Here is a 42,657-nt window from a genome sequence, read left to right as displayed (position 1 = left end):
CATTTGATTTCAATACATCAATAAATGCATCACTGGTAAACTGACTGCCTTGGTCTGTATTAAATATTTCAGGTCGACCATATTTTTCAATAGCTTCATTTAATGTTTCTATGCAAAATGTAACCTCCATACTAATCGATACTCTATGCGCAAGTACCTTGCGGCTATGCCAATCAATCACAGCACATAAATAAACAAAGCCTTTTGCCATAGGGATATACGTTATATCCGTAGACCACACTTGATTACTGCGCTGAATAGCCAATCCTTTGAGCAGATATGGATATTTGCGGTGAGCTTGATTAGCCTGGCTTAAATTTGGTTTGCAATATAACGCATTAATGCCCATTTTCTTCATTAAAGTACGTGTATGACGTCGTCCTATATGATGTCCTTGACGATTCAACAAATCACGCATCATACGGCTACCTGCAAAAGGGTATTGCATATGTAACTCATCCATACACCGCATCAGCTTCAGATCTGATGCACTCACAGGTTTTGGGCGATAGTAATAACAACCACGGGAGACTTTCAGCAGCTGAGCTTGCTTAGATACTGAAATCTGAAGTGAGTCATCGATTAACTTTTGTGGTTGAAGCGGCCCAGTTTCTTCAACACACCTTCTAAAAAATCAATTTCTAATGCCTGCTCACCGATTTTTGCATGTAGTTTTTTTAGATCGATGGGTGGTTCTGTTGGAGCTTTTGATTGATCGAAAGCTTGCGAGGAAGCTGAAATCAGTTGATTTTTCCAGTCGATAATTTGGTTTTGATGAACATCAAATTCAGCACTCAATTCAGCAAGTGTTTTTTCTGCTTTAATCGCAGCAAGTGCTACCTTAGCTTTAAAATCATTTGAATGATTTCTTCTTGGTCTACGTGCCATAAAATACTCCATATATTGATGTTTATAACATCATTTGGGGAGCAAAATATCACTTATAAGTGTTGTTCAAATTTCCTGATCCACCTCTCTAAAGTGCTAAAAACGAAAGCATTAACTTTGAATACGGTGAAAATTATGAATAAACACTTATTACTAAACATTGCTTTTTTAGGTTCGGTTCAGCTTTTTACAATGTCTAATGCATTGGCTGATGTTCCCTTAACTCCAGCGCAATTTGCAAAAGCAAAAACTGAAAATTTTGAAAAAAAGGTTCTTTTATCAAATTTAAATAAACCTCATGCTTTAGTCTGGGGACCGGATAACCAGATTTGGTTGACTGAACTTGTGACAGGCAAAATCTTACGAGTAAATCCGGAAACAGGTGCAGTTAAAACAGTATTTCAAGTACCTGGTATTATTAATGATCCGCATGCACAAAACGGCTTATTAGGTTTTGCATTTCATCCTGATTTTAAAAATAACCCATATATTTATATCTCTGGAACTTTTAAAAATCCTCAAGCAACAGACAAGAACTCTCCAAATCAGACAATTATTAGAAGATACACCTATAATAAATCAACAGATACCTTGCAAAACCCAGTTGATTTATTAGCAGGGTTACCTTCTTCTAAAGACCATCAAGCTGGTCGTTTAGTGATTGGACCGGACCATAAGATTTATTACACTTTGGGTGACCAAGGCCATAACCAGTTAACGTATTTGTTTGAGCCTAACTATGCCCAAAGTCTTCCAACCCAACAAGAATTAAAGAATAAAGACTTCCATGCATATTCTGGTAAAGTCCTGCGTTTAAATTTGGATGGTAGTATCCCTCGTGATAACCCAAGTTTTAATGGTGTTACAAGTCATGTTTACACATTAGGTCATCGTAACCCACAAGGTTTGGCATTTGCACCAAATGGTAAGCTCTTACAAGCTGAGCAAGGCCCAAATTCTGACGATGAAATTAATTTGGTTGTTAAGGGTGGGAACTACGGTTGGCCTAATGTGGCAGGCTATAAAGATGACAGTGGTTATGCCTATGCAAACTATTCAGCCGCAACCAATAAATCTCAAATTAAAGATTTAGGACAAAACGGCATAAAAGTAGCGGCGGGTGTTCCAGTAACAAAAGAGTCTGAATGGACTGGTAAAAACTTTATTGCACCTTTGAAGACCTTATTTACCGTTCAGGATACTTATAACTATAACGACCCGATGTGTGGCGATATGACTTATATTTGCTGGCCAACGGTAGCTCCATCTTCGGCTTATGTTTATACGGGCGGTAAAAAAGCAATTCCAGGTTGGGAAAATACTTTGCTTGTTCCATCTTTAAAACGTGGGGTTATTTTCCGTATTAAGATGGATCAGACATATAGCACGACCTATGATGATGCTATTCCGATGTTCAAAAGTAACAATCGCTATCGTGATGTTATTGCAAACCCTGAAGGGAATACTTTATATGTCTTAACTGACCCGGAAGGTAATGTTCAAAAAGATGATGGTTCCGTTACAAACCAGTTGGAAAACCCAGGGGCTTTAATTAAGTTTACCTATAAAGCTAAGTAAAATAATGACAAGAATCTAAAGGTATTCCTTTAGATTCTTTTGTATATCTATATAAGGTTATTGGGCTTTTTAACTAGTTGTAGAGGGTGCCTAATAACATTTAAAAAGTACTTTTTATAAGTTAGCAACAATCAAAAGGGTGCTTTTTTATATAGGAAATTATGTTTAATTTACAGCAAGGAGAGGGTGAGAATTTAAATAAATACAAAAAGATAAATCAAAAGATGAGTAGTATATGAGTTCAGAAGCACATTCAATTAGCTTGATTGCCCCTGTAGTTTTATTGGCGGCCGCGGTAATTGCAGTCCCTATTTTTAAACGTATTGGTTTAGGTTCGGTATTAGGTTATCTCATTGCGGGTCTGATTATTGGCCCTTTCGGTTTTGCATTTTTCCAAGATTCCACCGCAATCTTACATATTGCCGAGTTGGGCATTGTGATGTACCTATTTGTGATTGGTCTCGAAATGCAGCCATCACATTTATGGAGTCTACGACGGGAAATTTTTGGGCTAGGAACACTACAAATCATAAGCTGTGCTGTGGCATTAACAGGCGTAGGTTTGCTATTTGGTTTTACGTGGCAAGTTGCTTTTATCGGCGCAGCAGGGTTTGTATTAACATCGACTGCTATTGTGATGCAACTACTGGGCGATCGTGGTGACTTAACTCAGCCTCGCGGGCAAAAAATTGTAGCCATCTTATTATTTGAAGATTTATTGATAGTGCCATTGTTGGCTATTGTTGCTTTTATGGCACCGAATCATGTGGTCGAAAGCACATCGGTACGTTTAGAAAATATAGGAATTGGTTTATTGGCCATTGCGGGTCTTATTGCAGCAGGGCATTGGTTACTTAATCCATTATTTAGAATCTTGGCTGCCGCTAAAGCAAGAGAAGTGATGACCGCTGCCGCCTTGCTGGTGGTATTGGGTGCGGCATTGCTCATGCAAGTGAGCGGTTTGACTATGGCAATGGGCGCTTTCTTGGCTGGTGTGTTGCTATCTGAATCTACCTTTAGGCATCAAATTGAAGCTGATATTGAACCTTTCCGTGGAATCCTGTTGGGTCTCTTTTTCCTTGGGGTTGGCATGTCACTGGATTTATCAGTGGTTGCTCAAAACTGGCAGCTTATTGTAAGTAGCGTAATTGCTCTCATGTTTGCTAAAGCCATCATGATTTATATGGTCGCGCGAGTAACTAAGAGTTCTCATACTGAGGCCTTAGATCGTGCCTTATTGATGGCTCAAGGTGGCGAGTTTGCCTTTGTACTTTTTTCTGCCGCATTAAGTGCACAAGTCATTGATAGTACTATTAAATCAAACCTAACTGCTATTGTTGTACTTTCAATGGTGTTAACCCCAATTGTAGGTATTATTTTTAAGCGTTTTACTCAATCTAAGGCAAGTGTTTCATTAGAAAACATCAATATTGCCGAGGGTTTAACTGGTAATGTTTTAATGATCGGTTTCGGGCGATTTGGGCAGGTAACCAGTCAATTATTGTTGGCAAGAGGAGTAGACGTCACCATTATTGATAATAATACCGACATGATTCGAAATGCTGAAAGATTTGGTTTTAAAATTTATTATGGCGATGGTTGCCGTTTAGATATTCTACATGCGTCTGGAGCCGCAACTGCACAAGCAATTGTAGTATGTGTAGATAGTAAAGAAACTACCAATAGAATTGTAGAACTCGTGACTCATGAATTTCCGTTGGCAAAATTATTAGTTCGTTCATATGATCGTGAGCATTCACTACATTTAGTCAAACAAAAAGTAGACTACATGATTCGTGAAACTTTTGAGTCTGCCATCAAATTTGGGGGTGTTATTTTACAAGAGCTAGGTGTAGATGAAGACGAGGTAGAGCGAATTACCGAAGAAATTCGAGATTTGGACAATGAGCGTTTTGAAACTGAAATTGCCGCCGATGATGTATATGCCGGAGCGGGTATGCAATATACGCATGCGCATCATCCGAGACCAACAGCACCATTAATTCGGCCAAAACAGGAAGGGCGTATTTTAAATAAAGATGATGCTTCGGATAATGAAAATATGGATGGGTAAATGCTCTATTTTTAGGTGAAAATCTGGAGGTTAAAGAGTTGTTAACGACACTCAGGGCTATAAGGAATCCGATCGATTCTTTTTTGTAAAATTGACGGATTCACTACGCTTTCATACATTTGTCGGTACGTTAAACGATGATCTTCATTATTATGATAGTTAATTAGTTCGAGTAGCTTAAGCTTATATTCTTTATGACCAGCGTGGTACATTGCCGCATAATTTCCCCATAATGCATATTGGTACCATAACTGTGCTTTAGGAATTAGATTTATTTCGTTTAAATAGCTGGACGCAGTTTTTTCATAACATTGCTTTATAAGTGATATATTTTTTTTCATCCGTTTTAAGAAAATACATTGCGTTTCCTGAAGCTTGGAATTATTAGCTTTCATTAACATTTTTTCAGTAATGGCATAAGCTTGTTCAAGGCAACCCAGACGAATAAGAATTTTCCTTTTAGTTTTTAAAATGGCTAAATTATCTTCATTAGATGGCATGGTATTTAATAATTTTTTTAATTTTAAATTGATCGATTTTTGGTCACTATTGTTAGGTAAGTTATAAATAATATTGTTGTATTCATAAATATATTTATTAGCTGTTAGTTGGTGTTTCGGCATATATTCCTGATTATTTATAGTTAATGCAGAATCCTCACTAGTTTTATTGCAAGCAACCAGACCTATACTAATAAAAGAAAGTGCTAAAAATTTATACATTACGATTTTACCTATTTTATTAGTTAAGAGATTAATTAATAACATTAAAGAATAGGTATCAATATTGTATAATTTTTTACTATATATCCATATAGAATATAGCTGTTTTGATAAAATCAATTTAATATTGTTTTTCTTGTAATTTATTGTTTTTATAATTTTAATTATGATTTATAAATAGAAATCTAATATTTTTATATTAATCGCTCACACCCATATAAAATGAGTGAAGCGATTAACTAATAAAAATTATTTCTTATCATTTCTCCAAGCTTTTTGTACCTGACTAGCAATAGCAGGATAATCCATAACAAAACGTATATGAGACTCAACACCTGTTTTTAAGGTTGCATCATCTACAATAAATTCTGGACTATGGTTAGGAGCTGCTTTACTCATATCTTGATTTTTAGGAGTCGCACCGAGTGAAATATAAAGCGAGGGCATAAGCTTGCCATAGTGTGCAAAGTCATCACTTGCACTTGCATTAGTCTCCATACGATGCAAATTATTTTTACCAACCGTATTTTCTAATGTAGGCAAAATTAATTGAGTTAACATTTTATTGTTATAAGTTACAGGTGCATAAGGCGAGAGTTCAATATCAGCTTTTACATTGTTTGCAAGCGCAGTATGAGTGACCATTTCAGGCAATTGTTGAAGAATATTTTGACGGATATCTTCGTTATTGGTACGAATAGTACCTTCCATATCAACTTCTTTCGGAATAATGTTGGCCGCAGTTCCGCCGGAAATATGTCCTACCGTTATCACGGCCATACCTTTAGTAAGATCAGAACGGCGACTGATCATCGTTTGAATATTATTAATAATGGCAGCAGATGCCACAATTGGATCTCGACCAGCCCAAGGCATAGAAGCATGCACTTGCTGTCCAGTCAGTTTAATGCGGAATTCATCAGCACTATTAAGCATAGCTTCATCTTTATAGAAAATGCTGCCACTTGGAATACCTGAAACGACATGGATACCAAACATGACTTCAGGTTCTGGCTTTTTAAGTGCGCCGTCTGTAATCATCTTTCTTGAGCCGATTTGGTCACCTTGGCTAAAACCAGCCAAATCAGCAGCTCCTTCTTCAGAAGGTTGGAAAACAAAAACAACAGTGCCCGCGAGTCTATTCTTGTTTTCTGCAAGTATTTTTGCTGCACCTAATAGCATAGCCGTATGTGCGTCATGACCGCATGCATGCATAACAGGTTGTAACTCACCCTGATATTGTGCTTTTACTTTGCTTGCATAACTCAAATTTGTTTTTTCTTCGATGGGTAAGGCATCCATATCTGCTCTTAATGCCATAACGGGACCAGGCAGATCGCCTTTTAAGATCCCAATAACACCAGTTTTTGCAAAACCTTTTCGAACTTCGATCCCATAAGACTTCAACTCATTTTGCACTAATTTTGAAGTGTTGAACTCCATGTTCCCAAGTTCTGGATGCTCATGAATATAATGGCGAATTTGAATAGTTTTTGATTCATTTTTAGAAACAGAATCTTTAATCCAATCGGCAAAACTTGTTTGGGCGGTAATGAGGAGGGGTACCCCCAACACCAGTTTTTGAAATCCTTTCATCGTCTTTTCGAAAGATTTATTAAATAAACAATCCATGTTTTGCCTCAATAGTCAGTTCTTATTTAGAAGAGAACAAACGGACAAAATGCCCGGTTCTCAATATTAAATTTTGTGATAAAGCGTATTTGGCGTTAGGGCTATGCATGGTTCATATGTATAGTCACAACCTAACATGTATATACAACTTTATGCATATAAAAATAGCTTATCTAATAAAAAAAATGCAATATTTATCTAATACTTCTTAATCATTTTTATTAAGTTAAGCTTATAGGCGTATAAGGGGACTTGGCGTATACAACATTTGAAAAAAATAGAGGCGGGAGCTTGTATTTCTAAAACAGTGTTCAATATTACTTTATATAATGTTTAGACAAAGTACCTAATACAATGAAAAACAATAATTAATTAAATAATTTCTAGCCAATTTCACATTGACAGCTCAAATATTGAAGATTACCATTTGCGGGCTGGCCTACATTGCCAGTCGGTTTTGACGGACCGATGATTCGACCACATCAGGATTATTTCTTCTGAGGAGTAGTCTTGTGTGCACACCCGTTCCCTCCCGTAGCGGTAGGACGGGAGTGGGACACCTTCGGGTGTGCTGGATGTCGAACCCAGTCCGTCAACCTGCTTCCGTTCTGCCACCATAATTTATAATGCTTTGGCAGAACTCCCAAAAGAAGGAGTTGGCTATGCACATTCATAAATTATCGGCAGTCACTGTCAAAATCTATCTCGACACAACTTAAAATTTTAAAGCAGTTTGATGAGCCATAGGCTTTTCAGGCTTTAAATCATTACGTCTAAAACTTAGCAACAATAAAACTTGAGATGTGCCAAGCACAGTCTTTACGGCTTTGCTGTGCCTTTTTTTCTCCCAGAAAAGGCACAGGCTTTTTAATCTCTTTTAGAAACAACAAGAATTTATAACGGTAAAACTATGCAAAATTTAAAAACTTCTTCCAAAAAATTACAGGTTATTCATACTGCCATACGCCTATTTGTTACTTACGGTTTTCACACGACGGGCGTAGACCTAATTATTAAAGAAGCCAAAATAACCAAGGCGACTTTTTATAATTACTTTCACTCAAAAGAACGGTTAATTGAAATGTGCATCGCTTTTCAAAAAAGCCTGCTGAAAGAAGAAGTACTTGCCATTATTTACTCAAGTCGTTACCGCACTTCAAAGGACAAACTCAAAGAAATTATAAACTTACATGTTAACTTTAATAGCCTGTATTACCTTTTGCTTAAAGCCTTTTTTGAAATTAAACATATGTATGTGAGCGCTTACCGTATGGCGGTTGAGTATAGAAAATGGCTACTTCATGAGATTTTTGATCTCATTTTTAGTTTAGAAACCCATGCATTAAAGCCCGATGCCAATTTGGTTTTAAACCTAATTGATGGCTTGATGTTCCAGATTTTAAGCTCAAATTGTTTGGAAGAGAGGGATATGGTGGTGGAGAGGTTTTTTTGTAGGAGGATAAATTAAGGTATTATAGATTTAAGATAAAAATAAATTTATAGTACCGATTATTAGATACAAAACCAAGAATATTATGAGTTATATTGAGCTTAATAGAAAATTCTCACAACTATCATCTAATAGTAATTCTCAAGTTACAAATAGTGATTACTCATTAAGTATGGATTCTGCTGGATTATTAACGTGGGAAGATTTATTAGAAAAATATAATAGATGTGTAGTTTTGGCAGAAGCTGGAGCAGGAAAAACAGAAGAATTTAAGCAGCAGGCGAAAAAACTTGAACACGATGATAAATTTTCTTTTTTTATTAGAATAGAAGATATTGATAGCGATTTTATAGAATCATTTGAAGTTGGAGATAAAGAGCGTTTTGAAGAATGGTTAACATCTCCTGAAAAAAAAGCTTGGTTTTTCCTAGATTCTGTAGATGAAGCTCGTTTAGAAGATCCAAGAGCATTTCAAAAATGCTATAAATAAATTTGCAAGAAAAATTCAACCTGCTTCACATAGATGTCATATCTATATTTCTAGTCGACCATATAGCTGGCGATATGAAGAAGATGAAGATTTTCTGGATTTAATAATATCTAATTCTTTTAAAGGTGATAATAAATTTACGGTAAATGATAATAGAGAAAACTCAATTAAAGTAGTTATTTTGTTTCCATTAGGTTATGAAGAAATTGAAAGGTTTTGTAATATAAGACAAGTTAAAAATATTCATAAATTAATAGAAGAAATTAAAAAATTTGATTTATTAGTTTTGGCTGAAAGACCATTTGATTTAGAAAATATTATAAAAAAATGGAATGATATTGGAAAATTAGGATCTCGTTTAGATATTATAAAATATAATATTAACCAACGCTTAAATGATTCTCATACTGATGATAGAAAATCAGTACGTATAACTTTTGAAAAACTTTTAGCTGGTGCAGAGCGCCTCGCAGCTACAGTTATATTAACTGGTAAGGCTAATATTAGTGTTTCACCATTTTCACATAATAATGATAATTTAAATGGTCAACAAATCCTTCCAGATTGGAACAGTGAAGAAATAAGTAGGTTATTAGAGTCTGGTATTTTTAATGATATTATTTATGGCGCTGTAAGGTTTAGACATAGAGATATACGTGAATTTTTAGCAGCTCAATGGTTTTCGAAACAGCTAAATGGAGATAACAGACTTGCGGTAGAAGCCTTATTCTTTAAAGAACAATTCGGAGAAAAAATAATAACACCTTCTCTCCGACCTATCTTGCCATGGTTGATTATACTGGATGAAAAAATCTGTCAAAAAGTAATAAAGTTTCAACCAGAACTAGCTTTTGAAAGTGGTGATCCCTCTCAATTATCTCTCAGTGTACGTAAACAGTTTTTTTCTGAATATATAAATAGAATTTCTTATAATTTAGATGATCGTTCTATGAGAAATAACGGTTTAATTTCAAAAATTGTCAGTTCTGATTTTGAAGAAGAAGTTTTATTTCTTATAGAAAAATATTTTAACAATAAAGATGTTATCTTCTTCCTAGCAGAAATAGTTTGGCATGGAAAATTCAGTAAGTGTATTCCATTATTGAAACCTATAGCTCTAGATCAGTCTCGTGATATGTATTCCAGACGAATATCTATTAGGGCTATTATGTCATGTGCAAATACAATAGAAAAAATTGAGTTATGGACAGAGTTAAATAAAAATGAAGAAATTTTAAATAGACAATTAATTGCAGAGTTAGTAGAAGGAATTGAACCAGATAAAGAAATGGTTGACTTACTTATCCTCTCATTAAAAATGTCATCAGATTATAAAAAATATGATTTTACTGGTTTAAATGAGAAACTAGAAAACTTCGTAAAAAAATGTGATGAACAATTAAATTCTAAATTGCTAGCTGGTATTATTGAGCTAATAAATACGGAACCTTTTTATGAAAGAAAAGAGTGCCAAATTTCAAAAAAATATTTTTGGCTGCTAAAAACAGCATATCGAATAATTGAAAATTTAGTTGAAAGTCGAAGTCAATTAGCCTTAGAAAATAGTACACTCGAATTATTAATAAATTCAGCAGCATTAGAATATCATAGTGAATATTCTTATAGAGATGAGCAAAATAAATTGAAATCACTAGTTCCTGATTGGAGTGAATTAAATGATAAATTATATTGGCATTCTATAGCATTAGTACGGCAGTATGAACAAAAAAAAATTATTGATGATTGGAGAGTTGCTTGCTTTGATCATTTTTGGAAATTTAATATAAATGATTTTGAACGATTGTTAGGTTTTATAGATATTAAGGAATTAATGGATGATAAGTTGATAGCTCTTAATAGGGCGTTTATGATATACCATCAAAATGATAAGCCTGAGTGGATGCTAGAGAAATTTAAAATTATATGTTCTATTTATCCAGCATTATCGATACATTTAGAAAATCTTATCAATCCTATTATAAGTGATAATCAAAAAAAACATGAAGAAAAAATGAAGAAAACAAGGTTAAAACAGGAAAAAGAAAAATTAAAAAATACAAAGGCTAGATTAAATTGGATTAAATCATTAAAAAATAATCCTGAACGACTTAGTAATTCATCTTATTTTTTAAAAGGTGAATTAACTAATGATTGCTATTGGTTAATGAATGAATGTATCTACGGTAAGGATTCAGTAAATCGTGAAGATTATTCAAATTGGGAAATTTTAATAAATGAATTCGGGTTTCAAGTTGCTTCCGCATATCGTGATGCAGCTATAAAATTTTGGCGCATCTTTAAACCTAAATTACATTCAGAGGAACGTTTGCCAATAAACAGTACTCCTTATACTGTGATTTTTGGTTTAGCTGGTTTACAAATAGAATCAAATGAAAATGAAAGTTTTCCTTTAAATTTAAATCTTTATGAAATTAAACATGCGCTTAGATATCTTTCTTGGCAATTAAATGATTTCCCATCATGGTTGGAAAAGTTTTATAAGCTTTTTCCTGATCTCGTCAGTGAGTCTGTAATGAAAGAGGTAGTTTGGGAGCTTGAAACATCTGACCCAGCTCTTGAACATAATCATAGTCATATTCTTCAGAAGATATTCCACCATGCACCTTGGTTATATGTAGATATAGCTCCAAAAATATTTAATTGGTTAATTAGTAAGGATAAATTACTACATAAACAAACTAATAGTTATCTATTAAAAATAATATTAAAATCAGATATTTTAAAAGAAGACCTTAGTAGATTATCTAAACAGAGAATAGAGCTATCTGATTCAGTAGGCGATAAAGCTTGGTGGTTTGCATTATTTGTAGATAGTGAGCCAGAAAATGGAATAATTAATTTGGAAAAATGGCTAAAACAATTGCCATTTAAAGATGCAACTTACGCTGCGCAGGAGTTTATCTGCAATTTAACTGGTAGAAAAGGTTCAGTTAAAGGTAAAACTAAAATTGATCAATTAGAAGAAGTACACTATTTAAAACGTCTCTACTCGTTGATGCATGAATATATAAAACCTGATGAGGATATTTTAAGACCTAGCTTAATTGTCTATTCACCTGGCTTAAGAGATGATGCTCAAGATGCAAGAGATCTATTATTTTCATGTTTAAAAGATATTCCATGTTCAGAAACCTATTATGCTATTAAAGATTTATCTAAAGAAACTACGGATCATAATCGTCGAAATTGGTTATTAAAAACCGCTTCTAACATTGCACTATCATGTGGTGATTTAGAACCATGGGAAAGTGAGCAACTGCTGCAATTTGAAAGTTCTGGAAATATAAAACCTAAAACACATAAAGAGTTATTTAATTTAGCTTTGCTTAGAGTTTTTGAGCTGAAGGATTGGCTGGAAAATGGTGATGATAGCCCATGGCGTACTTGGCAAAGAGTGGAAGAGGAAACAGAAATGAGAAATCTTATTGCCAGTGAATTAAGAAAAATAGCTCAAAATAAATATTCTACATCTCAAGAAAATGAACTTGCTAATAGCCAGCGCACTGATATCAGATTAGAAAATCCGAGAATAAATAGTCCAGTACCGATTGAGTTAAAGATTTTGGATAGAAATTGGACTGGACCAGATTTGTGTGAAAGGCTAAGAAATCAATTAGTAGGAGATTATTTACGTGAAGCTACTTCTGGTTGTGGAATATTTTTATTAGTTGCTCAGAACACTAGTAAAAAATGGTTTATAAATGGAAGTAGAGTTGGGCTAAATGAGTTAGAAGAAACTCTTCAAAACTATTGGTATGGTATAGCCTCGCAATGGCCAATTATTGACTCTATAAAAGTAGTTGTAATTGATTTAAATAAACGGGGCCTAGTTTCTAATACTTAAAAAGAAAAGAGACCAAATAAGACGGTCTCTTTTTACTACCTATGGTAGTAGTAATGTATTGATAAATAGATAAAATCGAAATTTTAAAATTAATTTTAATCTATTATTTATAAACAAGGATGATCAAAAATTTCCTTGTCCTCTTTTTTCAAAGCTTCTTGCCACTTTGGTTGTTGTTCCTTGAGCCATTTATTTAAATCAGGCTCTTGCTCAATACTATGCTTTACAGCTTTTATATAAGTTGGGTTATTAACAAACTTACTCATTAAACATAAAGTATTTAAAGCAACAGGTCTCACAGACTTTTCAAGTTTGGACTCTGCACTTGCTTGGTCATCATATCTTTTTAATAAACCAAGCTTAAATAATGCATCATCATACAATTGTTTAGTTAAAGCTGTAGGAGCTTCTTTTGGAGCTAAAGCATAAGTACCAGCATCAAGATTGAAGACAGTAGGCAAAAAGGTAGCTTGAATATCTAGTTCTTCTTGTGGGGCTGGTTTAGCACTACAAGCAGTAGCAAAAATAGGTAAAAGGCAAATTAATAAATATTTCTTCATTCTAGAAGATTCCTTCGATTTCATCAGGATACAATCCTTGAGCAGCTAAGGTTTTTAACATAGTTGGATTGTAGTCTTGGTTAAAGTTTTGTCGATACATCTTTCTATTAATTTGTGTAGCACCATTTCTTCGTGAAATCATATGTGCCCCAGTCATGATATCGTCTATCCTCAAATCATCGATAGCACCTTTTAGGCCTACTAAATCTTCAATCGCAAAAGTTGTACCAAATCTTGTGGTAAAAGCATTACTTTGAAAAACACCCATTAATACAACAGCATCTTTTTGATAGTGTTTCCTTAAATAGTTTTGAAACTTAACATACATGCCCGTATGGAAACCTGTAGAGATCAAAACATCCTCATTTAATTTAGCAATATCGTATTCCATGCCAAATCTAACAGCTAATAAAAATTCTAACTTATTTCTTTTTTCTACATATTCCCACTGTTGTGCAGACATCATAAAGGTGTAAGGCATTGCAAGTGGGCGATCAAGTTGTAAATAGCAAAATGGTTTCGGTACATTACAGCTTTCAACTTTAGAGGGATAACCATCCCAAGCTTTGCTATTAGGGGGAATATTTTTAGTAATTGGTTTGTTACCCATAATTCTTACTCCAAAGGTGGCATTGGTTCTGAAAGATCTAAGGTTTCGATTTTGACTTGTTCAGGTTTAGCGCCAGTAACTGCCAGTTCAGTCTTTCCAGCATTATTTGTTTTACCTTGAATTTTTTCACCAGATGGAAGCGTTAATTCGTATGGAAAATCTATTAGGGGTTTACCAGTATTTGGGTCTTTGAATTGAAAAATTACACTGTTTTCTTTTTCTGTATTTTGAACAAAACTATCGTTTGTTTTAGAGTTTCCAGAACCACTGGAACTGCCCTGATCACGTACCCATAGACTTTGACTTGGTAAGAAAGTTGCGCCACAGCTAGCTTTATCACCAGCGACAATTATGGCTCGACCATTAATAACCACAAGAGGGCTACTTGAGAGAGCTGTGACAGTAACTTTACATTTAGGACAAAAATGAGTCATGCCCTCGACATGAGCGGCTTTACCATCTATTAAATATGCACTATCTCCTGTAGTGACTACTCCACCGTGGTCAGTCATGTTGCCGATAACAATAGCTGGTTTCAATTTATTAACTCCTTAGTTAGTTATCTACTTTCTATGTATTTTTCTTTGCAAAATTAATTTTGGATGACTACTTTTAAGTTGGGTAAAAACTTTGGCTTGCCAAGGCCGAAGAAGAAAACTTGTTACCCCTGCGATTGTAAAAAGGGCTATAACGATGCCGACATAATATAATAAAGCAATAGGTTCACTCTCTTTAAATTCTCTTGATCTAAATAATATGTTTAATAAAAAATAGGCAATATAAATATGAATGGCAAACCATAAACAAAAGGGAATCCATACTACCCAGAAATTTATCTTTTTTTTAAGAATATATCTGTCTCCTGATTTTTCGATATATTTATCAAGTTTTGGAGAATAAAGCCTTTTGGCTCGTTTAGGGTCTTCACGTGTAAATAAAAATCTTAAAATAAAAATATCTGATAAATTAGTCTTGAAATAACTGTTTAAAAGAGCCAATTCTTTAAGTAAATTAGCTTGCAAAGCGTAGGGTTTATTCTTGGTTTGCGTTAAATCTAAATTTTCAAAGTTTATTAGTTCATTCAAAACTTTAATATCTTCTGCAGTTGGATTTTGGTTAGAATAAATTTTAGAAAAAAATAGTGAAAAAAGCTTAATAATACCTAACTTCTCTAAAACGGAAAGAAGCATTGAAATAACTACAATAATTGTAAATATGATTATAAGATTTTTCTTTATGTCTTCAGGTAAACCGAGACTATCTAAAATTTCTAAAAAGCCACTTAGTTGATTTGCCATATCTAAAAATTATTAATATTTGAAATATCTTTATTTTGATAAATGATATAAGAGGCAGCAATGGCAAAATGAGACTCATTTCAAGTTTTTAGTGTATTTTGCGATATTTTTTAAATAAATAATATTGTACATTTTATTAACGCTTTACATGAATTTATTGACTATTAATTATTATTGTCGTTAAAGAAAACTCACAAAGATGTGGGCTTTTTTTATTACACATTGCTTAAAAAATATACAGAAACCTCTCTAAAACAAGTTGGAACGCTACAAACGCGGATGTTAAGTTGAAGTCCACTCTTCCCAATAAGTGAGGTGAGCAATGAAATTGTTAGCTTTGATTAGTATGGGAGTTGCAGCGAGTTATTGGTATAAAACTATAAAAGATAGCAAGCCAACTCTTCTGAAATCTAATTTTGATGAAATAGTAAAAAACTTTGTATTAGCAGAATTTAAAGCCTAATGCATTTGATAATCTTAATTAAATAAAAAGCTCATCGGAAGATGGGCTTTTTTATTGTAGTGATGTTTATTTATTTTATTGTTGACTGTTAAAATTTAAAAATATATTTTGTTTTTTAATTCAATGAACTAAGAAGTTATGAATAAATATCTTATGCTAACTCTTCTTGCAACATCTTCTCTTTCTTTGACAGGTTGCGCACAAATGTTTCCAGCTCAAGCTACCAAACTTGAAAATGGAAATTATATGATTCAAACCACCTCTAATATTTTAGGTTCTAATGAAGCAATGGAAAACAAAGTAAACAAAAAGGCTGAAACCGTTTGTGCTGGAAAAGGTTTTAGTGAAATAAATAATAACCATCAAACTCATAGCCAACAGATTTATACAGCTCAAGTAATTACAACAGGCACCTTTAAGACTTTCAATAAGACGATTAAATGTAATTAACCACTTTTACAGATTGCAATTGAACCCACTTCGGTGGGCTTTTTAAAAGACGATTTATAATTTAAAGAACTTCTTACGGTTCAAGAAGCTTTCTTTTATTTAGTCTTGATCTTTTTATTTTTTGAAAATTAACCTCATGATAAATTTTAAGATCTTTAAATTTATCATGATGTTAATATAGTTGAGTTTAATATTAATTAAGTGCAATATGAATAAATTATATAAGAATGAATCTCCAGAAATGATTCTAGCTTTTGAGAATGCTATAGGTACATTTAAATATTTTTGGCGTGAACTTTATTGGGAATCTCGACGAATTGTTCCTGCTCTAGAGCTGGCTTATGTGAAGTGTGCATTTATCCAAGAAAACCTTGAAGATAAAAATGAACCTTTAATTGAGTATATGTGGATTGATCAAGTTGATTTTGATGGGAGTACAATTACAGGAATTTTGTTAAATGAACCTTATATTATTGATAATGTGCAAGCTGGTGAAACTGTAAGGCTTCAATTTGAGTCTATAGTTGATTGGATGTTTTTATCTAATGGCACTGTTCATGGTGCGTTTACGATTCAAGAATATCGTAAGACTTTAAATGCATCAGGACGTAAAGAATATGATGAGGCATGGGGGATTGATTTTGGTAATCCTGATGAAATTCTTCTAGTTTATGACCAAAAAAATTGTCCCGAAAATCTAGAAGAACATCCTATGTGTAGGAGTATTTTGGAACAGTTCATAAATATTATAAATACAGACCCTACAATCATTACTGAAAAAGATGAAAGTGGTAATCAATTATTACATCGTGAAGTTATAGCGGGTAATTATTTATTTGTTCAAGAACTCTTAAGATTGAATGTTAATAAGTTAGTAAGGAATAAACAATTAATGATTCCTTTAGATTTGGCCCATAAGATGGGGTGGTCCAATATTGTAAATTTACTTAAGTAGCTTTGAGCAGGCCCTCTAATTGAGTGTGTTTTTAAGTAAGGGAATTTAAGTTCCTTATAAATTAAAAAGAGACCATTAATGGTCTCTTTTAATTAAATCTTTTATTTCTAAAACCTAAACCAACTTTTGAACCTTTTGCGCTTTTGGCAATGTCGGTTTTCTTCCCAAATACAACGCAATCATGGCACCCGTAAATGTAAGCATACATAACGGTAAAAGAGAAATAGGGAAGCTTCCCGAATAATCTTTTACAATACCCATAATAGAGTTCATAAGCCCAGTACCAATATGCGCAATCGTATTCACCGCTGCAATACCTACAGCCACTAAAGTAGGTGGTAAGCGCTCAGAAACCAATGCCCAGAAAGGACCTTTAATGGCATAGTTACCCATCAAAACGAGTGAGAATAAAAGTAAGCTCAAAGTTAAAGACGAGGTAAAAATAGTAAGGAGCAAACCAAAACTGGTCACAAATAACGGAATAGCTGTGTTGAGACTCTTATTACCACTTTTATCGGCATGTACGCCCCAAACAATCATGAAAGCGGCAGCTAAACCAAACGGAATCATATTTAAAAGACCCGTCTGCATAGCAGTTAAATGGAAGGCTTTTAAAATTTGAGGCATCCATAACGATAAAATATTGCTGGTTGCTGAACTTCCTGCATAAATAATTGCAAAGAACCATAGATATTTATTGGTAATCAGCAGCTTGAACTTACTCTTTTTCTGTTCGGCACTGTCTTGTTTTTCAGAGTTCAACAATTGATTTTTTTCAAAAGTTAAAGTGCTTGATAACCAGTCCTTTTCTTCTTGATTTAACCATTTCACATTGTTCGCGGTATTCGGCAGCCATACAAGGCATAACAAACCAAGAAGGATTGCAGGTAATGCTTCAAGAATTAAAAGCACTTGCCATCCACTTAAACCCAGTAAACCATGCAAGCCTAACAATAAGGCAGATAATGGTGAACCAATAAAGTTAGATAAAGGAATCGCAACCATAAATACGGCAACAATTCGAGCCATATATCGTTTAGGGAACCATAGTGTTAAATACAGTAATACGCCTGGGAAAAATCCGGCTTCGGCAGCACCAAGTAAAAAGCGTGAAATTGCATATGAAATAGGGCCAGTAATGAAGGCAGTACAGCAACCGACAATGCCCCAAGTAATCATGATTCTGGCAATCCAGATACGTGCACCTAGCTTTTCCATAGCCATGTTACTTGGAATTTCAAATATGACATATGCAATAAAAAATAATGTCGCACCAAAACCAAAGGCAGTAGCAGTTAAACCAATTTCTTGGTTCATGGTTAAAGCGGCGAAACCAATATTCACCCGATCAATATATGCGATGAAATAACAAAGAATGAGGAAAGGAAGAATACGAAAAGAAAGTTTACGGATCGTTGACTTTTCTACTTCCGATATAGATATATCATTTTTCATACATACTCCTTATGTACGTGAGAAACCAAACAGCTCGGTAGGGTTCTGATTTAAAATTAAACATTGCTCGTGTTTATCAAACACAATCTGTTTAAAAGCTTTAATCGCATCTTCATAAGTTATTAAGGATTCATGTTGGGTATGTGGCCAATCACTTCCCCAAATGAGTTTGTGTAAAAAGCCTTTTTCTTTAAAAATGTTATAGGCCTGTTGTGCCGTATTTATGTTGTTTGGAGTAGTGCCTAAACGGTAGAAACCGGACACTTTAATCCAGTGCTGTTTTACGTTAAGTAAGTTTAAAAACTTCTGATAATCTGGATCTTCAATTCCCTTAACAGGGTCAACTCGGCCAAAATGGTCAATTACGACATCAAAACTATAGTCACCCAATTGTGTTAAAAGCTGAACCAGATATTTCGGCGGTGCGTGCAATTCAACTTGCCAGTTGAGGCTTTCCACATTTCTTAAAAATTTTTGCCAGTCAGGCGTATTTAGCGCAGGAGGGTTAAGACCGAATAGATTTAAGCGAACACCAACGATGCCTTGTGCCTTGAGATTCACTAGCTCATTAAAAGTCGTCGTATGTTGAACAACGGCGATCCCTTTTAAACGGTCAGGGTATTGCTGAATTGCGTTTAACATCGCTTGGTTATTGGTACCCAAAAAGCTGGGTTGAACCAAAACACCATGCGTGAAATTGTGTTCATCAAGATGAGAGATAAAACTTTGTACAGTTGCCTCATAATCAGGTGCATAACGTGCTGTTTCGATACTGTGGTCCTGTGTCGAAAAAACATGTGCATGTGTATCTATACAGTTCATTTTCATCTCACATTACAAATTTTAAAGCGAAAATAGCGATTAAAGCGGCAATGACTCCTACAGGAATTGCTTTAAATAACAGTTGATTAAAGAATTTGGTTTTGTCGATGTCTGCTGGTGCTGAAGCCATAATGAGGCTACCGCCAGACGAGAAAGGAGAAATCGCTGTAGACTGAGCGCCAACCACAATACAAATGAACAGCACTAGTGGGTTTAGGCCAGAGGTAAGTGCAAGCGCTGGAACAATTGGAAATAAGGTAGGAGCAACCACGCCTAGAGTGCTTGAAAATACAGACATAATGGCACTGATCAGACATAAAAGTACTGGAATGACCCACACAGGAACATTGTTTGCTAACCATTCAGATAGGGTAGTAATAATGCCAAGTTTCACCCCTAATGCGATGAGCATACCCACACCGCAAATCATGATCAGTGTTCCCCAAGGCACAAGTGCAATGACCTTTTTCTCATCCGCAAGTTTCATAAGTAAACTAATGAGCGAGAAGGTAAACGCAAGGAAGGCAATATCAATTTTGGAGTTTAAAAAGCTAATCGTTTTTACATCGGGAAAAACAAGATGCAAGATTGGAAAAACTAAAACAATCGACATCATTAAAATAATAAGGAAGATGGATTGTTTCTGTTTTTTGTCGAATGGCTCAGGCTTTTGATCTTCAATTACAATCGAATTACTTTTTCTATTCCAAAGGGTATAAATTCCCAACACCGCAATTGGAATAATTAAAGTTAAGACAAAAATTCCACTGCTATATGAAAAAGCTGTTTGTGAGCTAATGCCAGTATTTTCCATTAAGCTTCGGAAAATAATGCCACTTTGCGATGTCATAAAATTTGCGCCAGCTAAAGCGCCGTAATTTGCAGCCATCCCACCAATAATCATATTCATATTAGTTTTTTTACACAGCAGCAGTGTAATGGGTGCCATAAAGGCAAGTACTGTATAAAAACCAGCACCTAGGCCAGCAATAATGGTTGCTGCAAAAAAAATCGCTAAAGGTAAAAACTGAGGAAACTTACGGCATTTATATAAAAGATGGCTGGCAAGCTTCTCTAAAGCACCATTTGCCAAAGCAAAGTTATAAAACAAAGTGACGGATAAAATAATAAAGAAAATTTTGACAGGCCATAATTCAATAACTTCGGAAGGTTTAAGACCCATGCCAAAGCAACCAATCAGGTAGGCAAACGCTATCGTAAAAAATCCGATATTAATTTTCGTTTTATAACCTAAACCTATCGATACGGCTAAAGCCATCAGCATCAATGCAGTCATATTATCTTTCTTGATAAATATATAAACATCTAAACATATATATGTTTGGTTTTTTGTATTACACAGAACTATGCTAATATTGTCAAATCGATTTCATAATGTTTAACGCAAATGCTTGATGAGACTGCATTTAAAAATTTTAAATTGCCAAGATATGAAAAGGTCCGTTGGGAACTTCAAAAACTACTGATCCAGTCAAAATGGACAGTCGAAGAGCCTATTCCAAGTGAACAAGAGCTTGCGCAAATGTATAGCGTATCGGTAGGAACCGTTAGAAAAGCGGTTGAAGGGCTGGTTGAAGATGGCTTATTAGTTAAACAGCAAGGAAAAGGAACTTTCCTCAAACAACCTAATTTTGAAAATTCGCTTATTCGTTTTTTTAGATTACGTAATAAAAAAGGCGAGTTCATTCAGCCACAAGGACAAATCAAAAAAGTAGAAGTGTGTGATGCAATACCGGAAGTAAACGCCGAGTTAGGGCTTGGGCACACTGACAAGTTGCTTTATATCGAGCGTGTCCGTAAGCATGAAGATGTCGTTGTATTAAGTGAGAGAATCTGGCTACCTGAACGCTTATTTAAAAATCTTGAAGAAATTCCAATCGCTGAGTTTGGTAACTTACTTTATCCTTTTTATTATCAGCATTGCGGTCAATTTGTTTCTTCTGCAACAGAACGGTTAACTTTTGAGAAAAATATCAAAGATAGCTATTTAAATAATCACCTTGAAGACCCTTTAGTGAAGGTATGCCGTATTGCAAAAAATCTTGAAGGTGTCGCGGTCGAATACCGTGAGTCTTATGGTTTGGCCGATAATTTTCATTATGAAATAACAATTAATTAATTCTTTATGCAGCTTAATAAAGATTTCCTTATTGAGCTGCAGAGCTGGTTCACTATCTTTTATAGTTAAGCATTTCTTGTAGGAAGTGAGTCATTACCCCATAAATCGAGCATCGGCTATTCCTTGAATGCCTAGCCCATAAATGGCAAAAACACTGCCTCGCAATTGGTTGTCATCAGGGAACCTCGGAAGAGGCGGTTGTGACATAGATGTAACAAACAAGACATCAAGATTTTTTCCGCCAAAAACTGCACTGGTAATTTTTTTTACAGGCATTTCAATAATACGATCGATTTTTCCATCAGGTCGATAACGTACTAACTGACCCGAATATACTTTTGCATTCCATAAATAACCTTCACGATCTACTGTCGAGCCATCTGCTGAACCACCGTCTGATGTATCTATCTTACAAAAAATGGTTTTATTTGAGATTTGGCCTGTTTCAAGATCATAATCATAAGACCAGATTTCACCTTGCCATGTGTCTGCAAAATAGAGCTTGGTACCATCAGGACTCCAGCAAATACTATTTGAAGTATTAATATTATTTTCTAATTTTTCTATTTTATAATCTGCATCTAATCGATAGAGAGACGCGGTATTCCCATCTTCAAGGCGGTTCATAGAACCAAAAACGAATCGACCTTGCCGATCAACACGACCATCATTTAATCTATTTTGGGGTAGGTCTGGTTCAGGGTTGCAAATAAATTTTAAGTTGCCTGTTTCAAAGTCGAGTTGATATAACCCGTCTTCGAGCGCAACGATCGCGCCGTTATAATTTTCTTGTAAAGCAAAAGACCCTATTTTTTTATGAACTTCCCACGCCCGTATATTTCCACCGAATTCATCACAACAGAATAATCGTCCATCAACAATATCTACCCAAAATAGGCGTTGGCGAACAGCATCCCAAGTTGGGCATTCTCCAAGTTTTGTTTTTACATCTACCAGTACTTTAATTTCCATAATTCCTTTTTTAGTCCTTTTATTCAGTCATTCATCGATGAAACTAAATTAATGAAAGCTAAATATAAAAACCAATGAAAATTTTTCTTTACCTAATAAAGGATTGTTATTAGTCCTGTGAATTAAAAATGTATGGAGATAAATAGCTAAAACTAAATTTGATAAATATAAGTTATTACGTGGTGTAGAAATATCATTAGTAATTCTAAATCGACTTGATAGTTTAAGAGTGGACAAATGACATAGCGTTATACGTAAAAGCATGTGGATGCATTTTAATTAAAAAGGAATTAGAAATGAGCCTAAAAAAAGTTCATCGCCACTCTTGGGTATCATTAGTGATTTGCTGGATTATCTGGGTGGTTGTTGCATACGACCGAGAGTTGATTTTTCGCGCAGCCAATATGATTTGTAATGAATTTAATTTATCTCCAACGCAATGGGGATACACCATAGCTGCAATTACACTTTCTTTGGCTGTTCTTAGTATTCCGGTTGCTGCTTTAAGTGATAAACATGCGTCCGGTTGGAAGCGAGGAATTTTTCAGTGGCCTTTAGTAATTGGATTTACTTTTATTTCGTTGCTTTCAGGCATTACATCTTTAAGTTCAAGTTTCTATAAGTTTGTAACCCTACGTATTATGGTTTCTTTGGGTTGTGGGGTGGCAGAGCCAGTTGGGGTGAGTAATACCGCAGAATGGTGGCCTAAGGAACATCGCGGTTTTGCCATAGGTGCTCATCACTCAGGTTATCCGGTTGGAGCGCTACTTAGCGGTGTTGCAATGGCCACCATCATTACTTATTTTGGTCCACAAAACTGGCGCTATGCCTTTTTTCTTGGAATTATATTTGCTGTACCGGCATTAACTTTTTGGGCGATTTATTCGACCCGTAAACGTTATTCAGAGTTTCACCAATCTTGTGTAGATAATCAATTCACACCACCAACAGATTTTGTGCACGATGAAGGAGAAGAAAAAACAAGTACGCATAGTACATGGGAACGTTTAAAACAAACTCTAAGTTCTCGGGGAATTGTGTTTACCGCAGCCAGTACTTTAATTACCCATGTGGTTTATATTGGTTTTTTAACTATCTTTCCTGCATTTTTATACAATATTGTCGGGTTAGATCTGGCGAAATCGGCTGGCTTAAGCGCTGTATTTACAATTACCGGCATGATGGGGCAAATTATTTGGCCGACTTTGTCCGATAAGATTGGCAGACGACTCACATTGATTTTATGTGGTTGTTGGATGGCGGTCAGCATTGCAAGTTTTTGTTTAACCTCAGGCGTGGTTTCCGTCATTGCAATACAACTGTTTTTTGGTCTATCTGCCAACGCAATTTGGCCTATTTTCTATGCGACAGCATCAGATTATGCGCCAGCCGGAGCAATTGGAACTGCAAATAGTTTAATTACAGTTGCTCAGTATGTAGGTGGGGCAGTCGCACCGATTATTATGGGATATTTGCTTACGAGCTTTGGTGGCTGGCATAGTCATCAGGGGTATATCTGGTGTTTTCTCTTAATGTCATGTTGTGCGTTTATTGGCGTGATTTTGCAAATCATATTGGGTTATCTCATTAAAAAAGAAAAATCAGAACAAGTGGATAATTTAAGTTTGAGTGCAAATTAAATTCTTATTTATTTCAAGTTTTTAGTCTTATTTTCATCTCTGATGAAGCACCAGCAAAGTATGTCGATACTGGAATACTTTGCTGGCATTGATAAGAAAGCTAATTCTGCCAATACGGTGTGTCTCCATAGATTTCTGCAAAATAATCGATCACTGCTCTAATATTAAGTGGTGGATGACGAACATTTGGATAAATGGCTGCAATATGTTGTGGCTGGGATTTAATCGCGACTTCATATTCAGGTAAAAGCTTGATTAAATGACCTTGTTTTAAAGCTTCCCCAATCAACCAATCAGGAAATAAAACAATCCCCATACCATGAAGCGCGGCTGTCATTAAACTCTCGGCATTGTTTGAAGAAAGTACGGGGGTAAGGGGGTAATGTATCCATTCTTCAGCAGGCTTTCTCACTAACCAGCGGTTCGGACCTTCAAAACCTTTATAGACTAGGCATTTGTGCCGATTGAGATCTTTAGGCTGATCAAGAACACCATATTCGGCAACATACTGAGGAGAGGCGGCCAAATGATAATTTTGTGTAGCAAAAATACGTGCATGAAATGATGAATCAGTTAGCGTTCCAATGCGAAATATTAAATCGGTGCTTTCGCGTAATGGATCTATAAATTCGTCGGTTTGAATCAATTCTATTAAAAGTCTTGGATAACGTTCTGATAAACCCGCCAACCACGGCGCAATATGCCGTTGACCAAAAAATACAGGAGCATTAATGCGGACGAGTCCCGATGGCTCTATAGTTTTATCTTGTAATGCCTTTTGTGCTTCATCAAATTGTTCGGTAATTCTTTTTGCATATTCAAAAAATAATTTGCCCGATTCGGTCGGTGTGATTGCTCGCGTATTACGGTAGAAAAGTTGCTGTCCCAACGCATCTTCAAGTTGTTGGATGGTTCGAGAAATCATAGATGCAGATACGTCTTCTTTACGCGCTACATTCGAGAAGTTTTGAGCATTGTAAACACTAATAAAGAAGCGAAGCGTGCGGATATCAATCGAATTTGTTAAATCCATTTGTGCAATTTCTGCAAAAGTGATTCATGAATTATGCTGTTTTTCTGATAAATTGGCTACCTTAGTATTCGTTGCCTAGATACAGATGAGGCAATGTAGATGCAAATTCTATTACTACTCCTAACCATTTTAGGAGGAATGGGGCTATCGGTCGAAGCTGGGCTTTTAGGGCCGTTAGGAAAGGAAGTAGGTGAGTTGTGGGCCACGTTTAGTATTTTTGGTGTGGGTGCAGCACTTACTTTTTTACTCATGTTGTTTTTTAGCCCACGCAATAGCCCTTCATTTTTTACACTTCCATCTTGGCAATTACTCGGTGGCGTTTTAGGTCCGGCTTACATCATTATTTTGACCATTACTACTCCAATTATTGGCATTGCAATGACCATGATTGGCATTTTAGCGGGACAGGTATCTAAAAGTCTGATTATCGACCACTATGGTTTACTGGGGACTCCACATCGAAAAGTAGACCGTAAACGGGTAGTGGCACTCATCTTTATTGTTGTCGCACTTGTACTTGTGTCAAAAGCGTAGGAGACAGCCATGACAATTTTAATGATTCTTCTCGCCGTCATTGGCGGTGCTTTGCTGAGTGTACAGGCCGCAATTAATGGTCAACTTGGAGCGAAGGTTGGTGTATTTCGTAGTGCTTTTTTGACTTTCTCAGTCGGTGCTCTAATTACGGCTCTCCTTATTTTTTATTTTGAACCTAAACAAGCCTTAACTCTATTAGATGTTCCTAAATGGCAGTTATTAGGTGCCATGTGTGGCGTACCTTATATTGTCATTATGGTACTGGCTGTACAAAGAATTGGGGCTGCAGTTGCTACGGTGGCTGTGATTTTTGGGCAACTTTTGATGAGTATCTTGATTGATAACTGTGGCTGGTTCGGCAATGAAACGCTTCCTTTCTCACCGTATCGATTAGGGGCGCTAATTTGCTTAGGAATTGCTTTATATTTTATCTATTCAAGTAGTAAGGATAAAAAGGTAGAAGGGTAAAATACGGGCTTAATTTAATATTGAATTTGATGAGGCCTCATTAGGAGTAAGACTAACAATGAGGCTCATTTAAAGTTTGAAGTGCTCAGTTGATTCCGTTTATTTGGTCGTATCCACAGAAACCACAACAGATAGACCAGGACGCAACAATTTAATATCAGGTTGGTTCTCAAGGAGTTTGATGCGTAAAGGTAAACGCTGAACAATTTTAGTAAAGTTACCCGTCGCATTTGTTGCTGAAATTGGCGAGAAGAATGCACCAGTCGATGGTGAAAAACTATCTACCACACCTTTTAACTCAACGTTATAAGCATCGACATAAACAGTGACAGGCTGGCCGATTTTAATTCGTTTTAGCTCAATTTCACGGAAGTTTGCTTCTACATACACTTGATCTAAAGGCACAACCACCATGAGTGGATTACCTGCGCCAACAAAGTTGCCCACATTTGCAGACTTCTGCCCAATCATGCCATCAATAGGCGCTCGAATTTCTGTATAGCTCAGATTCAGTTTTGCTTTATCAAGCGCAGCTTGGGCTTGTTTCAAAGCCGCTTGTTTAGCTTGAACCTGAATCTTATATTGGTTGAGCTGATACTGTGCATCAATAACTTTTTCTTTACTACTGTCCAAGTCGGCATATTGCTCGGTTAGTGTGGTTTTTGACTGTTGTGTAATCAATCTAGACTCAGCACCAAGTGCCTGTAATTGCTCATAGCGTGCGGTATTATCTTTGGTGAGTTTAATGCCGGCTTCTACTTTTCTAAGCTGGGCCTCTGTTTCTCGAATAACAGTTGGTTGTCTTTCTACTGCCAGCATTGCTTCATTTAAGTCAGCTTGTGCTTTGGCATAATTAGATTCAGCTTCAGCTAAAGCCGCCTGATAATCACGTGCATCAATCCGTGCCAAAAGCTGGCCTTTTTTTACGGTCTGGTGATCTTTAATATAAATTTCTTCAATATTACCTGACACTTTTGGCGCAATAGTTGAATACTCGACATCTACCCGCGCATCGTCAGTTTTAACAATGGAAGAAGGTAAAAATATAACTTTTAAAATCCATAAAATGGAAATTAGAACGATAATAAATGCAATAACCATAACCCAGTGTTTCTTAAGATATTGCATCTTTGTTAACTTGGGTGACTCGGTCATGGAGTGATCTTGGGCTTCGAGAGTACTCATAAAGATTTTCCTGAGTTATGACTATTCATTAACTTAATGAGAGCAATGCGTGGTGGATAAGTTCTAACTGGCAAAATCAGCATAACGATAAATAAAATTGCAGTAAGTCCCGCTAAAATCAGATATTGATCACTAATGACTAAAACTGATTGCTGTGCCTGAATCGAAGAATTTAAGGCAGATAAACCACCGGAAACACGTTCGGTACCATCTGCACTCAGCACAGGCGGGGTAAGAGGATTAATAACAGGACCTTGAATATTTTGAAAAACATGTTGTGCGGTATTTTCAATCAGCCGTGTTGAATGGTATTCACCACGTACTCGATTGACCCAGTCCAAAAGGCACACACCAAGTACGCCGCTAATAGCACGCGGGGTGTTAATCATAGGTGAAGCATAGATTGCCATAGTTGGGTGGACACTATTTGTACCCATCATGAGGAGCGAAAGCACTACACAGGTTTGTCCTAAACATGAGATTGCATGCCAAAAATAGAATTGGTCTTGGTTCCAAGTCGTATCAAGCTGACTTGCACCTAAGCAGCCAACCATAACCAAAAGTAAACCAAACCCATGTACATATCGGCTATCAACCCAAGCTTGGTTCAAAACTTTAATAACAATCGGGATATAGATAAATTGTAATGCGGCAATTTGTAAGCCAATCCACATGGTTTGAGTGGGCTTATAACCATGCACAGCGCTTAAGTAATTAAGGGGTAATGTACTGGTTGACATACCAATAACCACAAAGCAGAACAACGCAATAACAGCATAACCAAAATTTCGTATTTCGAGCATTTGCGGTTTAATTAATGGTGTTGGATAGCGCCATTCATGTATTAAAAATAAAGGGAGGGTAATGGCACTCATTAAAGCCAAAACACAAATCAATTTTGAATGGAACCAGTCCAAATGATTGCCATGCAAAAGCATGGTACTAAGGCTTGCCAAACCAATAATGGCTAGAATCGCGCCAGTCCAATCGTAAGTTTTTATTCTTGAGTAATTTAATGGATCTTGCGGAATACCGAAGTAAACTAACGCAGCACTTAAAGCACAAAAAGGGATGGTTTGGAAAAATATCATCTTCCAACCAATCACATCTAAATAAAAGGCAGCAAGCGCAGCGCTTAAGTTTGGGAAAAAAGTTGCTGTTAATGCATAGCAGGCCAAGCCCCATAGACGAATTTCAGGTCCTAGGAATCTAAGTGCACATGCCATTAATAAAGGAATAGTTAAACCATTGGCGAGTCCTTGTAAGCCCCGTAATAAATAAAATATTTCGATATTTGGGCTAAAAGGAATTAAAACGCTAGAGAAGAGGCAAAGTCCTATCGCAAAAAGAAGAACCCGACGCATGGAAAAAATAACCGCCCAACTGGTGGACAGGATCATCCCAATAATCATGGCACTGGCATAAATACTGCTGACCCAATAACCAGAGTCGACACTAATACCCATCTCACCGCGAATATCGACCAAGGTAATGCTGCTAATTCGGTTATTAAATTCGACAGTCATGGCTGCAAAAATTGCACCTGCCAAACCGATGAGTGGTCGTATATTCATCTTTTACCTTAAATTTTAAAATGAGCTTAATGCTTATAGCGGTGATTAAGCTCAACTGTACCGATCGGTACTCTACTATCTTATTAAATTTACGTCAATTCTCGATTTTGAACTTTTCGATGAGTTACACTAAGAATGAAATTGCTAAATATGTTTGTAGGGTTGTATGTCTGATTGCACTAAAACGAATGAGAAAGATCAAAAAATTCTGGATGCAGCAACAAAGTTTTTTCTGATCCATGGTTTTAGTGGAACAACGACGGATATGATTCAAAAAGAAGCGGGCGTTTCAAAAGCGACCATGTATGGTTGTTTTAAAAATAAAGAAGCAATGTTTGCGGCGGTCATTGAACGCCAATGTACTAACATGCAAAAACAAATTATGTCGGTCGAGACAAAAGCTAAAAACTTACGTTCAGCCTTAACCGAAATTGGGAAAACTTATCTGTGCTTTATCTTATCGCATTCAGGTTTGGCTTTTTTTAGAGTCTGTATTGCAGAGGCTGTAAGGTTCCCGGAATTATCCGAAAAGTTCTTTGAAGTGGGACCACAACGTCTGGCAAATATTATTGCAGGTTATCTTGAAAAGTCGGTTAAACAAGGAGAAATTGAATTAACGTCTTCTTCGGAAGTCGCAGCAAATATATTTTTATCACTGTTAAGAAGTGATGCCCACCTAAAATGTTTGACTCATCCTGATTATTTAATCTCAGCTGATGAAATTAGTACTTGGGTTGAATACGCTGTTGATTTATTTTTAAAAAATATTAATTACAAACTAAATTGATTTTAAGGAGCTTATGCCTCCTTAAAAAACCTAAATGTAGAAGTAAAAAGAGACCAACTTGTGGTCTCTTTTTATTCTTAGATCGCTTCTCTGGTCATCTCACCATTAACCAGTCTTAAAATCTGCAACGGATTGCTGTCTTTTAAGGCTTCCGGCAATAAACTTTGCGGATAGTTCTGGTAACACACAGGTCTTAAGTAACGGTCAATGGCCAAGGTTCCGACTGAGGTACCTCGTGCATCAGAGGTCGCTGGGTATGGCCCGCCGTGTACCATCGCATCACACACCTCAACACCTGTTGGGTAGCCATTTATAAGTAATCGCCCAGCTTTTTCTTCTAATACAGGAACTACCTCTGCAAACTCGGTTAAGTCAGCCTCATCGGCAATTAAAGTCGCAGTCAGTTGCCCATTCATGCTTTGTAATGCCTGAATGAGTTGGGCTTTATCTTCAACTTCAATGATGACTGTGGTTGGCCCAAAGATTTCTTCCTGTAAAAGCTGGTCACCTGCCAGTAAAAGCTCAACATCAGCTTTAAACAGTTGTGGCTGCGCCTGATTGCCTTGTTGAGCCTGACCTGCCAAGTGTTCAATACCTTGATGCTCAGTTAAATGCTCAAGACCAGCGGTATAACTTTTTAAGGTTCCGGCATTGAGCATAGTCTGCGCAGGCTTAGCCCCCATAATGTCGGTCAGGTTGTTAATGAGCTGACTAAATTCAGCTGATTTAATTCCCAAGATTAAACCCGGATTGGTACAAAACTGACCACAGCCTAAAACCACTGAATCAGCCAAGTCCTGTGCAATTTTTTCCCCACGGTTTTTTAAGGCTTCTGGCAACATCAGCATCGGGTTAATACTGCTCATTTCAGCAAACACCGGAATCGGTTGTGGTCGGGCTGCGGCCATGTCACATAAAGCTCGTCCGCCACGTAGTGAACCTGTAAAACCCACAGCCTGAATTAAAGGATGCTTCACTAAAGGTTCACCCACGCCATTACCATAGATCATGTTAAATACACCTTTTGGCATATTTGATTTTTCTACGGCACGCTCAATTGCCTGCGCTACAAAGTCTGCTGTCGCCATATGCCCACTATGGGCTTTTACTACCACCGAACATCCAGCCGCCAGTGCCGAAGCAGTGTCACCACCCGCAGTTGAGAATGCTAAAGGAAAGTTACTTGCCCCAAAGACTGCAACAGGGCCAACACCGATTTTAATCTGACGTAAGTCTGGACGAGGTAAAGGCTGGCGCTCAGGCAAAGCGGTATCAATACGGGCACCTAAAAAATCACCACGGCGCAGCACTTTGGCAAATAAACGCATTTGCCCACTGGTCCGGGCACGTTCACCTTGTAAGCGTGCAAGTGGCAAAGCGGTTTCTTGTGAGACAATTTCAAGAAAATCTGTACCCAAAGCATCGAGCTCATCGGCAATGTTTTCTAAAAAAACAGCACGCTGTTCAGGTGTGGTATGGCGGTAAGTCTTAAACGCTTGACTGGCTGCTTCACAAGCCTGATTCACTTCTTGCTCGGTGGCATGGTGAAACTCATAAGGCAGAGCTTCACCAGTCGTAGCATGAATACTTTTTATTAAAGTGGAACTTTGTGCGCTGCGTGAACCGCCAATAAAGTTTTGTCCGATAATGGTCATAACAAATATCCTGAAATTAATGAGAGTGTCTTGGAAGGTTGTCTTGGTTTACGACTCGCATATATAAAGTTGCGGGTTCCAAACAACCACCAGTAGATAATTGACCTACCATGTTGCGATACATTTCTTGCCAAGGTGTTTGAGATGGAGATACCGTCGGTTTCCATTCACGGCGGCGTTGTTCTAACTCTTCGTCAGAAATGAGTACGTTGACTGAACGTTTATTTAAATCAATACGTAAACGGTCATTGGTTTTAAGTAAGGCAATTCCACCGCCTACCGCCGCTTCGGGTGACATATTGAGAATAGATGGACTGGCGGAAGTTCCACTTTGGCGACCATCTCCTAAGCAAGGCAGTGAATCAATCCCTTTTTTAATTAACTCTGCTGGTGGAGCCATATTGACGACTTCAGCACTGCCCGGATAACCCACTGTACCTGCGCCACGAATGACTAAAATACAATGTTCATCAATGTTTAAGGCAGGGTCATTGATACGTGCGTGATAGTCTTCGGGACCTTCAAAAACGATTGCGCGTGCTTCGAAGCTATTTTCATTGTTTGGATCTGATAAATAGGTTTTTTTAAATGCTTCACCCACTACAGACATTTTCATAATGGCGCTGTCAAAGAAGTTGCCACTGAGCACAATGAAACCGGCACCATGTTTAAGAGGTTGTTCATAAGGGAAAATGACATCTGCATTTGAGGTTTTTGCATTTTTGGCAATTTCCCCAATTGTTTTACCGCTAACCGATGCACAATCTTCGTGTAATACACCAGCTTTTTGTAATTCGTGTAAAACGGCAGGAACACCACCCGCACGGTGGAAACCTTCACCCAAATATTTACCCGCCGGCATACAGTTCACAATCAGCGGAATGTTTTCACCCACACGTTGCCAGTCTTCTAAACTCAGCTCAATACCCATATGACGGGCAATCGCAATGAGGTGAGGAGGGCAGTTACTCGATGCGCCTAAAGCTGAGGCTACTGCGATTGCATTTTCAAAAGATTGTTTGGTCATAATTTTAGAAGGACGTAAATCTTCTAAAACCATTTCACATATTCTTTTGCCGGTCATATAGGCCATTTGCCCACGTTCGCGGTAAGGAGCGGGAATACTTGCACATGTCGGTAAAGACATACCCAATGCTTCTGCCAAAGCATTCATGGAAAGTGCAGTGCCCATGGTGTTGCAATGCCCGACCGAAGGTGAAGCAGAAGTGGTCATTTCCATGAACCCTTCATAATCAATTTCACCAGTGGCAAGTAAGTTTCTTGCATGCCAAAGCACAGTGCCGGAACCAATTAACTCACCTTTAAAATGACCATCTAGCATTGGTCCACCAGACAACACAATTGCAGGTATATCTGTTGTGGCTGCTGCCATTAAACATGCAGGAGTAGTTTTGTCACAACCAGTGGTCAGCACTACACCATCAAGCGGATAACCATGCAAGATTTCAACCAAACCTAAATAGGCCAAGTTGCGGTCAAGTGCAGCAGTTGGACGACGGGTTTGTTCTGCAATCGGGTGGACGGGGAATTCCATTGGAATACCACCCGCGTCTCGAATACCCGCTTTAACGCGTTCAGCAAGTTCTTTGTGATGACGGTTACATGGGGTCAAATCACTACCGGTTTGGGCAATTCCAATAATCGGGCGACCTGATTGTAACTCGGCGCGGGTCAAACCATAATTCATGTAGCGCTCAACATATAAAGCGGTCATGTCGGCATGTTCAGGATCATCAAACCATTCTTGGCTACGTAAAAAAATCCGTTTATTTTGATCATTCATTTTTTGATCCTTTCACTCATACTTTTTGAAATTTAGTTTATTTACGGAATGAATCTTGCAATTCAACCGATCGATGATACGTGAAAATTATAGTAATTCACGCTGCTTCAAATTACGCATCAAAGCATTTATTCCAAAATTCCACGGTGTTGCTTTATCACTGGTCATAACCGTGTTATACAAAGTACCAAGTTTAGGCGAATGGATACGGACGACATCTCCAACTTTATGGGTAAAGCCAGCCCCAGCTTGTTCTCGATCTTGAGTCGGTGCAAATAAAGTACCCAAGAACAAAACAAAACCGTCTGGATATTGATGGTTTTCATTAAGAGTTTGTTGAATTAAATCTTCAGGATCTCGGCTAATTTGTGACATAGAGCTCACCCCATTTAACACAAAGTTATCGGTGCCTTGAATTTGCAGTTCAACATCGCAAGTACGAATATCATTTAAAGTAAAAGTATGGTCAAAAAGGCGAATAAATGGGCCAATCGCACAAGATGCATTGTTATCTTTCGCTTTACTCAACAGTAAAGCGCTACGGCCTTCAAAGTCTCTTAAATTGACATCATTACCTAAAGTCGCGCCTAAAATTTTACCTTGGCTGTTGGCAACTAATACGACTTCCGGCTCTGGATTATTCCACTCAGACTTTGGGTGAATACCAATATTTTGCCCTGTCCCTACAGCTGCTAAAACAGGGGCTTTAGTAAAAATCTCGGCATCTGTACCAATACCAACCTCAAGATATTGAGACCACATTTTTTGTTCGATTAAATATTCTTTGAGTTGTAGCGCTTTTTCAGAACCAGGTTCGATTGTTTTTAAATTATCACCGATTACGCCTTGTACAACTTCACGAATCGATTGAGCTTTTTGTGCATCGCCACCGGCTTGTTCTTCAATCACGCGTTCTAACATGCTTGCAGCAAAGGTAACACCTGCCGCTTTAATTACTTGTAAATCAATTGGAGCTAAAAAGTATGCCTTGTTGGTATCTGGCTCGGCGATAGTATTGGCAAATAATTCATCAATTGAACCAACTCGTCTTCCTTCAATTTCAGATAAAGCTTTTAAAGGATCGGCACTTTCAAGTAACTCGGAAATAGTATGAAATTTTTCCGAGATATCAAAAACTTGATTGCCCCTTAAAATAATAGGGGACGGACCCGAAATTTGACTTGGAATCCACGCACGGCCAATTAAGCATCCTTGAGTTGCATCATCTGGTAATGAGTTCTGGGAATTTAACGTAAAGTTCATTTAAAGCTTCCTTCTTTTATTTGAAATCATGATATGTTTCTTATTTAATAAACACCAATCGTAATAATTTAATTATTAATAACCAGTTGTTATCAAAAAGGAATTTTAAAAATGGCAGATTTGACTTACTCAAGTTTAAATAACTGGCTTAAATTCAAGCATTTGGTTTTGTTAGAGACGTTAGCTCGAACCAATAACATGCATTTGGCTGCCGAGCAGATGAATTTAAGTCAACCTGCCGTAAGTAAAATGCTAAAAGAAATTGAGGGCCTTCTTGGGTTTCAGGTCTTTGAGCGACTGCCCCGAAATATGCCTGTAACGGCATTGGGTGAACATGTCATTCGTTATGCCCAGCGGGTTTTGAATGACGCAAAACATTTTGTCGAAGACATCGAGATTTTACGGTTGGGTGGACATGGGTTTTTAAAAGTAGGGGGAATATTTGCAGCAACCGCAGTAGTAATTCCAAACTCAATTATCGAAATTAAGAAACAATGGCCGCTACTTTCTATCGATGTTGTTGAACAGACCAGTGACCATTTAATGGAAATGTTGAGTGAACATACTTTAGATTTAGCCATAGGACGTTTTACCGATGTTACGCAAAGCCAGTTTTTTGATTTCCAGCCGTTAGGCCCTGAACCGTTCTGCATTGTTGTCAATAATGCGCACCCATGTGCCCAGAAAAAGTTTTGTACATTAGAAGAATTATTAAAATGGCCGTGGGTACTTTATCCTAAAGGCACACCCATTCGGGAGCGTATGGAAGGTGCATTCGCCCGAGCTAAAGTCAAAATTCCTTTAAATACGGTAAATACCATGTCGATGCAGACCTTTTTACAGATCTTAAAAGGGGCACCTATGGTGGGCATGTTGCCAGAAGCAATGGTGATTGATCAGGTGAAAGAAGGACAACTACAGATTTTAGAAACAGACCTGATTTTAGATGCCCAAGATTATGGAATTTTGACACGTAAAGATGAACCAGTGTCTGATATAGCCGCAGCATTTATTAATATTTTACTTAAAAATGCAAAACGTAAGTAAAGTCCTCAGCCTCAAGTCATAGAAGACTTGGGGCTTTTAAATTAAAAGAAAGCCTATTTAATTTAGTCAAAGTTTCATCATAAAACTGATATTAAAAAGTTATCAATATTTAGAAATTATTCATTGGAAATTATTGCAGGGACTCCTTATCGTTTAATTCATGATGATTAAAAATCTTTAAGTGAATAAGAATTAGGAAAGGATCCCTGTATGAATGTGTTAATTACTGGCGGCACGGGTTTTATTGGAAAGCAAATCGCCAAAGAGATTTTAAAAACCGGAAGCCTGACTTTAGACGGTAAACAAGCTAAGCCCATCGATAAAATTATTTTGTTTGATGCGTTTGCTGGTGATGATTTACCGCAAGACCCAAAAATTGAAGTGGTGATTGGCGATATTACCGACAAAACCACAGTGGCAAATATTACAGAAAAAATTGATGTTGTTTGGCACTTAGCCGCCGTGGTGAGTTCGGCAGCAGAGGCCGATTTTGACTTGGGAATGGATGTAAACCTTTATGGCCTTTTAAATTTATTAGAAGAATTAAGAAAAAAACAAACAATGCCTCGAGTCATTTTTGCGAGTGGTTGTGCTGTATTTGGTGGTCAATTACCGGAAGTTGTAACAGATGATACGGTGGTTACACCAAAGTCCTCTTACGGTATGCAAAAAGCAGTAGGAGAATTGCTCGTTTCGGATTATTCACGTAAAGGCTTTATTGATGGCCGTGTTTTAAGATTACCGACTATTGTGGTTCGTCCGGGTAAGCCTAATAAAGCCGCATCTACATTTTTTAGCTCAATTATCCGCGAGCCTTTAAAAGGTGAAACGGCAGTTTGTCCAGTCCCGCCAGATACCCCGGTTTTTATTACTTCACCACGACGCTGTGTTGAGTCAATGATTAAGGCTGCGTCAATTTCTTCAGATGCACTCCAAGATAACCGAATTATTCCCTTACCGGGATTGACCGTTACCGTTAAGCAAATGCTTGAGGCTCTTGAAAAAGTTGCCGGTAAACAAGCAACTGATTTAGTGCAGTGGCAAGAAGATAAAACGATTCAAAGGATTGTTCAAAGTTGGCCGGTTCAAGTGAAAGCTGAATATGCCGAATCTTTAGGTTTCCAAGCAGATGAGAATTTTGAAAGCATCATTCAGGCACATATAGAAGATACCCAAAATTAATGGCAGTGATCGCCAATTTATGTGAGAGTTATTATGGAAGATATCAAAAATGTCACTGCTCTCGAAGAGCAGACAATTAAGCGTATTTCGAGTCGAATCATCCCGTTTCTTATTATTTTATTCATTATGGCCTTTCTAGACAGAACCAATATTGGTTTTGCTGCGCTACATATGAATGATGCAATTGGAATTACCCAAACTATTTTTGGCTTAGGGGCGGGTGTATTTTTCTTGGGTTATTTTATTGCAGAAGTACCGAGTAATGTTTTACTTCATCGGTTTGGTGCACGGATATGGATTGCTCGAATCATGATTACTTGGGGAATAATTGCCGGGCTTATGGGATTTATCCATAGTGGTACCCAATTTATTATTTTACGGTTTTTACTGGGTATTGCAGAAGCGGGTTTCTTTCCGGGGGTTATTTTTTATTTAACCTTATGGTTTCCTGCTAAATATCGTGCCCGTGTCTTCGCGACTTTCTATTTAGGGTTACCAATTGCCCAAATTATTGGAGCGCCAATTTCGGTCGGCCTTATGCAATGGGGCAATACCATTGGCTATGAAGGCTGGCGTTTGATGTATGTTTTAGAAGGGATTCCTTCCATTATTTTAGGATTAGTCTGTCTAAAATATTTAACTAATAACCCGAAAGAAGCACAGTGGTTAACAGCTGAGCAGCGCCAATGGCTCATGAATACGCTAGAACGTGAAGAAAGAGAAAAAGAGCAATCTGCCGATGCTGCTTTAACAAAAGGTGAACTCATTAAACAAGTGTTTAAAAATCCTTTAGTGTGGATTATGGCAATTGTCTATTTTGGAATTACATCTGGTTCAAATGCGATGTTCTTCTTCTTACCAAGTGTTTTAGAGTCGTTCCGTAACACCTTTGGTATGCAAATTAGCCTTATCCAAAATGGTTTACTTACCGCAATTCCATATGCATTTGCGGCAGTTGGTATGGTTTTATGGAGTCGCCGTTCTGACCGTAAACAAGAGCGTTATAAACACGGTGCCTGTGCTGCACTTATGGCGGCTTTCGCAATTGCAATTGCTTTGATTGTGAATCAACCGTGGGCAATTATTGTGGGCTTTATTCTGCTCGCGATTGGTGTATTTAGTGCAATTAACATTTTCTGGACTATCCCTGGGCAAACTTTAACAGGAGTGGGCGCCGCAGCCGGTATTGGCTTAATTAACTCTGTAGGTAATTTAAGTGGTTTTACTGGTCCATATTTAACTGGCTATTTATATACCACCACGGGCACCTATACAGTAGCGTTCCTTGCTATTGCAGGATTTGTCGCCATGGGCGGTTTAGGGTTACTGCTTTTGGCAAAGTTAAAGTCTGATAGCCTAAAAGTAGAACAACAGCGACTTAAAGTGCGGACTGCTACGGAGATGAAATAATGGCTCGGATTGGTTTTGTTGGAACGGGCATTATGGGAATGCCAATGGCCATGAACTTATTAAAAGCTGGTCATCAAGTTAAGGTCTGGAATCGAACTTCATCTAAAGCAGAAAGTTTAAAAGAAGCTGGTGCACATGTTTGTAGTGAACTTGAACAAATCGGAAAAGATGTAGAGTTTCTGATTTGTATGCTCAGTGATGGAAAAACCTGTAATGAAATTTTATTTCAAGAACGTGGTGCAATTTCACAGCTAAAACCCGAAAGCACGGTCATAGTGATGAGTTCGATACCTGTTGAAGTTGCAAAAAAACAAAGTGAAAAATGTAAAGAAAGAGGACTTAGATATTTAGATGCACCTGTTTCTGGCGGTGAAAAAGGTGCTCAAAATGCAAGTCTGGCGATTATGGTTGGCGGCGATGCTCAAACATTTTCACATACTGAACATGTTCTATCTGCCATGGGGCGACCAGTTTTAGTCGGAGATGCTGGCTGTGGAATGCTGGCAAAACTCGTCAATCAAATGATAGTCGCATCTACCATTGCAACCGTGAGTGAGGGTTTATTGCTTGCCAGTAAAGCAGGAGCAGACCCGATAAAACTAAAACAAGCATTAACAGGCGGTTTTGCAGATTCTCCGATTTTGCAACAGCATGGTGAACGTATGTTAAATCGAGATTTTAAACCGGGAGGTACAGCTCGAAACCAGCATAAAGATATTCATACAGCCGTTAGCTATGCTAAATCGCTTGAGTTGAATTTACCTATAGCCCAAAAAGTCAGTCAATTATTTGAAAATATGCTTGCTGCCGGAGACGGTGAGCTTGATCATTCTGGTTTAATTCGTGAGCTTGAACGAATGAATCATGTGTAATATTGCTTTAATTTTAGTGGTACTTGATGAATAGACATAATCAAGTACCGCTTTTTTTTCTGGTACTAATTTTTTAATAGTCCACGTTTATTGCTTTTATATATTCTTAATATCTACTGACGGAGAAACCCCAAAAAAGCGTTTATATTCTCTGGAAAATTGGGACAAGCTTTCATAACCGACTTGCATGCTGGTAGATGAAATATCGTATTCTTCGGTCATTAATAAACGCCGTGCTTCGGTCAATCTCATTCTCTTTTGATACTGTAAGGGACTCATTGAGGTTATATCCCTAAAATGTTGATGAAAACTTGATGCACTCATCCCCATTGTGCTTGCCAGTTCTTCAATACTAAATGGTTTCGCAAAATTTGTTTTCAGCCATTCAATTGCCTTCACAATTCGATGGCCTGTAGTGCCTGCCGCTACAATACGTTTAAGTCGATCGCCTTGCGGGCTCATCAATAAACGATAAAAAATTTCCTTAATAATAAGAGGAGACAAGATGGGAATGTCTTGTGGCGTATCCAGTAGTTTTATTAACCGTATAAACGCATCATTCAGCTCTGAATTGACTACTCCAACAGCCATTCCTTTTTTCTCAGTATTTACATCTTTAAAGGGAATATGGGCCTCAAGCATGATTTGAGCAAGTAAATATGGGTCTAGCCTTAGCACAATTGAGAGATAGGGTTGTTCAACAGAAGCTTCAAGCACTTGAGCAATTACAGGCAGGTCAATTGCAGTAAAAAGGAAATGGTTAGAATCATAAGTATAAGTCTCTTCGCTAAGAATCACCTGTTTTTTGCCTTGAGCAATCATACATAGACTCGCATCCATCATGCTGCTACTTGGTTTGGTCAATGTCTCTGCACGATATAAAGTCAGTCCCGTAATTGCTGTTTCGAATGTGCCTTTTTCTCGTGTCCATTGATCGACAAGTTGAGCCAATTCTTGATTATGGTTAGACCTATTCGCCATTCAGATTCTACCGATTACCCTCTGTATTTTTATTGTAGGCATTTCATATAAGAAAAATAGTGAGAAGTGCAACAATTCGGAGGATTAGGCAAATCTGTGAGAGGAATAGAACAACACCTTACAACTTTCATTTTTATACTGATGAACATGGCAAAAACTGATTGATTCAATTCTGCTGGACTACCGCTTCCAAAGCATATTCATATGGTTTCAAAATCAATGGCCATTAATGAATATCCAGTGAATAAATCATTTCTATTTAAACATTAAACATGAGAGAAAAATATGACAACTGAAGTTTTAGGTTATGCCGCGCTGTCATCAGAAACTCCTTTAGTTCCGTTTAAATTTGAACGTAGAACCCCACGTGAAGATGATGTTGTCATTCAAATTGAGTATTGTGGTGTTTGTCACTCTGATCTACATCAAGCTAAAAACGATTGGGGATTTAGTGCTTATCCATTAGTTCCGGGCCATGAAATTGTTGGACGTGTTACCTCAATCGGTCCTAAAGTCACAAAGTATAAAGTTGGTGATTTAGTGGGCATTGGCTGTATGGTCGATTCATGCCGTACTTGTTCTGCTTGTCATTCAGGACTCGAGCAATATTGTGAAGAAGGTAACATCCAGACTTATGGCGGCGTAGATCGCCATGACCAACGCCCAACTTATGGTGGATATTCACAAAGCATTACCTGTAGTCAAGATTTTGTATTAAAAGTACCTGAAAATCTGGATGCTCAAGCTGTACCACCACTACTTTGTGCGGGTATTACCACATGGTCACCGCTACGTCACTGGAATGTTGGAAAAGGCAGTAAAGTTGCTGTCGTTGGTTTAGGTGGTTTAGGACACATGGCAATTAAACTTGCCAATGCTCTAGGCGCTGAAGTGACACTATTTACTCGCTCAGCAAACAAAGAACAAGATGCAAAACAACTTGGCGCACATCATGTAGTGTTATCAACAGATGAGAATCAAATGAAGTCGGTATTAAATCAATTTGATTTAATTGTTGATACTGTGCCTTATAACCATGATTTGAAGCCTTATATTCCAACTTTAGCTTTAAATGGAACCATTGTATTAGTTGGATATTTAGGTGAAATTAGCGCAAATTCAGTACCTATGATTTTAGGTAGAAAATCAATTGCAGGCTCGGTTATTGGTGGAATTAAAGAAACACAAGAACTACTCGATTTTTGTGGTGAGCATAATATCGTTTCTGAAGTAGAGATGATTAATATGCAAAACATTAATGAAGCTTTTGAACGTATGCTAAAGAGCGACGTGAAGTATCGTTTTGTGATTGATATGAAAACATTGTCTGAAGATTAATTCAGACATTATTTGAGCTGTGCATACTATAGCTATGTGTGCACAGCCCATCAGGTTAATTAATGCAAGCGCTATGATTTAGAAGGTATATATTTACGCATAGCAAAGATAAATAGCTTAAATAAAATACTAAATCCAAAAAGGGACTGTTCTAAATTTTGTGTAAGTACTTAATTTTCATTTATCCTTCAGAGGATAATTACAAAAGGTACTTCACATGGATGAAGCAACAATCAAAAGTATGGCTGCCGAATTGGCTAAAGGTCTAAAAACACCAGAAGACTTAAACCAAATGACAGCAGTCTTTAAAAAATTCATGATTGAAACTGCACTCAATACTGAACTTTCAGACCATCTCGGTTATGAAAAGCATCAGCCCAAGAAAGGCTCAAATAGCCGTAATGGGTTTAGTTCTAAAACCATTACAACTCAAGATGGACAACTGGCTTTAGATATTCCCCGTGATCGAGAAGGTTCATTTGAGCCACAAATTATCAAAAAGCACCAAACACGCATCACCAGTATGGATGACCAAATCCTCTCACTGTATGCAAAAGGAATGACTAATAGGGAAATTGTAGCCTTCTTCAAAGAAATGTACGATGCCGATGTGTCAGCATCTCTCATCAGCAAAGTTACCGATGCTGTGATTGAGCAAGTGACTGAGTGGCAAAATAGAGCCTTAGATAGCCTTTATCCTGTTGTCTATCTTGACTGTATTGTTGTCAAAGTCCGTCAGCACTCCAATGTGATTAACAAGTCCGTATACCTTGCTTTAGGCATCAATATGGATGGGCAAAAAGAATTACTGGGTATGTGGATTGCTCAGACAGAAGGTGCCAAATTCTGGCTGTCAGTCATGACAGAGCTAAAAAATCGAGGAGTACAGGACATTCTTGTTGCCTGTGTAGATGGATTAAAAGGCTTCCCTGACGCGATAGCCTCTGTTTACCCTCATACTGATATTCAACTGTGTATCGTGCATGTTGTACGCAATAGCCTGAGATTTGTAAGCTGGAAAGACTACAAAGCTGTTACGTCGGGTCTGAAAGCGATTTATCAGGCAAGTACAGAGGAAAATGCTTTAAAATCCCTAGACATCTTCTGTGATCAATGGAATCACCAGTATCCCAAAATTGGAGAATCCTGGCGGGCCAATTGGGAAAATATCCGAACGATCTTTAGCTATCCAGCCGAAATACGTCATGCAATTTATACAACAAATGCGATTGAGTCGTTGAATAGCGTAATACGCCATTCAACGAAGAAAAGGAAAATCTTTTCATCTGATGACTCAGTAAAGAAGGTCATTTACTTAGCAACATCAAATGCTGCGAAGAAATGGACGATGCCAATTCAAAATTGGCGTTTAGCAATGAATTGGTTTACGATTCAGTTCGATGATCGATTAAAAGATCATTTATAAAAAATGGAACTTACACAAAATAATTTACAGGCTC

General features: G+C 37.2%; 36 protein-coding genes and 2 pseudogenes. 19 read left to right on the top strand and 19 right to left on the bottom strand.

All coding sequences use genetic code 11. The annotated features are described in order from the left end of the window. Positions 1–900 (bottom strand): annotated as a pseudogene (locus MKL62_RS03350) (IS3 family transposase); the annotation flags it as partial. Positions 901–1,023: 123 nt separating this feature from the next. On the opposite strand from MKL62_RS03350, the gene MKL62_RS03345 reads away from it, so the two are divergent. Then, a complete protein-coding gene (locus MKL62_RS03345; protein WP_001032874.1) occupies positions 1,024–2,466 on the top strand; it encodes a glucose/sorbosone family PQQ-dependent dehydrogenase in 1,443 nt (480 codons plus the stop codon). A gap of 235 nt (positions 2,467–2,701) precedes the next feature. Beyond that, positions 2,702–4,540 carry a monovalent cation:proton antiporter-2 (CPA2) family protein gene (locus MKL62_RS03340; RefSeq protein ID WP_005128586.1) on the top strand — a complete coding sequence of 613 codons (1,839 nt, stop codon included), beginning with the start codon at positions 2,702–2,704 and terminating at the stop codon, positions 4,538–4,540. 41 nt (positions 4,541–4,581) lie between these two features. Here MKL62_RS03340 and MKL62_RS03335 read toward each other — a convergent pair whose 3' ends face one another. Continuing rightward, the gene (locus tag MKL62_RS03335) at positions 4,582–5,262 is read right to left on the bottom strand and encodes a hypothetical protein (RefSeq protein WP_005128588.1); all 681 of its coding nucleotides are present in this window, start codon (positions 5,260–5,262) and stop codon (positions 4,582–4,584) included. Positions 5,263–5,511: 249 nt separating this feature from the next. Next, positions 5,512–6,894 carry an amidohydrolase gene (locus MKL62_RS03330; RefSeq protein ID WP_005128589.1) on the bottom strand — a complete coding sequence of 461 codons (1,383 nt, stop codon included), beginning with the start codon at positions 6,892–6,894 and terminating at the stop codon, positions 5,512–5,514. A gap of 910 nt (positions 6,895–7,804) precedes the next feature. Here MKL62_RS03330 and MKL62_RS03325 point away from each other — a divergent pair. The 3 genes from MKL62_RS03325 to MKL62_RS03315 all read left to right on the top strand — a co-directional run bounded on the left by MKL62_RS03325 (position 7,805) and on the right by MKL62_RS03315 (position 12,699). Beyond that, entirely contained in the window at positions 7,805–8,362 is a 558-nt protein-coding gene (locus MKL62_RS03325) for a TetR/AcrR family transcriptional regulator (RefSeq protein ID WP_005128590.1), read from the top strand. 67 nt (positions 8,363–8,429) lie between these two features. Next, a complete protein-coding gene (locus MKL62_RS03320) occupies positions 8,430–8,834 on the top strand; it encodes a hypothetical protein (protein WP_005128591.1) in 405 nt (134 codons plus the stop codon). Between the two features lie 181 nt (positions 8,835–9,015). After that, entirely contained in the window at positions 9,016–12,699 is a 3,684-nt protein-coding gene (locus tag MKL62_RS03315) for an NACHT domain-containing antiphage protein HyoA (protein WP_223236531.1), read from the top strand. Positions 12,700–12,806: 107 nt separating this feature from the next. Here the strand turns inward: MKL62_RS03315 and MKL62_RS03310 are convergent, their stop codons facing one another. Genes MKL62_RS03310 through MKL62_RS03295 form a run of 4 tightly spaced genes read right to left on the bottom strand, consistent with a single transcriptional unit; the run spans position 12,807 to position 15,167 of the window. Further along, entirely contained in the window at positions 12,807–13,259 is a 453-nt protein-coding gene (locus MKL62_RS03310) for a putative periplasmic lipoprotein (RefSeq protein ID WP_002068059.1), read from the bottom strand. A gap of 1 nt (position 13,260) precedes the next feature. Then, the gene (locus MKL62_RS03305) at positions 13,261–13,869 is read right to left on the bottom strand and encodes a hypothetical protein (protein WP_005128596.1); all 609 of its coding nucleotides are present in this window, start codon (positions 13,867–13,869) and stop codon (positions 13,261–13,263) included. A 5-nt stretch (positions 13,870–13,874) separates the two neighbouring features. Beyond that, positions 13,875–14,408 (bottom strand): PAAR domain-containing protein, encoded by a 534-nt coding sequence (locus tag MKL62_RS03300; RefSeq protein WP_005128597.1) that lies wholly within the window; start codon positions 14,406–14,408, stop codon positions 13,875–13,877. A gap of 24 nt (positions 14,409–14,432) precedes the next feature. Then, the gene (locus tag MKL62_RS03295) at positions 14,433–15,167 is read right to left on the bottom strand and encodes a hypothetical protein (RefSeq protein WP_005128598.1); all 735 of its coding nucleotides are present in this window, start codon (positions 15,165–15,167) and stop codon (positions 14,433–14,435) included. Positions 15,168–15,489: 322 nt separating this feature from the next. On the opposite strand from MKL62_RS03295, the gene MKL62_RS03290 reads away from it, so the two are divergent. The 3 genes from MKL62_RS03290 (at position 15,490) to MKL62_RS03280 (ending at position 17,035) form a co-directional block, all read left to right on the top strand. Next, positions 15,490–15,630: a hypothetical protein gene (locus tag MKL62_RS03290; RefSeq protein ID WP_000770265.1), complete on the top strand. Its 141-nt coding sequence runs from the start codon at positions 15,490–15,492 to the stop codon at positions 15,628–15,630. 138 nt (positions 15,631–15,768) lie between these two features. After that, entirely contained in the window at positions 15,769–16,080 is a 312-nt protein-coding gene (locus tag MKL62_RS03285; RefSeq protein ID WP_001046233.1) for a hypothetical protein, read from the top strand. Positions 16,081–16,321: 241 nt separating this feature from the next. Continuing rightward, positions 16,322–17,035 (top strand): YegJ family protein, encoded by a 714-nt coding sequence (locus MKL62_RS03280; protein ID WP_002068073.1) that lies wholly within the window; start codon positions 16,322–16,324, stop codon positions 17,033–17,035. Between the two features lie 114 nt (positions 17,036–17,149). On the opposite strand, the gene MKL62_RS03275 is transcribed toward MKL62_RS03280, so the two are convergent. From MKL62_RS03275 to MKL62_RS03265, 3 genes are read right to left on the bottom strand one after another with little or no spacing between them, the layout of a single operon-like run. Further along, positions 17,150–18,490 (bottom strand): MFS transporter, encoded by a 1,341-nt coding sequence (locus tag MKL62_RS03275; protein WP_000786782.1) that lies wholly within the window; start codon positions 18,488–18,490, stop codon positions 17,150–17,152. A 9-nt stretch (positions 18,491–18,499) separates the two neighbouring features. Next, positions 18,500–19,312: an amidohydrolase family protein gene (locus tag MKL62_RS03270; protein WP_005128602.1), complete on the bottom strand. Its 813-nt coding sequence runs from the start codon at positions 19,310–19,312 to the stop codon at positions 18,500–18,502. Between the two features lie 7 nt (positions 19,313–19,319). Beyond that, on the bottom strand, positions 19,320–20,609 hold the full coding sequence (locus tag MKL62_RS03265) for an SLC13 family permease (RefSeq protein ID WP_005128603.1): 1,290 nt from the start codon (positions 20,607–20,609) through the stop codon (positions 19,320–19,322). Between the two features lie 111 nt (positions 20,610–20,720). On the opposite strand from MKL62_RS03265, the gene MKL62_RS03260 reads away from it, so the two are divergent. Continuing rightward, positions 20,721–21,452 carry a GntR family transcriptional regulator gene (locus MKL62_RS03260; RefSeq protein WP_000883494.1) on the top strand — a complete coding sequence of 244 codons (732 nt, stop codon included), beginning with the start codon at positions 20,721–20,723 and terminating at the stop codon, positions 21,450–21,452. A 93-nt stretch (positions 21,453–21,545) separates the two neighbouring features. On the opposite strand, the gene MKL62_RS03255 is transcribed toward MKL62_RS03260, so the two are convergent. Next, on the bottom strand, positions 21,546–22,424 hold the full coding sequence (locus MKL62_RS03255; protein WP_005128604.1) for an SMP-30/gluconolactonase/LRE family protein: 879 nt from the start codon (positions 22,422–22,424) through the stop codon (positions 21,546–21,548). A 296-nt stretch (positions 22,425–22,720) separates the two neighbouring features. Here MKL62_RS03255 and MKL62_RS03250 point away from each other — a divergent pair, with 296 nt between their 5' ends. Further along, on the top strand, positions 22,721–24,064 hold the full coding sequence (locus MKL62_RS03250; protein ID WP_000053789.1) for an MFS transporter: 1,344 nt from the start codon (positions 22,721–22,723) through the stop codon (positions 24,062–24,064). 100 nt (positions 24,065–24,164) lie between these two features. Here the strand turns inward: MKL62_RS03250 and MKL62_RS03245 are convergent, their stop codons facing one another. After that, positions 24,165–25,097, bottom strand: a complete 933-nt coding sequence (locus MKL62_RS03245; protein WP_005128605.1) for a LysR family transcriptional regulator — start codon at positions 25,095–25,097, stop codon at positions 24,165–24,167. Positions 25,098–25,196: 99 nt separating this feature from the next. Here MKL62_RS03245 and MKL62_RS03240 point away from each other — a divergent pair, with 99 nt between their 5' ends. Together MKL62_RS03240 and MKL62_RS03235 are read left to right on the top strand one after the other, a co-directional pair. Further along, a complete protein-coding gene (locus MKL62_RS03240) occupies positions 25,197–25,631 on the top strand; it encodes a DMT family transporter (protein ID WP_005128606.1) in 435 nt (144 codons plus the stop codon). Positions 25,632–25,640: 9 nt separating this feature from the next. Then, on the top strand, positions 25,641–26,099 hold the full coding sequence (locus MKL62_RS03235) for a DMT family transporter (RefSeq protein WP_270899750.1): 459 nt from the start codon (positions 25,641–25,643) through the stop codon (positions 26,097–26,099). Positions 26,100–26,198: 99 nt separating this feature from the next. Here MKL62_RS03235 and MKL62_RS03230 read toward each other — a convergent pair whose 3' ends face one another. Next, the gene (locus MKL62_RS03230; RefSeq protein ID WP_005128609.1) at positions 26,199–27,284 is read right to left on the bottom strand and encodes an HlyD family secretion protein; all 1,086 of its coding nucleotides are present in this window, start codon (positions 27,282–27,284) and stop codon (positions 26,199–26,201) included. Further along, positions 27,281–28,858, bottom strand: a complete 1,578-nt coding sequence (locus tag MKL62_RS03225) for an MFS transporter (protein WP_005128610.1) — start codon at positions 28,856–28,858, stop codon at positions 27,281–27,283. Before MKL62_RS03225 ends, MKL62_RS03230 begins: the two co-directional genes overlap by 4 nt. Before the next feature lie 166 nt (positions 28,859–29,024). Here MKL62_RS03225 and MKL62_RS03220 point away from each other — a divergent pair, with 166 nt between their 5' ends. After that, the gene (locus tag MKL62_RS03220; RefSeq protein ID WP_001278393.1) at positions 29,025–29,645 is read left to right on the top strand and encodes a TetR/AcrR family transcriptional regulator; all 621 of its coding nucleotides are present in this window, start codon (positions 29,025–29,027) and stop codon (positions 29,643–29,645) included. Between the two features lie 77 nt (positions 29,646–29,722). Here MKL62_RS03220 and MKL62_RS03215 read toward each other — a convergent pair whose 3' ends face one another. The 3 genes from MKL62_RS03215 to MKL62_RS03205 all read right to left on the bottom strand — a co-directional run bounded on the left by MKL62_RS03215 (position 29,723) and on the right by MKL62_RS03205 (position 34,367). Then, positions 29,723–31,300: an aldehyde dehydrogenase (NADP(+)) gene (locus tag MKL62_RS03215; protein ID WP_005128611.1), complete on the bottom strand. Its 1,578-nt coding sequence runs from the start codon at positions 31,298–31,300 to the stop codon at positions 29,723–29,725. A 16-nt stretch (positions 31,301–31,316) separates the two neighbouring features. After that, positions 31,317–33,104: an IlvD/Edd family dehydratase gene (locus tag MKL62_RS03210; RefSeq protein WP_000999643.1), complete on the bottom strand. Its 1,788-nt coding sequence runs from the start codon at positions 33,102–33,104 to the stop codon at positions 31,317–31,319. Positions 33,105–33,191: 87 nt separating this feature from the next. Further along, positions 33,192–34,367 (bottom strand): fumarylacetoacetate hydrolase family protein, encoded by a 1,176-nt coding sequence (locus tag MKL62_RS03205; RefSeq protein ID WP_001011888.1) that lies wholly within the window; start codon positions 34,365–34,367, stop codon positions 33,192–33,194. Positions 34,368–34,478: 111 nt separating this feature from the next. Between MKL62_RS03205 and MKL62_RS03200 the strand changes: the two genes are divergently transcribed. The 4 genes from MKL62_RS03200 (at position 34,479) to MKL62_RS03185 (ending at position 38,878) form a co-directional block, all read left to right on the top strand. After that, positions 34,479–35,414: a LysR family transcriptional regulator gene (locus MKL62_RS03200; protein ID WP_000774594.1), complete on the top strand. Its 936-nt coding sequence runs from the start codon at positions 34,479–34,481 to the stop codon at positions 35,412–35,414. A 210-nt stretch (positions 35,415–35,624) separates the two neighbouring features. Then, a complete protein-coding gene (denD, locus tag MKL62_RS03195; protein WP_001101635.1) occupies positions 35,625–36,596 on the top strand; it encodes a D-erythronate dehydrogenase in 972 nt (323 codons plus the stop codon). Positions 36,597–36,629: 33 nt separating this feature from the next. After that, the gene (locus tag MKL62_RS03190; protein ID WP_000389455.1) at positions 36,630–38,006 is read left to right on the top strand and encodes an MFS transporter; all 1,377 of its coding nucleotides are present in this window, start codon (positions 36,630–36,632) and stop codon (positions 38,004–38,006) included. After that, positions 38,006–38,878, top strand: coding sequence for an NAD(P)-dependent oxidoreductase (locus MKL62_RS03185; protein WP_005128618.1), 873 nt, complete (start codon positions 38,006–38,008; stop codon positions 38,876–38,878). Before MKL62_RS03190 ends, MKL62_RS03185 begins: the two co-directional genes overlap by 1 nt. Before the next feature lie 96 nt (positions 38,879–38,974). Here the strand turns inward: MKL62_RS03185 and MKL62_RS03180 are convergent, their stop codons facing one another. After that, a complete protein-coding gene (locus MKL62_RS03180) occupies positions 38,975–39,859 on the bottom strand; it encodes an AraC family transcriptional regulator (RefSeq protein WP_000013631.1) in 885 nt (294 codons plus the stop codon). Positions 39,860–40,144: 285 nt separating this feature from the next. Here MKL62_RS03180 and MKL62_RS03175 point away from each other — a divergent pair, with 285 nt between their 5' ends. After that, complete coding sequence (locus tag MKL62_RS03175; RefSeq protein ID WP_000206303.1) at positions 40,145–41,197, top strand: NAD(P)-dependent alcohol dehydrogenase; 1,053 nt, start codon at positions 40,145–40,147, stop codon at positions 41,195–41,197. Between the two features lie 71 nt (positions 41,198–41,268). Here the strand turns inward: MKL62_RS03175 and MKL62_RS03170 are convergent. Then, a pseudogene (locus MKL62_RS03170) lies at positions 41,269–41,352 on the bottom strand (hypothetical protein); the annotation flags it as partial. A 62-nt stretch (positions 41,353–41,414) separates the two neighbouring features. Here MKL62_RS03170 and MKL62_RS03165 point away from each other — a divergent pair. Then, complete coding sequence (locus MKL62_RS03165) at positions 41,415–42,623, top strand: IS256-like element ISAba26 family transposase (RefSeq protein WP_000343018.1); 1,209 nt, start codon at positions 41,415–41,417, stop codon at positions 42,621–42,623. Positions 42,624–42,657 lie beyond the last annotated feature (34 nt).

It is taken from the genome of Acinetobacter sp. AOR01_HL (genome assembly GCF_027855455.1).
Lineage (GTDB): Bacteria > Pseudomonadota > Gammaproteobacteria > Pseudomonadales > Moraxellaceae > Acinetobacter > Acinetobacter baumannii.
Note: the sequence above shows the minus strand (reverse complement) of the source record. Positions and strands in the feature narration are given on the sequence as shown.

Coding starts and splice junctions, on each gene's coding strand:
- MKL62_RS03345 (WP_001032874.1), top strand. CDS start 1,024: ATGAATAAACACTTATTACTAAACATTGCTTTTTTAGGTTCGGTTCAG.
- MKL62_RS03340 (WP_005128586.1), top strand. CDS start 2,702: ATGAGTTCAGAAGCACATTCAATTAGCTTGATTGCCCCTGTAGTTTTA.
- MKL62_RS03335 (WP_005128588.1), bottom strand. CDS start 5,262: ATGTATAAATTTTTAGCACTTTCTTTTATTAGTATAGGTCTGGTTGCT.
- MKL62_RS03330 (WP_005128589.1), bottom strand. CDS start 6,894: ATGGATTGTTTATTTAATAAATCTTTCGAAAAGACGATGAAAGGATTT.
- MKL62_RS03325 (WP_005128590.1), top strand. CDS start 7,805: ATGCAAAATTTAAAAACTTCTTCCAAAAAATTACAGGTTATTCATACT.
- MKL62_RS03320 (WP_005128591.1), top strand. CDS start 8,430: ATGAGTTATATTGAGCTTAATAGAAAATTCTCACAACTATCATCTAAT.
- MKL62_RS03310 (WP_002068059.1), bottom strand. CDS start 13,259: ATGAAGAAATATTTATTAATTTGCCTTTTACCTATTTTTGCTACTGCT.
- MKL62_RS03305 (WP_005128596.1), bottom strand. CDS start 13,869: ATGGGTAACAAACCAATTACTAAAAATATTCCCCCTAATAGCAAAGCT.
- MKL62_RS03295 (WP_005128598.1), bottom strand. CDS start 15,167: ATGGCAAATCAACTAAGTGGCTTTTTAGAAATTTTAGATAGTCTCGGT.
- MKL62_RS03290 (WP_000770265.1), top strand. CDS start 15,490: ATGAAATTGTTAGCTTTGATTAGTATGGGAGTTGCAGCGAGTTATTGG.
- MKL62_RS03285 (WP_001046233.1), top strand. CDS start 15,769: ATGAATAAATATCTTATGCTAACTCTTCTTGCAACATCTTCTCTTTCT.
- MKL62_RS03280 (WP_002068073.1), top strand. CDS start 16,322: ATGATTCTAGCTTTTGAGAATGCTATAGGTACATTTAAATATTTTTGG.
- MKL62_RS03275 (WP_000786782.1), bottom strand. CDS start 18,490: ATGAAAAATGATATATCTATATCGGAAGTAGAAAAGTCAACGATCCGT.
- MKL62_RS03270 (WP_005128602.1), bottom strand. CDS start 19,312: ATGAACTGTATAGATACACATGCACATGTTTTTTCGACACAGGACCAC.
- MKL62_RS03265 (WP_005128603.1), bottom strand. CDS start 20,609: ATGACTGCATTGATGCTGATGGCTTTAGCCGTATCGATAGGTTTAGGT.
- MKL62_RS03260 (WP_000883494.1), top strand. CDS start 20,721: ATGCTTGATGAGACTGCATTTAAAAATTTTAAATTGCCAAGATATGAA.
- MKL62_RS03255 (WP_005128604.1), bottom strand. CDS start 22,424: ATGGAAATTAAAGTACTGGTAGATGTAAAAACAAAACTTGGAGAATGC.
- MKL62_RS03250 (WP_000053789.1), top strand. CDS start 22,721: ATGAGCCTAAAAAAAGTTCATCGCCACTCTTGGGTATCATTAGTGATT.
- MKL62_RS03245 (WP_005128605.1), bottom strand. CDS start 25,097: ATGGATTTAACAAATTCGATTGATATCCGCACGCTTCGCTTCTTTATT.
- MKL62_RS03240 (WP_005128606.1), top strand. CDS start 25,197: ATGCAAATTCTATTACTACTCCTAACCATTTTAGGAGGAATGGGGCTA.
- MKL62_RS03235 (WP_270899750.1), top strand. CDS start 25,641: ATGACAATTTTAATGATTCTTCTCGCCGTCATTGGCGGTGCTTTGCTG.
- MKL62_RS03230 (WP_005128609.1), bottom strand. CDS start 27,284: ATGAGTACTCTCGAAGCCCAAGATCACTCCATGACCGAGTCACCCAAG.
- MKL62_RS03225 (WP_005128610.1), bottom strand. CDS start 28,858: ATGAATATACGACCACTCATCGGTTTGGCAGGTGCAATTTTTGCAGCC.
- MKL62_RS03220 (WP_001278393.1), top strand. CDS start 29,025: ATGTCTGATTGCACTAAAACGAATGAGAAAGATCAAAAAATTCTGGAT.
- MKL62_RS03215 (WP_005128611.1), bottom strand. CDS start 31,300: ATGACCATTATCGGACAAAACTTTATTGGCGGTTCACGCAGCGCACAA.
- MKL62_RS03210 (WP_000999643.1), bottom strand. CDS start 33,104: ATGAATGATCAAAATAAACGGATTTTTTTACGTAGCCAAGAATGGTTT.
- MKL62_RS03205 (WP_001011888.1), bottom strand. CDS start 34,367: ATGAACTTTACGTTAAATTCCCAGAACTCATTACCAGATGATGCAACT.
- MKL62_RS03200 (WP_000774594.1), top strand. CDS start 34,479: ATGGCAGATTTGACTTACTCAAGTTTAAATAACTGGCTTAAATTCAAG.
- denD (WP_001101635.1), top strand. CDS start 35,625: ATGAATGTGTTAATTACTGGCGGCACGGGTTTTATTGGAAAGCAAATC.
- MKL62_RS03190 (WP_000389455.1), top strand. CDS start 36,630: ATGGAAGATATCAAAAATGTCACTGCTCTCGAAGAGCAGACAATTAAG.
- MKL62_RS03185 (WP_005128618.1), top strand. CDS start 38,006: ATGGCTCGGATTGGTTTTGTTGGAACGGGCATTATGGGAATGCCAATG.
- MKL62_RS03180 (WP_000013631.1), bottom strand. CDS start 39,859: ATGGCGAATAGGTCTAACCATAATCAAGAATTGGCTCAACTTGTCGAT.
- MKL62_RS03175 (WP_000206303.1), top strand. CDS start 40,145: ATGACAACTGAAGTTTTAGGTTATGCCGCGCTGTCATCAGAAACTCCT.
- MKL62_RS03165 (WP_000343018.1), top strand. CDS start 41,415: ATGGATGAAGCAACAATCAAAAGTATGGCTGCCGAATTGGCTAAAGGT.